We start from the raw sequence: 56110 nt of genomic DNA on the forward strand, positions 1-56110 counted from the left end.
ATCAACTCCCTGGGCGTGAAGCTGATGGCCCACGTCAACTCCGTGGGTGTCACCTGCGAGATCGTGGGCGTCGCTGCCGTCATCCTGGCCCTCGTCAGTGCCGCCCAGCGCGGACCCAACGTGGTTGCGGACACCACCGTGCTGCAGGGATCGGACCTGGGCGCCGTGGGAGCCTTCCTGGTCTCGGGGCTGATGGCCGCCTACGTCATGGTGGGCTTCAACTCCGCCGGTGAACTGTCCGAGGAAACCAAGGACCCGCGCCGCACCGCACCCCGGACCATCCTTTCCGCCCTCCTCATCTCCGGCATCGGCGGCGCGCTGATGATCATCACCGCCCTCATGGCAGCGCCCAGCCTCGACGACGGCCGCCTCGCCACCGAAGGCCTGCCCTACGTCCTCACCGCGGTCCTGGGCACCTTCTGGGGCAAGGTCCTGCTGGTGGATGTCGCCATCGCCATCTTCGTCTGCACCCTGGCGATCCAGACCGCCGGTTCCCGCCTGGTCTTCTCCATGGCCCGCGACGGCAAGCTCCCGGCGTCGGCCCTGCTCTCCTCCGTGCACCCCACCCGCGGCACCCCCATGTGGCCCTCCATCGTGATCGGCGCCCTTGCAGTCGCCGTGCTGGCCATCAACGTCGGCAACGCCGCCCTGTTCACCACCCTGTGCAGCGTCTGCATCGTGATGGTCTACCTCGCCTACCTCCTGGTCACCGTCCCGCAGCTGGTCAACCGCCTCCGCGGCGACTGGAACCGGGTGGGACAGACCATGCCGGCAGGCCTCTTCTCCCTGGGCCGCTGGGGCCTTCCAGTCAACATCCTCGCCGTCCTCTACGGCGGCGTCATGGTGGTCAACCTGGCATGGCCCCGGCCCGAGGTGTACGACCCCACAGGCGAGAACGGCATCCTTCTCTGGTCAGCGCCGCTGATGGTCACCGCGGTGCTGCTCCTGGGCATCTGGGTCCGGAGCACGAACCTGGCCGCCAAGGCCTGACCCGCGGCCCCGCACCCAAAAACCACGCTTCCGCAAGCCACGCTTCCAAGACCTACAGGACTGACATGACACAGACCATCGAAACGCCAGCCGCCGGGACGGCCACCACGGCCGGTGCCCGCGCCCATGCCCGGGAACAGCACGGCAGGACCGCTGAAACCATGCGCCACGTACCGGCAGCGTCCGCGCCCGCGCACCTTCTGGCCGGACTGCCCGGAGTGGACGGGGCCGGCGCCGCGTCCCCCACATGGGCGGAATCCGTCGCCTTTGGCCGCTACACCACCATGTCCCTGGCGCGCGGCACCCGGGTCCGGCTCACCGACACGGCAGGCGACGCCTGCGTGCACGCCCTCCTGTACCGCGCCGGGGCCACCCACGAACGACTGAACGTCGCCGACACCGTCAAGGTCCCGTGGCAGGCCTACCCCGCCGCCGGGCACCCGCTGCTGTCCGACGCCGGCCGACTGATGGCAACGATCGTGGCGGACACCTCGTCGCGGCATGACGCACTCACCGGCGCCACAACCCTCGCCGGCAACACCGCCAAGTACGGCGCCGGAACCGCCCACAGCCCCTCCCCGGCAGCACGCGAACTGCTCACCCTGGGCGCCCTCAAGAACGGCCTGGGCACCCGCGACGTGGCGCCGTCCATCTCCTTCTTCAAAGGCATCACCGTCGACCCTGCCGGCAGCATCACCTTTACCGGAAGCGCCGGGCCCGGTGCCGCCGTCGAACTCCTGCTCCAGCTGGACACCGTGCTGGTACTGGCCAACACCGCCCACCCCCTGGACCCGCGCGCTGACTTTGCGGGGACCGCCGTCGACATCGTCGCCTGGCACGCGCCGCAGGACCTGGCGGCACTGGAGGCCGGCCACCTGGCCGGACCATTGGCCCCGGAACACCTGCAGGCCCTCCGCAACACCGAACACGATCTCGCCGCAAGGAACGCCCGATGAACACTGCCGTTGACACCACGCCCATCCCGGACGCCGCCGCCATCGCGCTGGCCCCTGGCGCCGTTGTACTTGATGAGTTCGTCGAAGCCCGCGGCCCCTGGTCTGCCGTGGTGGCAGCAGGCGACGTGCTGACCATCGTGGACCTGGAAGGCAACCAGGCGGTTGACTGCCTGCTGTACGCCGCGGCGGACACCACCGTGCGCTACTCGGCGGCAGCCACCATCGCCGCACAGCAGTCCATCGTCCTCACCACCGGTTCGGTCCTGCGCGCCGACAACCGCGCTGCCCTGATGACCGTCGTTGCAGACGAAGTGGGCGTGCACGACACCATCGGGGGCGCCTGCTCACAGGAATCCAATACCCTCCGCTACGGCCAGCACACCCGCGAACAGCACGCCTGCGTGGAGAACTTCCTGATCGAGGGCTCGCGCTGGGGCCTGGGCAAACGGGACCTGGTGTCCAACATCAACTGGTTCATGAACGTCCCGGTGGACCCGGACGGCGCCTTGGGCATCGTTGACGGCCTGTCCGCCCCCGGAAAGCGCGTGGCACTGAAGGCGGAGGTGGACACCCTGGTCCTGGTCTCCAACTGCCCGCAGATCAACAACCCCTGCAACGGCTTCAACCCCACCCCCGTCCGCATGATCGTCACCCGGCCGGAGGCTGCACTGTGAACCCCTTTGACACGCCGAACACCTTCGACACACTGTTGATCGCAAACCGCGGCGAGATCGCGTGCCGCATCATTGAGTCCGCCCGCAGGCTGGGCCTGCGCACCGTTGCCGTCTTCTCCGAGGCGGACCGCGGCGCCAAGCACGTCCGGCTCGCCGACGAGGCCGTACTGCTGGGGCCCGCGCCGGCCAAGGAATCCTACCTCCGGGTGGACGCAATCCTGGCGGCGGCAAAGGAAACCGGCGCCGGCGCCATCCACCCCGGCTACGGCTTCCTCTCCGAGGATGCGGCCTTCGCCGAGGCCGTGGAAGCGGCGGGACTGGTCTTCGTGGGCCCCACCGCCGAGCAACTGCGCATCTTCGGCACCAAGCACACCGCGCGCGACGCCGCCCGGGCAGCCGGGGTGCCGATGATCGCCGGTTCAGGGCTGCTTGGGGACGTGGACGACGCCGTTGCGGCCAGCACCGCGATTGGCTTCCCGCTGATGCTCAAGGCCACCGGCGGTGGCGGCGGGATCGGCATGACGGTCTGCCGCAACGAGGCCGAGCTTGTGGACAGCTTCCCCCGCGTGGCCCGCCTGGCGGGTGCCAGCTTCGGCACCGCAGGGGTTTTCGCCGAGCGGTACGTGGAGAACGCCCGGCACGTCGAGGTACAGATCTTTGGCGATGGCGAAGGCCGCGTGGTCAGCCTGGGGGACCGCGACTGCTCCCTGCAGCGCCGCCACCAGAAAGTCCTCGAAGAGGCACCCGCACCCGACCTCCCGGACGAACTGCGCGAAGAACTGCACCGCAGCTCCCGGGCCCTCTGCGCCTCCCTTAACTACCGCTCCGCCGGCACCGTCGAGTTCGTCTACGACTCCGCCCGCAAGGAAGCCTCCTTCCTGGAAGTCAACGCCCGGCTCCAGGTGGAGCACCCCGTCACCGAAGCCGTCACCGGGGTGGACCTGGTGGCATGGATGCTCCGCCTGGCCCAGGGCGGCAGCCAGGCCCAGGCAGTCCTTGCGGACGTGCCGGACAGCCTGCCCGTGACCGGCCACGCCGTGGAGGCCCGCGTTTACGCCGAGGATCCGGCCCGGGGCTTCCAGCCCAGCGCCGGAACCGTCACCAACGCCGCCTACCCCACGGCGGCAGAAGCACGCGTGGACGCCTGGGTGGAAACCGGCACCGACGTTTCCACCAACTACGACCCCCTCCTGGGCAAGATCATCACCTCCGGCACTGACCGCACCGAAGCTTTCGACCTCCTCGCCGCAGCGCTGGGCAACACCCGGATTGACGGCATCGAGACCAACTTAGGGCTGCTCCGCGCCGCCACCGGCCTGGAGGTGGTTCGCAGCGTTCAGCACTCCACCAGCACCCTGGACAACGTGGGGGACCCGGAGCCGCGCATCACCGTGGGCCGGCCCGGCCTGCAGACCAGCGTGCAGGACTGGCCCGGCCGCACCGGCCTCTGGCAGATCGGCGTTCCGCCCAGCGGCCCCATGGACGATCTCTCATTCCGGCTTGGCAACACCGCGCTGGGCAACCCCGAAGGCGCCCCGGGCCTCGAGTTCACCATGACCGGCCCCAGCCTGACCTTCACCCACGCCACCACCGTCTGCGTTACCGGCGCCGAAGTGGCTGTGACAGTTGACGGAACGGAGGTGCCCGCCTGGACGCCCGTGACGGTCCCGGCAGGCGGAACGCTCGACGCCGGCACCGCAGCCGGCAAGGGCCTGCGCGGCTACATCCTGTTCCAGGGCGGCCTGGACATTCCCGAGTACCTGGGCAGCGCCTCCACCTTCACCCTTGGCCAGTTCGGTGGCCACGCCGGACGGGTCCTGCGCGCGGGCGATGTGCTGCGGACGGTCAAGCCTGCCGCCGGCGCACCCGAGGAAGCCGCCGCGGCAGCGGTGCCCCTCGACAGCCGTCCCGCCCTCACCTCCACCTGGGAACTGGCCGTGGCCGAGGGCCCGCACGGCGCCCCGGAATTCTTCCAGCGTGAGGACATCGAGGAACTGTACAGCGCGGAGTACGAGGTCCACTTCAACTCCGCCCGGACCGGCGTGCGCCTCACCGGCCCCAAGCCCCGCTGGGCACGCACCGACGGCGGCGAAGCAGGCCTGCACCCCTCCAACATCCACGACACCGCCTACTCGGTGGGTGCCCTGGACTTCACCGGCGACACCCCCATCCTGCTCGGCCCGGACGGCCCCAGCCTGGGCGGTTTCGTCTGCCCCGTCACCGTGGTGACGGCTGAACGCTGGAAGCTCGGCCAGCTGCGCCCGGGGGACAAAGTCCGCTTCGTGCCCATCAAAGCCAGCCAGGCGCCGTCGGCCAGGGACCTGGGACCCGGCCGCCAGCTGGTGCTCCCGGGCGACGCCGGCTGGTCCGGCAATCTTTCAGCGCACCTCCCGGCGGTGAGCCCGGCAGCCGGCCGTCCCGCACGCACGGTACGCGGCGACGGCGACGACGGCGTGCTGGGCCGGGTGCCGGAAGGTTCCGGCCGGCCCGCGGTCACGTACCGCCGCTCCGGAGACGACAACCTGCTGGTGGAATACGGCGAGATGGTGCTGGACCTGGGCCTGCGCGCCCGGGTCCACGCCCTGCACCAGCACATCGAAGCGCTCCGGGTACCCGGCATCGTGGACCTCACCCCGGGTATCCGGTCGCTGCAGATCAAGGTGGACCCGTCCGTCCTCCCCACCGGGCGGCTGCTGGACCTGGTCCAGGAAATCGAGGCCGCCCTGCCCGCCAGCTCAGAATTGGTGGTCCCCAGCCGCACCGTCCGGCTGCCGCTGTCCTGGGACGATCCGGCCACCCGCGAAGCGATCGAACGCTACATGGCAGGCGTCCGCGACGACGCCCCTTGGTGCCCGTGGAACATCGAATTCATTCGGCGGATCAACGGCCTGGACTCCGTCAGCGACGTCTTCGACACCGTCTTCAACGCGGAGTACCTGGTCCTGGGCCTGGGCGACGTCTACCTCGGCGCCCCCGTGGCCACCCCGCTGGACCCCCGCCACCGCCTGGTCACCACCAAGTACAACCCCGCCCGGACCTGGACGCCCGAGAACGCGGTGGGCATCGGCGGCGCCTACATGTGCATCTACGGCATGGAGGGCCCCGGCGGCTACCAGTTCGTCGGCCGCACCACCCAGGTGTGGTCGCGGTACGCCGGTTCGGCCCCGTTCGAACCCGGTTCGCCCTGGCTGCTCCGGTTCTTCGACCGCATCTCCTGGTACCCCGTCAGCCCCGAGGAACTCCTGGACCTGCGCGCGGACATGGCAGCAGGACGCGGCCGCGGCGTGGAGATCGAGGAGGGCACGTTCTCCCTCGCCGAGCACGAACAGTTCCTTGCCGACAACAGCCAGTCCATCGACGCGTTCCGGGAGAAGCAGGGCGCAGCGTTCGCGGTGGAACGGCAGGCCTGGGCCGACGCCGGCGAGTTCGACCGGGCGGACGCGCTCGCCGCCGTCGTGGCCCCCGCTGTTGACGACGTGGTGGTTCCCGACGGCGGATCGCTCATCTCCGCACCGTTCGCCGCCAGCGTCTGGAAGGTGGACGTCAAGGCCGGCGACCGTGTCGCCAAGGGCCAGCCGCTGGTCTCGCTGGAAGCAATGAAGATGGAAACGGTCCTCGAAGCGCCGTGCGAGGGCGTGGTGCTCCGCGTCCTGCCGGCCGCCGGCTCCCAGGTGGTGGCCGGCGAGGCGGTAGTGGTCCTCGGCGCCGACTTGGGCCTTGAACCGGCAGACGACGCCCAGGAACTGGAAGAGGCAGCAGTATGAGCCCGGCAACCAACAGCAGTGCCACCAGTCGCGCCAAGGCGGCACTCGCGGCGCTGGAATCAGTAAACCGGCCTGAAATCTGGATCACGGTCCGCAGCGGCGAGGACCTCCTGGCGGAGGCTGCCGCGATCGACGCCGCCGTGGCAGGTGGCGCGGATCTGCCGTTGGCCGGGCTGCTTTTGGCCGTCAAGAACAATGTTGACGTGGCGGGCATCCCCACCACGGCAGCGTGCCCTGGCTTTGCCTACACGCCGGAAAAGGATGCGGAAGCGGTGGCCCGCCTCCGCGCCGCCGGTGCCCTGGTCCTGGGCGCCACCAACCTGGACCAGTTCGCCACCGGGCTGGTGGGGACGCGCAGCCCCTACGGCGCCGTCCGGGATTCGCGCCGGCCGGAGTACATTTCCGGCGGTTCCAGCTCCGGCTCCGCGGTGGCGGTGGCACTGGGACTGGTGGACATCGCGATCGGCACGGACACGGCGGGCTCCGGCCGGGTCCCCGCCGGGCTGCAGGGCATCGTGGGCATCAAGGCAACACTGAACGCCGTCTCCACGGAGGGGGTGGTGCCCGCCTGCCGGTCCTGGGACGCCGTCACCATCTTTGCCCGGCACCTGTCCACCGCCGAGCTGGCCATGGGCTTCATGGCCGGCAACTCCCGGTCCTGGCCCGCGGACATCAAACTGGCCGCGCCGGCACGTCCCCGCGTGGCATATCCCGCCAGCCTGCCCGCATTGCCCCCTGAGTGGGCGGCGGAATTCAAGCGGCAGGTTGACCGCCTGCGGTCCAGCGGGGTGGATGCCGAAGCAATCGAATTCGACGACTTCCTGCAGGCAGCACGGCTGCTGTACGACGGCGCGCTGGTGGCCGAACGCCACGCTGCGTTGGGGGCCTTCCTGGCAAAGCACGACGCCGGCACTGACGGCCAGGCGGGCATCGATCCCACCGTGGCGGGCATCATCCGGGCGGCCGGTACCGTTTCCGCCTCCCGGTACGTTGCCGATACCGCCCGGCTGGAGGAACTGCGGACCAGGGCGCTGGCCCGGATCGCCGGCTTCGATGCCCTCCTGGTTCCCACGGCGCCCTTCCACCCCACGCTGGCTGAGGTGGCCGCGGACCCGGTAGGCGTGAATTCGCTGATGGGCACCTACACCAATTTCTGTAACCTGTTCGACCTCTGTGCCGTGGCTGTCCCTGCCGGGGAAGTGGACGGCGCGCAGTTCGGCCTCACGGTGGTCGGCCGGACCTTCGACGATGCCGTGGCGGCCGATATCGCCCGCCGCGTGGAGCTAACCCCGGACGCTCCCGCCCTCTTCGCTCCGGGCGCAGCAGCGGAGGTTGGCCGCACCGGCGCCCACCCGTCGTCGTCCACGCCCTGGCCTTTGGCGGCGGGCGCAACGGCCGTGCCGCTGGTGGTGGTGGGTGCGCACCGCAAGGGCCAGCCGCTGGCGCCGCAGCTGGAGGAACTCGGGGCCTCGTGGGATGGTCCGGTCCGGACCGCCGCACGCTACCGCATGGTGGCGCTGGACACGGTGCCGGCAAAGCCGGGCGTTTACCGGTCCGACGACGGCGCGGAACTGGTGGGGGAGCGGTGGCTGCTGTCCCCTGCGGCCCTGGGGACGTTCCTGGCCGCCCTCCCGGAACCCATGCTCCTGGGATCCGTGGAGCTGTCGGACGGCTCCAGCGCCGTCGGGTTCGCCTGTGATGCGGTTGCCGCTGCGGGCGGGAAGGACATCACGGCCTGGGGTGACTGGCTGGCGGACCGGAGCGTGGAACCGAAGCCGCGGACCGTGTGGCGGGACCTGGGGGAGGCGGCCCTGGCCGGGTTCAGCCGCGGCGAGCGGGGATAGTGCCGGTGGCATCCGGGCGGGTTCCGCCGTCCGGATGCCCGCCCGTGAAATACGCCGCGATGTCGGTCACAAGCTCCTTGACGGCCGCCGGAATGGACCCGTGGAAGCACTTGGGGGAGAGCTGGTAAGTGCTGCCTGGAACTGCCTGGTGCAGCCGCTCCGCCGTTTCCTTGTAGCCCGGGCTGGTGGCCTTCTTCATGTGCGCCAGGGCGTGGCCCACCTTGCCGCCGTTGACGGCGTCCTCGAACCCGTCCAGCCACGCGGTGTCGATGCTGCCGTCGATGTTCACCGCTGCGTCGTACACCGCAAGCCTGTCCGGGACCTTTGCGGTTCCGGTGAACTCCTGCACGGTGTTCAGCGCCACCGCTCCGCCCAGCCCTCTCCCAGGCCTTTCGCCAGGGCGATGGAGAACTGGCGGTAGATCAGGGCCGTGAGGAACGCGCCGCCGATCAGCAGCACCCGCTTTTGCCCGGGCGCGTCTTCGGTGCCGTAGCTGTACAAAGCCAGCCTGCCGCCGTCGTGCGCTGGAAGTACCCGTTCTTTCACCCGTCCATCCCAGGGTGTGAGCCTGCGGGCCAGCTGCAAGTCCTGGCACCCAATGCCCGGTAAACTTGATGATTGTGACTTCCCAAAACACCCCCTCGCCCAAGAACGCCCCGGAGCCCGTTGATGCCAGCGAGCAGATGCGGATCCGCATGGAAAAGCGCGCCAAACTTCTTGAGCGCGGCACGGAGGCGTACCCCGTGGGGGTGGAGCGGACGCATTCGCTCGCCGAGATCCGGGAAAAGTACGCCCACCTCGAAGCCGACGACACCACCGGCGACACCGTGGGCGTCACCGGCCGCGTTGTCTTCATCCGCAACACCGGCAAGCTCTGCTTCGCCACCCTGCAGGAAGGCGGCACCGACGGCAAAGCCACCCGCCTGCAGGCCATGCTGAGCTTGGCCAACGTGGGTGAGGAGGCGCTCGCCGACTGGAAGGCCCTGGTTGACCTCGGCGACCACGTGTTCATCAAGGGCGAGGTCATCTCCTCCCGCCGCGGCGAGCTGTCGATCATGGCGGACTCCTGGTCCATGGCCTCCAAGGCCCTGCGCCCGCTTCCGGTCCTGCACGCGGACCTGAACGAGGAAACCCGCGTCCGCCAGCGCTACGTCGACCTGATGGTCCGCGACGAAGCCCGCGAAATGGTCTACACCCGTGCCGCCATCACCCGCTCCATCCGCGAAACGCTGTTCCGGCACCGCTACGTGGAAGTGGAAACCCCCATCCTGAACCTGGTCCACGGCGGAGCCCTGGCCCGGCCGTTCGAAACCCACATGAACGCCTTCGACCAGAAGATGACGCTGCGCATCGCCACCGAGCTGTACCTCAAGCGCGCCGTTGTTGGCGGCATCGACCGCGTGTATGACATGGGCCGCGTGTTCCGCAACGAGGGCGTGGACTCCACCCACAGCCCCGAATTCACCACCCTTGAGTGCTACGAGGCCTGGGCGGACCAGTTCGTGATGGCAGAGCGGATCAAGGAGATCATCCTCGACGCCGCCGACGCCGTGGGTGCCGGACGCGTCCTTCAGACCGGGGCGGGGGAGATCAACCTCGACGGCGAGTGGGCCTGGCTGGCCGTCTACCCCGGACTTTCCGACGCCGTGGGGCAGGAGATCACGCCGGAGACGCCCGTTGAGGTGCTTCGGGAGATCGCGGAAAAGCACGACGTCAAGGCGGACCCCAAGTGGGACGCCGAAAAGCTGGCGGTGGAACTCTTCGGCGAAATCGTGGAGCCCACCCTGCTGAACCCCACCTTCGTCTACGACTACCCGCCCTCCGCCCAGCCGCTGGCCCGCCCGCACCGCGAGGACGGCCGGCTGATCGAGGCCTGGGACCTGATCATCGGCGGCATGGAGCGCGGCACCGCCTTCTCCGAGCTGATCGACCCCGTCATCCAGCGCGAACGGCTCACCGAGCAGTCCCTGCACGCAGCCGCCGGTGACGTGGAGGCAATGCAGCTGGACGAGGACTTCCTGCGCGCCCTGGAATACGGCGCCCCTCCCATGGGCGGCATCGGCCTGGGCATCGACCGGCTGGTCATGCTCTTCACGGGCGCCGGCATCCGCGAAACCATCCTGTTCCCCCTGCTGAAGCCCGAAGGGCACTGACCATGGAATACGTAGCGGTTATCCTGCCCTCCCTGGTGGTGGGCCTGCTGTTCTGGTTCGCCATGAAGGCAATCTTCAACGCGGACAAGGCCGAGCGCCAGGCGGAGGCCCGTGCGCAGGCCGAGGCGGATTCCCTCCCGGTGCAGCCCACGGACCGCCCGGGCCCCGAATCCAAATAGATAAACCCCCTTCTTTCCGGTTTTATCCCCAAGGAACGAATAGGCGCTTTGACGCGTTGCCAAGATAAGAGTCATAATTTTTTTGGGAAACATCCTGCTTTTCTGAAAACCCAAGAGGAAGACCTTTAATGGCACAGAAAGTAAACATCATCCTCGTTGATGATCTGGATGGGGGATCCGCAGACGAGAATGTTAAGTTCGGCCTCGATGGGGTCAACTACGAGATTGACCTGTCGGCAGCCAATGCCGCTGAACTTCGGTCTTCACTGGAGAGGTTCATCAACGCTGCACGCAAGGCTTCCGGAGGCCGCACCGCCCAGCGGGCGAAGGCTCCGGCCGGTGGCCGCAGCCACGATTCGGCGCAAATCCGGCAATGGGCCCGGGATAACGGCTACACCGTTAACAGCCGCGGCCGAATTCAGGCTGAAATCCAGGAAGCCTACCAAAAGGCAAATTCCTAGGTACGCGCGTGGCCTGACTAAAAAGCCCTGCTTCCCCCCTTCGGGAGGCAGGGCTTTTGGCGGGGTACAGGTATTTAGCGGTACGGGCGTAATTACTCCCGCGCCGCAGCCGGGGATTCACCGCTGTGCGATTCACGGCGCAGCAGGCTGCCGGCAGCAAACTGCTCGGCGACATAGAACACGAAAGGCGGAATATCGCCTGTTTTCGCCAGTACCACTCCAGACCCGGCACTGGCGAGGGCCAGCGCTGCCGCTTCCTTTTTCCGGTGCGGCAAGGTTGCCAGGGTGCCGGACAGGGACCCGAGCGCGAGCACATGCAGCCACGCATAGGCGTGGAACGGCCACGCCGGGAAGCGGCGCGCCGCGAAGCGCTCCAGGTCCGACGCACGCATTGCGAGTTCGGACACAAATAACGGCGCCCCGGCGGCAAGTGCGACGGCGGCTGTGCCGGCGAGTGCCCTGCTCCTTCCGGGCGGGAGGGCCAGGGCCAGCCGGGCAAACGCCGCGGGCATGGCAGCCGTCCCCGCCGCCGCCACATGTTGTCCGGCCACCCACCAGCGCTGCCCCTTCCGGAGCATGTCCAGCCGCCGCGCAGCGTCGGGCTCCAGGTAGACCCCCGGCACCGGGCTGATGCCGGCCAGCCAAACCGCACCGGCCGCGAGGGCAACCCCCGCCGGGCGCCTGACGCGTTCCAGGTCCACCTGCGACATGTTCCCGCCCTCCCCGCTGATTCACGCTGCCCATGTTGCTCCCGCTGGAGCGGCCAAGGCCGCCGTTAGGGCCAAGAATGGCCCATCATCCGGCGCGGGACAAGGGCTTCTTGGAGGGCTCCTTTGCCCGCTGCTGCCCGGCGGCCGAAGTCCGTGGAAGGGGGCGCGGCAATATTCCCGGAAGTCCCATGTTTCCCCTGTGGCGAACACGCTCCACAACTTCGGACCGGCCACGTAGCATCAAAGTACGTCGTAGCTAGGAGTGTGGCGAAATGTTTGAGCGATTTACGGACCGTGCCCGTCGCGTAGTTGTGCTTGCCCAAGAAGAGGCACGCATGCTGAACCACAATTACATCGGTACCGAACACATCCTCTTGGGTCTGATCCATGAGGGTGAGGGCGTTGCCGCCAAAGCTCTTGAGTCCTTGAGCATTTCGCTCGACGGCGTGCGCGAGCAGGTGCAGGAGATCATCGGGCAGGGCCAGCAGGCCCCCTCCGGCCACATCCCCTTCACCCCCCGCGCCAAGAAGGTGCTGGAGCTCTCGCTGCGCGAAGCCCTGCAGCTGGGCCACAACTACATCGGCACGGAGCACATCCTGCTCGGCCTGATCCGCGAGGGTGAAGGCGTCGCCGCCCAGGTGCTGGTCAAGCTCGGCGCCGACCTCAACCGGGTCCGCCAGCAGGTCATCCAGCTCCTCTCCGGCTACCAGGGCAAGGAAACCACCGGCGCAGGCGTCGGCGGCGGACAGCCCGAAGGCGCACCCGCCGGTTCCGTGGTCCTGGACCAGTTCGGCCGCAACCTGACCCAGGCTGCGCGCGAGAACAAGCTGGACCCCGTCATCGGCCGCGAGCAGGAAATGGAACGCGTCATGCAGGTCCTTTCCCGCCGCACCAAGAACAACCCGGTCCTCATCGGTGAGCCCGGCGTCGGCAAGACGGCCGTCGTCGAAGGCCTGGCCCAGGCGATTGTCCGCGGCGACGTTCCGGAGACCATCCGGGACAAGCAGCTGTACACCCTGGACCTCGGTTCCCTGGTGGCAGGTTCCCGTTACCGCGGTGACTTTGAAGAGCGCCTCAAGAAGGTCCTCAAGGAGATCCGCACGCGCGGCGACATCATCCTGTTCATCGATGAGATCCACACGCTGGTGGGTGCCGGTGCCGCCGAAGGCGCCATCGACGCAGCCTCGATCCTGAAGCCCATGCTGGCCCGCGGCGAGCTGCAGACCATCGGCGCCACCACTCTGGATGAGTACCGCAAGCACATCGAGAAGGATGCCGCCCTGGAGCGCCGCTTCCAGCCGATCCAGGTCAAGGAACCCTCCGTGGCGCACGCCATTGAGATCCTCAAGGGCCTGCGCGACCGCTACGAGGCGCACCACCGGGTCACCATCACCGACGGCGCCCTGGCCTCCGCTGCAAGCCTGGCCGAGCGCTACATCTCGGACCGCTTCCTGCCGGACAAGGCGATCGACCTGATCGACGAAGCCGGCGCCCGGCTGCGCATCCGCCGCATGACCGCTCCGCCGGAGCTCAAGGCCATGGACGAGCGCATCGCCAAGCTGAAGATGGAGAAGGAATCCGCCATCGACGCGCAGGACTTCGAAGGCGCCGCTTCGCTCCGCGACAAGGAACAGAAGATGATTTCCGAGCGCGCGGAGAAGGAACGCCACTGGAAGTCCGGCGGCATGGACGACATCTCCGAGGTGGATGAGGATCTCATCGCCGAGGTGCTGGCCAACTCCACCGGCATCCCCGTCTTCAAGCTGACCGAGGAAGAGTCCTCGCGGCTGCTCAAGATGGAAGACGAACTGCACAAGCGCGTGGTGGGCCAGGACGAGGCCATCAAGGCACTGTCGCAGGCCATCCGCCGTACCCGTGCAGGGCTCAAGGACCCCAAGCGCCCCGGTGGCTCGTTCATCTTCGCCGGCCCCACCGGCGTCGGCAAGACCGAGCTCGCAAAGGCACTCGCAGAGTTCCTGTTCGGTGAAGAGGACGCCCTCATCACCCTGGACATGTCCGAGTACTCCGAGAAGCACACCGTCTCGCGGCTCTTCGGTGCCCCTCCGGGCTACGTGGGCTACGAAGAGGGTGGCCAGCTGACCGAGAAGGTCCGCCGCCGTCCGTTCTCCGTGGTGCTGTTCGACGAAGTGGAAAAGGCCCACGCGGACCTCTTCAACTCGCTGCTGCAGATCCTGGAAGACGGCCGCCTGACCGACTCCCAGGGCCGCGTGGTGGACTTCAAGAACACCGTGATCATCATGACCACCAACCTGGGTACCCGGGACATCTCCAAGAGCGTTGCCACCGGCTTCCAGTCCGGCACCGACACGCAGACCGGCTACAACCGCATGCGTGCCCGTGTGACGGAGGAGCTCAAGCAGCACTTCCGTCCCGAGTTCCTGAACCGTGTTGACGACGTCGTGGTGTTCCCGCAGCTGACCCAGGACGAGATCATCGAGATCGTGGACCTGTTCGTCACCCGCCTGGAGAAGCGCCTCAAGGACAAGGACATGGGCATCGAGCTCACCAAGGCCGCAAAGGTGCTCCTCGCAACCCGCGGCTACGATCCCGCCATGGGTGCCCGGCCCCTGCGCCGCACCATCCAGCGCGAGATCGAGGACCAGCTCTCCGAGAAGATCCTCTTCGGCGAGATCCACCCCGGCGACATCGTCGTGGTGGATGTCGAAGGCGAAGGCGACGACGCGAAGTTCACCTTCGCCGGCAACGCCAAGCCGCGCATCCCGGAGATCGCCCCGAGCGTCTAGTCTCCACAGCCAAAGCCCCGCCACTCCGCAAGGAGCGGCGGGGCTTCCGCTTGTTAACCACCCCTCCGCCGGCTGGGTCCGGCGCTTTCATCCCTGGCTGGGTCCGGCGCCGGGGCCGGAGCGAACCCAGCCACGGAAAACGCACCCGGGCGCGCAGCCGGGCAGTGCGTGGCGGCTGTGCTCCAGGACACAAAACGTGTTGAATCGGGGGCATGGCTAACTTGGAACCGGCGATCCCGGATGAGCAACCACTGACCCCTTTCCACGACCTCGACCACTACCTGTCCATCCCGCGGGTAAGCGGCCTGGCCCTGAGCCCGGACGGCTCGCGGCTGGTCACCACCGTCAGCACCCTGAACGGCAAAGGCACCGAATTCGCCACTGCACTGTGGGAGCTGGACCCGGCCGGGCAGAAGCATGCGCGGCGAATTACGCGCAGTGCCAAGGGCGAAGCCGGTGCCGCTTTCTCGGCCAACGGCGACGTCTACTTCACGTCCGCGCGTCCCGACCCGGACAGCCCCGACGAGGAACCGGTGAACGCCCTGTGGGTGCTTCCGGCGGACGGCGGGGAAGCCAGGGTGGCCCTCAGCCGGCCCGGCGGCATCAGCAAAGTGCTGACGGCCAGAGGCGCGGACGCGGCGTTCGTGACGGCCGAGGTCCTTGCAGGGTCCATGGACGAGGAAGACGACGCCGACCGGCGCAAGACGCGCAAGGACCGGAAAGTCTCTGCCATCCTGCACAGCGAATATCCGGTCCGATACTGGGACGCGGACCTGGGGCCGGGCCAGCCGCGGATCTTTGCGGTGGAAGCGGGGGAGGACAAGGCGCCCGGCAAACCGGCAACTGTTGACGCCACCGCCCCGCTGGTCCTGCGTAACCTGACGCCGGACGCCGGGCCCCGGCTGCGGGAAGCGGAGACCGTGGTCAGCCCTGACGGCAAGACCATCTACAGCAGTTACACCAAACCACTGGCCAAGGCGGACAGCAGGTCCGTCCTGGTGGCGGTGGATGTGGCATCCGGCGGGCTCAAGGTGCTGTTGAACCAGGAGGGAATGAGCTACTTCCCGGGTCCGGTCAGCCCTGACGGCCGGACCCTGGTGGTGGTCAGCGAAAGCGACTCCACCCCGCAGCAGGCCCCCGACATCAAGATGCACCTCCTGGACGTCTCCGGCGGGGCCGCCGGGAACGCCGCGGGCCTGCAGCCCCTGGCCCACGACTGGGACCGTTGGCCCAAGCCTGCAGCGTGGCTCCCCGATGGCTCTGCCCTCCTGGTCACAGCGGACGACGACGGCGCGTCGCCGGTTTTCCGGGTCAGCATTCCGTCGGCTGCCGCTGAGGTTGGCGTCACCCGGGTGACGCAGGACGCCGCGGCATATTCCGACGTCGTCATTTCTCCAGAGGGGCGGAGCGCGTATGCCCTGCGCAGCTCCTACGAATTTCCGGCCGAAGCCGTCCGGATCGACCTGGCCACAGGGGAAACAACCCGCCTCCCGGCTCCTGCGGAACGTCCCAGCCTCCCGGGGCGGCTGGAACGCATCGCGGCCGCCGCAGCCGATGGGTCCCGGGTGCCTGCCTACCTGGCCCTGCCGGAGGGCGCCTCCGCAAGTGAGCCGGCGCCGCTGCTCCTGTGGATCCATGGCGGTCCACTGGGATCCTGGAACGCCTGGACGTGGCGCTGGAACCCGTGGCTTCTGGCTGCCCGGGGATATGCGGTGCTGCTGCCGGATCCCGCGTTGTCCACGGGATACGGGCAGTCGTACATCCAGCGGGGCTGGGGCTCATGGGGGAAGGCGCCCTTCACCGACCTGATGGCCGTGACCGATGCGGCCGTGGAACGGCCCGACGTCGATGAGTCCCGGACCGCGGCGATGGGCGGCTCCTTTGGCGGGTACATGGCCAACTGGGTTGCAGGCAACACGGACCGGTTCAAGGCAGTTGTCACCCATGCCAGCCTGTGGGCCCTGGACCAGTTCGGGCCCACCACGGACGCCTCCCAGTACTGGCTGAAGGAAATGACCGAGGAGATGGCACTCGAGAACTCGCCGCACCTGCATGCGGAGAATATCGGCACGCCCATGTTGGTGATCCATGGGGACAAGGACTACAGGGTGCCCATCGGCGAGGGCCTGCGGCTTTGGTACGAACTGCTGTCCAAGTCCCGGCTCGCGGCGGACCAGGACGGGCAGACCCCGCACCGGTTCCTGTACTTCCCGGACGAAAACCACTGGGTCCTCCAGCCGCAGCACGCCAAGGTCTGGTACCAGGTGGTGGAGTGGTTCCTGGCACGGAACGTCCTGGGCAAGGACATCGAACTGCCGGCAGAACTCGGCCTCTAAGCTGTTGGATACTCCGGCTCGGAGGCTGGGGCATTTGCCGCTTGCTGCTCGTTCCTCCCCGCTGGCCCCCTGCCTCGCAAGCTCGGCCGGGGACCCTCACCAGCGTGGGCCCAGCTTTGACGCAAGCTGCGCAAATGTCCCAGCCTCCTTCGCCTCGTAGGATAGCTCTGTGACCGACTCCTTCCACATCCGCCCAGCACGCACCAGCGACGTCCCTGCCATCAAGAAGCTGGTGGCGCCCCTGGCAGAGGAGCGCATCCTGATGGCAAAGGAGACGGTGGCGTACTACGAGAGCCTCCAGGAGTTCCGCATTGCCGAGTCCAGCGACGGCGAAATGATCGGCTGTGGCGCCCTGCACGTGATGTGGGAGGACCTTGCGGAAATCCGCACCCTCGCGGCTTCGGGCGAATGGCGCGGCAAAGGGGTGGGGCACGTCCTGGTGGAAAGCCTGCTGGAGGAGGCCCGTGCCCTTGGTGTCTCCCGGGTCTTCTGCCTCACCTTCGAAGTGGACTTCTTCAAGCGCCACGGCTTCGAAGTGATGGCGGACCAGTCGGCGGTGGACCCGGAAGTGTACTCCGAGCTGCTGCGCTCCCATGACGAAGGCGTGGCGGAGTTCCTGGACCTGGCCCGGGTCAAGCCCAACACCCTGGGCAACACCCGGATGATCCGCACCCTCTAACGCTGTTCCGCACCCTTCAAAGCCAACCGCGGGAGCACGGGGGACTGCCGTATTGGCTTTACTCGAATTGATGGATAAACTACTGCAGGCCGGTATGTGGGGGGCCTCAGGAAAGGGACAGTCATTGGGGGCTGTCCCTTTGCTGCGTCCCGGGCCGGCGGTTCCGGGAAGCGGGCGGCAAACCCGGGCAGGAAGAACCTACCGCCACCTGCGATGACGGTAGTAGGGTCGGAAAACACACCCTTCAGGAGCACAGCCAGGAGCAACGCCGTGAAGAAACTCATCAACGATCCAAAATCCGTTGTCCAGGAAGCTGTCCAGGGCTTCGGCATGGCTTACGCCGGGCTGGTGACGGTCAGCGAAGACCCCATCTACATCACGCGCAAGGACGCGCCGGTGGCCGGCAAGGTGGGGCTGGTTTCCGGCGGCGGAAGCGGCCACGAGCCGCTGCATGCCGGCTACGTGGGGAAGGGAATGCTCGACGCCGCGGTGCCGGGGGCGGTGTTCACCTCACCCACGCCGGACCAGATCCTTCCCGCCACCCTGGCAGTCGACTCAGGTGCCGGCGTCGTGCACATCGTCAAGAACTACACCGGCGACGTCCTGAATTTTGAGACGGCGGCCGAACTGGCCGAGGCGGAGGGCGTGAGCGTCCGCACCGTCCTGGTCAATGACGACGTCGCCGTGGAGGACTCCCTGTACACGGCCGGCCGCCGCGGGGTGGGCGGCACAGTGCTGGTGGAGAAGATCGCAGGAGCCGCCGCCGAGCGCGGGGACGACCTGGACGCCGTCGCTGCCATCGGCGAACGGGTCAACGCCAATGTCAGGACCATGGGCGTGGCCCTGTCCGCCTGCACCGTACCCCACGCGGGCACGCCCAGTTTCGACCTCGCAGAGGACGAGATCGAGATCGGCATTGGCATCCACGGCGAGCCGGGCAGGCACCGCATCCCCATGGAAAACGCGGACAGCATCACCAACCGCCTGCTGGAACCGGTCCTGGCTGATTTGAAGATCAGTTCGGGGGACAGGGTGCTGCTGTTCGTCAACGGCATGGGCGGCACACCGCTGAGCGAGCTGTACATCGTGTACCGGCGGGCCGTGCAGGTGCTCGCCGAAGCAGGTGCCTCGGTGGAACGATCGCTGGTGGGCAACTACATCACGGCCCTGGAGATGCAGGGCTGCTCCATTTCGGTCCTCCGGCTGGACGACGAGCTCACGGAACTGTGGGATGCACCCGTGCACACCGCCGCCCTTCGCTGGGGCGTGTGACCGTGGTCCTGGACGCCAATTGGGCCGTGAAATGGCTGACCCTGTGCGCGCAGGCCATGGCTGAACACCGCGTTGAACTGATCGAACTGGACCGTGCCATCGGGGACTCGGACCACGGTGAGAACATGGACCGCGGCTTCCAGGCCGTCCTGGCCAAGCTGGGCGAATCCACGCCGGAGACGCCCGGGGCGGCGTTGAAGATGACGGCCATGACCCTGATGTCCAAGGTGGGCGGAGCCGCCGGTCCCCTCTACGGCACCGCGTTCCTTCGCGCCGCCACCGCCTTCGGCGACGCGCCCGAGATTGATCCGGCAGGGCTGGCCTCTGCCCTGGAGGCTGCCCGGGACGGGATCGTGGCGCGCGGGAAGGCGGAGAGCGGCGACAAGACCATGGTGGATGCGTGGACGCCGGCAGTTGATGCGGCCCGGGCCGCGGCTGACGGCGACGGCACGGACGTCCTTGGCGTCCTGGTGGCAGCCGCGGAAGCCGCCGAGGCCGGGGCAGTGGCCACCGATCCCCTCATCGCAAGGAAAGGCCGGGCCAGCTACCTTGGCGAACGCAGCGCCGGCCACCGGGACCCCGGCGCTGTGTCCAGTGCGCTGATCCTGCGTGCGGCCGTTGGGGCGGCTGCGTGACCGTAAGCATCGTGGTGGTGTCCCACAGCGAAAAGATCGCCGACGGCGCCGTGGAGCTTGCCGCCCAGATGGCTCCCGACGTGGTGATCCTGCCCGCCGGCGGCACCGACGACGGCAGGATCGGCACCAGCCTGGAGAAGGTGCTGGCAGCCCTTGAACAGGCCGGCGATAAACAGCGCAATGCACAAGAGGCCGGCGCGGAACAGCCCGGAGTGCAGCCCGGCGGGAACGGCACGGTGATCCTGACGGACCTTGGATCAGCGGTGATGACGGCCGAAGCGGCGCTGGAGTTCCTGGAGGATGCCGCCGGCGTCCTGCTCGCCGACGCGCCGCTGGTGGAAGGGCTGGTGGCCGCTGCGGTTGCCGCCCAGGGCGGAGCAGATGTGCAGGCGGTCCGGGCGGCGGCTGAAGCGGCAGGCGGTCCGGCCCGCCGGCCCGAACCCGCACGGGCCGGGGGAGCGGGGCAGGGACCTGTCAGCAGCGCCGCACCGGATTCCACCGGCGACTTTGAACTTGTGAACCAGGCCGGGATGCACGCCCGGCCGGCCGCGAAAGTGGCAGGGGGCCTGGCCTCGCTGGATGCCGAGGTCACCATCAACGGGGTGGATGGCGCGTCCATGACGGGGTTGATGACCCTCGGCGCCGGCAAGGGCACCGTGCTGCACGTGGAAGCGTGGGGGACGGATGCGGAACGGGCAGTGGAGTACGTCGGCGGCCTGGTGCAGGCCGGCTTCGGCGAGCCCTAAGCCCGATGGCGGGTTCCTGCGAATAAGCTCGATGGCATGGAACGGCCGCTTGCAGAGAACCCCCAGGAAATCGAAGTGCTGGACGGCCAAATCTCCGTGGAGGAACTGCTCGCCGAACTCGGCTTCGATTGGAGCGCCCAGCCCGTGGGTGGCGGTCCGGCGGCCGGAACCGCTGAAGGCGAAACCTTCACCCAGCCCGTGCTGTTCTAGTCCGGTGCCGCCCGGTCCAGTTACCGGGATGCAGGCTGCTGGTGCAGTCCGGCGTCGTCCAGGACGACGGACGCAGACAGGACCTTGCCGCATTGTTCACCGAAGGGGTAGGCCACCTGCGGCCTGAATTCCAGGGTGCGTACCGGCAGTGCGGTTCCCTCCGGCGCTGCACCGGACACGGTCACCGTCATGGGCGATTCCGTCAGGGTATCCAGCATCAGCACAGCGGTCTTGGTGCCATCGGGCGAGGCAGTGGCCGAACAGGCGCCCTCGCGGCTGCACCCCGCGTCCACGGAAGTGCTGCCCGGGCGGAGTTCGACGTCGGCCTCCTTGCAGGTGCCGTCCTGGCAGGCGCGGACGTGCAGCGCCGCCACCTTCGGCGAGTAGCCGGCGCTGACGGTGATGGAAACGGCGGTGGCCTGCGCGATTGCGGGGCAGGCGCTGCCGGCAGGCCCGCAGGCGGAGATAAGGGCGGAGATGAGCGCGGTCGTCAATGCCAGGAGCAGTCCGGGCTTGTGCATGCTTTCAGGCTACGTCGGGCGGGCCCGCGCAGGGCCGGATCGGCGTCAATTGGAGGCAGCATTGTTATGCCTCCACGGCCTAACCCAGCGGGAAGATGCCGATGAACCAGAACAGCGCGATGGCAAAGACCGAGAAAAACGCGATCAGGCAGCCCATGGCGGTGCGCGGCTCCGAGGAAACCTGCAGGGATTCGTTGGGGTTCTGCGGGTTGTAGGCCACCTCGATGAGGGCTCCCGGCACAGGCTGCTCCACCCCGGAGATCTCCGACTTGCCCATGAAGAGGGTGCCGTGCGGATCGGTGAACTGGTAGGTGGGGTAGTGGCGGAGGTTCCGGTTGGCGCCGCCCACGCCGCTGGTCCAGCCGGTGGTGCTGCCGGTGACGGTCGCCTGTACCTTGGGCCAGGCCGCCATCTGCTGTTCCTGGCGCTTGGTCCTGCGGGCCGCACGGACCAGCGAAAATATCGCGGCGGCAACGAACAATGCCCACACGATGTACAGAATGGTTTTCATGGCTCCCCCCGGTTCCGGTCACCAAGAAGTATGCCATCCCGGCCTGGCCCTTGAGGGTCCAGCAGGTCAGGCGGGGAGCCGGTAGCCGCCGTCGTGGATCTCGGCGAGGCCGTCCGCCAGCAGTCCCGCCAGCGCCCGCTCCAGCTGCTCGGGGGCGGAGTTGAGCCGGTGCAGCGCGGCGAGGGGCACGCCGATGCCCTCGGCGGTGAACCCAAGGTCGGCGGGCTCGCGCTGGAACATGTCGGCCGGCACGGGAGTTTCCGCCAGCCGCAGCACGGCCAGCACCGCACCGCGGACCTGGCGGTCAGTGCCGTGCCACGCCTGGCCTTTGGGAACGTACGACGGCGGGGGCTCACCCGCGGCGAGCCACGCACAGGAGTCTTTCACCGGGCAGGCAGCGCACTTGGGTGCCCGGGCCGTGCACACCAGCGCCCCCAGTTCCATGACCGCAGCGTTCCAGCGCACGGAGGTTTCGTCGTCGTCCGGCAACAGGGCGGCGGCCAACCGCATCTCCGCAGCGGTCAGTGCAGGCGCGGGGAGCGCGACGCCGGACACCAGGCGGGCGTGCACCCGCCGGATGTTGGTGTCCACCACAGTCTCGCGGCGGCCATATGCGAAGGCGGCCACCGCGGCGGCCGTGTAGCTGCCCACTCCGGGCAAGGCCAGCAGTTCCGTGTAGGTGCCGGGGACATGGCCGCCGTGGTCCTCGACGATTGCTGTGGCTGCGGCGTGCAGGCGAAGGGCACGCCGGGGGTAGCCCAGCCGGCCCCATGAACGGACCGCTTCACCTGCCGGTTCGCCGGCCAGGCCGGCCGGCGTGGGCCACCGCTTGAGCCACTCGTGCCAGACCGGGAGGACCCGGACCACGGGGGTCTGCTGCAGCATGATCTCGCTGACCAGCACACCCCACGGCGAGCAGCCAGGTTCGCGCCAGGGCAGGTCCCGGGCGATTCCGGCGAACCAGGAGTTGATCCGGTGATGGAGCAACTCCAGGTCTGCAGGGCCGGTGGGAGCGACCGCGGCGCGGGCGGCGGTGGAGGTTTCAGTGTCGATGCCAACACTGTAGTGGATAGGTTCGGGCGGGCTGAAAACCGGGGTGTGACCAGTGCGATGGGCCTGCGGCGGCGTGGTGGCAGTGCAGATCCGGCGGCGTTCCCTAGCCTAGAAGGATGGGCAGGCAAGGCGATTCACCAGCACGCGGCACGGCATCCGGTTCCAGCAGCGTCCGGAAGCCCAGCGCCGCCGTGTACCGCCGCCGCCGCCTGGTTGTTGGCGGCGCGCTCCTGCTGGTGATTGCGCTCGTGATCAGTGGTTTCGCCCTGGCCGGTGCCTTCAAGGGCGGCTCGCAGCAGGCGTCCTCCACGCAGCCGTCTTCCGCCGATCCGGCCACCTCCCAGGCTTCCCCGTCTGCTGCCGCCAGTCCCTCTGCGTCCGCGTCGGCAACCCCGTCCGCCACGCCGTCGGCCACTGCCTCCGCTGCCCCCTCCTGCAACCAGAACCTGGTGGCTGTTTCGGCGTCCACTGACAAGCCCGCCTATGGGCCGGGGGAAAACCCGATGCTTACCCTGAAGGTGACCAACGGCGGCACCGTCCCCTGTGAGGTCAACATCGGTACCTCGCAAATGGAATTCCTGGTGACCAGCGGTTCCGACCGGATCTTCTCGTCCAAGGACTGCCAGGCGTCCAGCGAGGACCTGGTGAAGGTGATCGCGCCCGGCGCCAGCGAAACCGCGAACTTTCCATGGAACCGGACCCGCAGTGCCGATGGCTGCAAGGCCGTGGCGGCGGCACCCGGCGGCGGTGGCGCTTACTACATCTTCACCGCCAAGCTTGGCTCGCGGGCCAGTCCAAAGGCCGTCTTCCAGCTGAACTGACGCATCCCGCCGGCGTGGTGGGAGCGGGCCGTGGGGTTGGGGCTTGGGGTTACAGGAAGCGGTCCAGGAGGCTTGCTTCGGCCATCCGGCTGAGCCCCTCACGCACGGTGCGGGCGCGCTGGTCGCCGATGCCGTCAACGGTCATGAGGTCGTCAATGGTGGCCGCCATGAGGAACTGCAGGCCACCGAAATGGTCCACCAGCCGGTCCGCTACCGCCTTGGGAACCGCCTTCAGGCCGGACAGGAGCCGGTATCCGCGGGGCTGGACGACGGCATCGAGGTTTGCCTCGCCGCCCGCGAACCCCACGATCGCGGAGATCTTGCCGAGATCGATCAGCTCTGTCGGGCCCAGGCTGACCAGTTCGTTGACGGCCTTTTCGATGTCCTCCGCGGAGGCGTTGGGGCTGGCGTAGTCGCGGATGATCACGTCGCTGCCCGGTCCACGGCCCACGGTGAGCTCGTCGAGCTGGAGCGAGAGGAGCCGGCCGTCTTCGCCAAGTTCCAGGACGTACTGCGAGATTTCCTCCGAGATGCGGCGCACCATCTCCTGCCGCTGCAGGGTCACGGCCACATCGCGCACCGTCACCATTGCCTCGATTTCCAGGGCCGAGAGCGAACTGGTGACCTGGTCCAGGCGGGCAACATAGCGCTCCAGGGTGGCCAGGGCCTGGTTGGCGCGGGCAAGGACGTTTTCCGAGCCCTCCAGGACGTGCCGCAACCCGTTGACGTACAGGGCGATGATCTGCATGGACTGGCTCACGGATATGACCGGGACCCCGGTCTGCTTGGCCACCCGTTCCGCCGTGCGGTGGCGGGTGCCCGATTCCTGCGTTTCGATGCTTGAGTCCGGGACCAGCTGGACCGCGGCACGCAGGATGTTGCCGGCATCCTTGTCGCAGATGATGGCGCCGTCCATCTTGGCCAGTTCGCGCAGCCGGGTGGGCGAGAATTCGATGCCGATATCGAATCCGCCGGAGCAGATGGAATCGATGGTGCGGTCGGAGCCGAGGACGATCAGTGCGCCGGTGCGTCCGCGGAGGATCCGTTCCAGGCCGTCGCGGAGGGGCGTTCCGGGTGCAACCCTGCCCAGAGTGGCCCTCAGCGATTCTTCGGGGCTCCGCGCCATAGGTTTTTCCCTTCAAAGGTGCGGACCGCCACCCGCAGGAATGCCGGCGTCCGCAGTTTGCCGGCAGGATCAAAAAGTGCACTGATTCCCGCAAGCTCAATGATAGGGGTAAGAAACCCAACTTCCGCACGGGCAAGCCCCAAAGTGCCCCATTAGGGGGTGCCCGGAACGGCGGCAAAAACGCTGGTTGGGGGCATTGCGGGGCGGCCACTTTCGCCGCTTTGGACCCCCGCCATTTTCAACCCTGCCCCGGCTTTGACCCTGCCCGGCCTTAGCTCTGCCTTTCAGCGGGTTGCTCAGGCGGAGGCTCCCAGGGGTGTGACTGTTCTGGTGCTGCTGTCCCAGAGCCGCGCTCCCGTGCAGCGGCCCTCGAGGCGCAGGTCCAGCAGGTCCACCGCCGTTCCGAGTTGATGGCCGGGAATACGCCGGGAGATGGTGACGTGCGGTGTCCAGGCCCCCGGACACGTCAGCGGCAGCGCCCCTGACAGGCCCTGGTGCAGGATTCCGTGCAGGTCCAGCAGGGGAGCAGTCGGCAGCACGGCGCGGGCAAGGACATATTTTCCTGCGCCGGCGGGAAAGACGACCGCTCCGGAGAAGGTGACATCCACGGGCAGCACCTCCCAGGGACCTTCCCGGGCGGCAACCAGGTCCGTGCCTGCCGCAAGGGTGATGTGCGGGCTGTTGCTGGGGGAGGTATGCCCTGCCAGGCTGGGGAGGCCGGCGGCCGCGAGCCGTGCCCAGTCAGCCCTGACCAGGGATTCGGTGGGGCCGTCAAAGACCAACTCGATGCTGCGCATGAACCCATCATGCCGTTGCCGGGTACCCGTTGCCGGGCACCCCCATGCCTGCCAGGTTTTGCCGCCGCGGGGACGTCAGCGCTTCCGGTCCCTGAGCATCCGCTCCAAATCCCGGCTGACTTTCGACAGTGAAGCGGCACGGAGTGCTTTGTGTTCAGCCGCTGTTTGCACTCCCCGTTTCCGGGACGGGCCGGTAGGAAGGACCGAACCCGGCGGCTGGGCCGCGGCGGTGCCAAGGACCGCACCCGCGTTGGCGCCCAGGTTGGTGGCCAGGGGGTCGAAAAAAAGGTTGCCGGTGAAAGTGGCGCCATGCATCATGCGCCCAAAGCTAACTGCCCCGCATTTCGCCGCCTTGAACGTCCGGTTTCGCCCGCGTTAAGCGGAACCCGTCCGGTTTGCAGCCCTGCGATAAACTGTACTTTGGCCGTTTGCCAATCACCTTCCCCGCCCTTGAGTCGCAGCGCAGTACCCGAAAGACACCTGGGCAGCCACAACCGCAGCGAAAGTAGCACCGTGTCCCAAGATGTCCTGACCCCCGCCCGGATCTCCGGTATCCACAAAGAGGCTGGCCGCCGCAGGACCTTCGCTGTCATCTCCCACCCTGACGCGGGCAAGTCAACGCTCACCGAAGCGCTGGCGCTGCACGCAAAGGTGATCGGCACCGCGGGCGCTTCCAGTGGCAAGGCCAACCGCAAGGAAACAGTCTCGGACTGGATGCAGATGGAAAAGGACCGCGGCATCTCCATCAGCTCCGCGGCCCTGCAGTTCTCCTACCGGGACACCGTCATCAACCTTCTGGACACCCCCGGCCACGCCGACTTCTCCGAGGACACCTACCGCGTGCTCGCCGCCGTTGATTGCGCCGTGATGCTGGTGGACGCCGCCAAGGGCCTGGAAACCCAGACCATGAAACTCTTCGAGGTCTGCAAGCAGCGCAACCTGCCCATCATCACGGTCATCAACAAGTGGGACCGCCCGGGCCTGGACGCCCTGGCATTGATGGACGAGATCACCGAGCGCACCGGGCTGCAGCCCATGCCGCTGACCTGGGCCGTGGGCATCTCCGGTGACTTCCGCGGCGTCTGGGACCTCCGCAACGACCGCTTCGCCCGGTTCCAGCGCAACAACGCCGGAGCGCAGATCGCCATCACCGAGTACTTCACTCCCGAGGAAGCGGCGGAAGACCAGGGCAGCAACTGGTCAGACGCGGTGGACGAGGCCGGACTGGTGATTGAGTCCAACCTGGAGTTCGACGTCGACGCCTTCCACGCCGGCAGGGCAACCCCCATCCTGTTCAGTTCTGCTGCGCTGAACTTCGGCGTCAAGGAACTGCTGGACGCGCTGGTGGACTTCGCCCCGCCGGCAGCGCCCCGCCCCGACGTGGACGGAAACCCCCGTCCCGTGGAATCCCCGTTCTCCGGGTTCGTCTTCAAGGTCCAGGCCGGCATGAACAAGGCGCACCGCGACCACGTGGCCTTCATCCGCGTCTGCTCGGGCGTCTTCGAGCGCGGCATGGTGGTCACCCAGACCCGCACCGGCAAGTCCTTCGCCACCAAGTACGCACAGCAGGTGTTCGGCCGCGAACGCGAAGTCATTGACGAGGCCTACCCCGGTGACGTGGTGGGCCTGGTCAACGCGTCCTCGCTGCGCGTGGGCGACAGCCTGTTCCTTGAGAACCCGGTGGAATACCCGGCCATCCCGCTGTTTGCCCCCGAGCACTTCCAGGTGGCCCGGTCCAAGGACCCCAGCAAGTTCAAGCAGTTCCGCCGCGGCATTGAGCAGCTGGAACACGAGGGCGTCATCCAGGTGCTCCGCTCCGACGTCCGCGGTGACCAGGCTCCGGTGCTTGCCGCGGTCGGGCCCATGCAGTTCGAAGTGGTGGAGGACCGCATGGCGCACGACTTCAGCGCACCCATGCGCCTGGAACGCCTGCCCTACTCCCTGGCCAGGATTTCGACTGCGGATGCCATGCCCGCGCTGGCAAACGTCCCGGGCGCGGAGGTGCTGCTGCGGTCCGACGGCGAATACCTCGCCCTGTTCAACGACGTCTGGGCGCTCCGGCGGATCGAGAAGAACCACCCCGACCTGACGCTCGTGCCCATCGGCACCCATAACCCCGCAAAGTAGCCAACCATGACGGCAGTACAACCACGCGCGCTGGTCACCGGCGCCGGCACCATCAACCCGCTGGGTTCCAGCGTCAAGGAAACCTGGGAGGCCCTGCTTGAGGGCCGGTCCGGGATCGGGCCGCTGGAGCAGGACTGGGCAGGGCAGTTGCCCGTCAAAATCGCAGGGCAGGTCACCGCAGACCTTTCGGAGCACCTCAGTACCCGCGAGATGAAGCGGATGGACCGGTGCGGCCAGTTGGCGCTGATCGCGGCGCGCGAGGCATGGGCGCAGGCCGGCGCCCCCGAGGTGGATCCGGAGCGGTTCGCCGTGGTGATCGGCTCCGCTTACGGCGGGCTCGGTTCCACCATCGAGCAGGACCGGGTGCTGGCCGAATCGGGCCCCCGGAAGGTTTCGCCGCATACCCTCACCCGCCTCATGGTCAACGGTCCGGCCGCGTGGGTGTCCATCGACCTTGGCGCCCGTGGCGGCGCCCGGACGCCTGTCAGCGCCTGCGCCTCCGGGGCTGAGGCGATTGTCCAGGCAGCCGAGATGATCCGCTCCGGTGCTGCCGACGTCGTGATTGCCGGCGGCGTGGACGCCTCCGTCAACGACCTTGTGATCACCGGCTTCTCCCAGATCCGTGCCCTGTCCACGCGGTCGGATGACCCCAAGCTGGCCTCGCGCCCGTTCGACGGCGGCCGCGACGGGTTTGTGCTGGCAGAGGGCGCCGGCGTGGTGGTGCTGGAGAGCGAGGAGCACGCCCGTGCCCGCGGCGCCGCCGTCCTTGGTGCTGTGGCAGGCGGAGCCGTGACCTCCGACGCGAACGACATCGTGGCCGCGGACCCCGCCATGCAGCGGCGGGTCATGCAGAAGGCGCTGGACTCGGCGGGCATGCGGCCGGCTGATATCGGATTCGTCCACGCGCACGCCACCTCCACCCCTGTGGGGGACCGGCTGGAGGGCCAGGCGATCAACGCCGTCTTCGGCGCTGACGTGCCGGTCACTTCCACCAAAGGGCATACCGGCCACCTGCTGGGCGGCGCCGGTTCCCTGGCCGCCGTCGTGGTCCTCGAAGCCCTGCGGACCGGGAAGGTCCCCGGGACGCTGAACGTGGAAGCGCTGGACCCGGAAGTGGACCTTAACGTCCTCACCGAAGGCACCCACCAGCTTCCGCCGGGTTATGCCCCGGCCGGGCTGGTGAATGCCTTCGGTTTTGGCGGCCACAGCGTGGCGCTGGTGCTTACCGCGGGTTAGGCCCTGCTGGGGAGCGGCGCCGTGTTGGGCAGTTCCGGCGTCTCGGGCGACGCCTCAGCCCCGCTGCGGCGTTCCTTCAGGAAGTAGACCAGGCCGGCTGCCGCCGCCGAAGCCGCAGCCAGGGCGAATAGTCCCGGGATGACGCTGCCGGTCTGCTCCTTGATGATGCCGAAACCGAACGGTGCCACGAACCCGCCCAGGTTGCCCAGCGAGTTGATGATGGCGATGGCCGGAGCCAGCACCAGCGGGTGCAGTCCGGACTGCGGAATGGTCCAGAACAGCGGTGAGGCGCTCTTGAACCCCATGGCTGCTACGGCCAGGAACACCAGCGCCAGCACGGGCGAGGCCACGGCCGCCGCGTAGGTACCGATGGCTGCCACCAGGAGCGCGACCACCAGCAGGGGCTTCCTGGACCTGGCCTTGTCCTGCCACTTCGCCGCGAAGTACATCGCGAACACGGCGCAGATCCAGGGGATGGAGGAGAGGAAACCTGCGGAGAGGTCGGTGGTCCCGGGGATCCGCTTGATGATGCTTGGCAGCCAGAAGGTGTTGGCGTAGATGGACAGCTGGATGGCGAAGTAGATGCCGCACAGGAGCAGGATCTGCGGGTTCAGCAGCATCTTCCAGCGGTTGACCTTTCCGCTCTCCGCCTTGGCGTGCCCGGCGTCCTCCGCATCGATGGCCTGGGACAGCGCGTCCTTTTCGGCGGGGGAGAGCCACCTGGCGTCGGCGATTTTCGCGTCCAGCAGGAAGAACACAGTGACGCCCACCAGGACGGACAGAATGCCTTCGAACCCGAAGAGCCACTGCCAGCCGCGCATTCCCAGGGCGCCGTTGAGGCTCAGCAGCATGCCGGCGATGGGGCCGGAAATCGCCGCGGCAACCGAGGAACCGGCGATGAAGACCGCCGTTGCCTTTCCGCGCTGGCCGGCAGGAACCCAGCGGGCGAAGTAGAAGATGACGGCCGGGAAGAAGCCGGCCTCTGCGGCGCCCAGGAGGAACCGCAGGACGTAGAACATGGTCTCGTTCTGCACGAACGCCATCAGGAAGGAGACGATGCCCCAGCTGACCATGATCCTGGTCAACCAGACCTTGGCGCCGTATTTTTCCATCATCACGTTGCTGGGGAGCTCAAAGATGGCATAGGCGATAAAGAACAGGCCGGCACCGAAACCATAAGCGGCGGCGCCGATTCCCACGTCAGCCTGGAGGTGGTCCTGGGCGTAGCCGATGTTTGAGCGGTTCAGCTGGTTGCAGACCAGCATGACCAGCATGACCGGGAGCACGCGCTTGAAGAATTTCCTGGTGGCAGATGCCAGGTCCAGGACGGCGTTGTCCACAGACTTCATTGAATGTTTCCTTTGGGAGGGGTGTTGGCAAGGCGGGGGCCTTGGAGAAACTTACCGGACTTGCGGTTGCCGGCTTTCGTTACCTGCTGTCGTGGCCTGGCCCATTACCTGACCAGGCACGGCCGCTTGGGGTCGAAGGACCAGCCGTCGATGTAGTACTGCATGCCGATGCTGTCGTCACGGGCATCCAGGCCGTGCTCAAGGTACAGCTGGTGCGCTTTGTCCAGCGCGTCCCGGTCCAGCTCGATCCCCAGGCCGGGAGTCGCCGGGACTTCGATGGCGCCGCCCTTGATCTGCAGCGGCTCCTTGGTGAGGCCCTGTCCGTCCTGCCAGATCCAGTGCGTGTCCAGTGCCGTGATCCCACCGGGGGCGGCGGCTCCGGTGTGGGTGAACATGGCCAGCGAGATGTCGAAGTGGTTGTTGGAGTGCGAGCCCCAGGTGAGGCCGAACTCGTTGCACAGCTGGGCCACCCGGACCGAGCCGTGCATGGTCCAGAAGTGCGGATCGGCCAGTGGGATGTCCACGGCGTTGCTGCGGATGGCATGCGACATTTCGCGCCAGTCCGTCGCGATCATGTTGGTGGCGGTCTTCAGTCCGGTGGCCCGGCGGAACTCGGCCATCACTTCGCGGCCGGAGAACCGACCTTCGGCGCCGCAGGGGTCCTCTGCATACGCCACCACGCCCTGCATCCGCTTGCCCAACCGGATTGCCTCCTCCAGCAGCCAGCCGCCGTTCGGGTCGAGCGTGACCCTGGCCTCCGGGAACCGCTTGGCGAGTGCCGTGACCACGTCCACTTCGTCGTCGCCGGACAGCACGCCGCCCTTGAGCTTGAAGTCGGAGAAGCCATAACGTTCCTGGGCGGCTTCGGCCAGCGCGACGACGGCTTCCGGAGTCATGGCCTCCTGGCGCCGGAGTTTTTCCCAGCGGTCCGACGGCGACTCCTCCACCAGGTACGGCAGGTCGGTTCGCGTGTGGTCGCCGATGAAGAACAGGTACCCGAGCATCGGCACGGACGTCCGCTGCTGCCCGTCGCCGAGCAGTTCCGCGACGGGAACGCCGAGGAACTGGCCGTGCAGGTCCAGCAGGGCGGACTCGACGGCGGTGACGGCGTGGACGGTGGTGCGCAGGTCGAACGTCTGCAGCCCGCGCCCGCCGGCGTCCCGGTCCGCGAATCCCGCGGCGATTTCCCGCAGCAGGGAGCGGTACCGGGCCACGGGCTTGCCCTTGATCAGGACGCCGGCTTCCTGGATGGTGCTGCGGATTTTTTCGCCGCCGGGAACCTCACCGAGGCCGGTGCGGCCGTCCGAGTCGGTAATGATCACCACATTGCGGGTGAAGAACGGGCCGTGGGCGCCGCTGAGGTTCATCAGCATGCTGTCGTGGCCGGCTACCGGTACAACTTCGATGGCGGCAATGGTGGGCTGGTTGCTCATGCGTTGCTCTCTGCTTTCTCTGCGGCGGAAACCACTTCGCCGTCGATGCGCCGGTTGAGGTGCCAGGGGTTGGCGTCCTGCAGGGCTGCCGGGAGCAGTTCCTGGGGGAGGTTCTGGTAGGCCACGGGACGCAGGAAGCGGTTGATCGCCAGGGTTCCAACGGAGGTGGTGCGCGAGTCCGAGGTGGCGGGGAAGGGGCCGCCGTGGACCATGGCGTGGCCGACTTCGACGCCGGTGGGCCAGCCGTTGACAATGATACGTCCCACTTTTTGCTCCAGGACGGGGATAAGCGGCGCCGCTGTTGGATAGTCCTGTTCGGTGAGCTGCAGGGACGCGGTGAGCTGGCCTTCCATCCGGCCGGCTGCCTGGAGGAGGTCCTGGATGGAGCTGTAGCGGATCACCAGGGACGCGGCGCCGAAGATTTCCTCATGCAGGACGTGGTTGCTGGTGAATTCGGTGACGCCCGTGCCGAAGATGGTGGGGGCCGGGGCGTTCTCGGTGGGGCCGGGAGTGCCCTGGCCGATGAGTTCGACGCCGGCTGCCGCGCCAAGGTTTTCCGTCCCGGCGTTCCAGGACTTGGCAATGCCTTCGGTGAGCATGGTCTGACCGGCGCAGGCGGACACGGCACGTCCGACGGCGGCAGCGAGTTTGTCCCCTGCCTCGCCTTCGGGGGCGAACAGGAGCCCGGGGGAGGTGCAGAGCTGGCCGGAACTTCCGGTGACGGCGGTGACGTACTGCTGTGCAAGGGCGTCGACGTCGCCCTCGAGGGCGCCCTCGAAGACAAAGACCGGGTTCAGTGACGACATCTCCGCGTACACGGGAATCGGCTCGGGGCGGGCGGCCGCGGTTTTCATCAGGGCGATGCCTGCAGCCTGGGAGCCGGTGAAGCCGACCGCCTTGATGGCGGGGTCCGCCACGAGGGCCTGGCCGATGCTGGAACCGGGACCGTAGATCAGGGAGAACACGCCGGGGTGCAGCCCTGCGTCCTTGACGGCCTGGGTGACCGCCTGGCCCACCAGTTCGCTGGTGCCGGGGTGGGCGTTGTGGGCCTTGAAGACCACCGGGCAGCCTGCGGCGAGGGCCGAGGCGGTGTCTCCGCCCGCCGTCGAGAACGCCAGCGGGAAGTTGCTGGCGCCGAACACGGCGACGGGACCCAGGGGGAGCTGCCGCTGCCGGATGTCAGCCCGGGGGAGCGGGTTCCGGTCCGGGAGGGCGGGGTCGATGCGGACGCCGCGGAAGTCGCCTTGCCGCACCACGTCCGCGAAGAGGCGAAGCTGGCCGGTGGTGCGGGCCCGCTCACCGGTGAGCCGCGCCGCCGAGAGCCCTGTTTCCTGGCCGGCGCGGATGATCAGTTCCTCGCCCAGGGCGTCGATGTTGTCCGCGATCGCTTCGAGGAAGGACGCGTGGGTTTCCGGGTCAAGGGTGCTGAAGGACGGGAAGGCCTCGGCGGCCGCTGCCGTGGCGGCTTTCAACTGTTCTTCCGTGATCAGCGAGTAGGCGGGCTCCAGGGCCTGGTTGGTGGCCGGGTTGAACCCGCTGGTGGTTTTGCCTTCGCCGGTAACGGGCCGGCCGGCGATGAGTGAATGTCCGTTGAGGGTCATGGTGGGGCTCCTGTGTCTGCAGCGACGGCTATGAAACGGTGGCGATCAGGGCTTTGAGGTCCGCGAAGTCCTGCTCGTTGAGGTTCTGCAGCGGCGGCCGCACCGGGCCGGCGGGACGGCCCACGGCATCAAGGCCGGCCTTGACGATGGAAACAGAGTAGCCCTTCACGCGGTCGCGGATGTCCAGGTAGGGGATGACGAAGTCGTTGAGCTTCCTGTTCACCGCGGCCCGGTCCTGGTTGCGGACGTCCTGGTAGAAGTCCAGTGCGAACTGGGGGACGAAGTTGTACATGGCGCTGGAGTACGTGCTCATGCCGAGCTGCAGGAGGGGAAGGGCGAAGGTCTCGGCGGTCGGGAGGCCGCCCAGGTAGAAGAGGCGTTCGCCGAGCTTGGCGTAAACGCGGGCATCGTGTTCCAGGTCGCCCACACCGTCCTTGAAGCCGATCAGGTTCCGGTGCCGCTCGGCGAGGGTTGCCACCGTGGTGTCCCGGTAGATGGCGTTGGCCCGGTTGTAGATGATGACGCCCAGGGAGGTGGCCCGGCAGACCGCGCTGACGTGTTCCACGAGCCCGTCCTGGTCTGCCTCCGTGAGGTACGGGGGCAGGAGGAGGATGCCTTCTGCGCCGGCAGCCTCGGCAGCCTTCGCATTTTCGATGGCCTGCGCCGTGGAGCCACCGGCGGAGGCAAGGACGGGGATGCGGCTGCCCACCTCGTCGACGGCTGTCCGCACCACGTGCTCCGACTCGGCAGGAGTCAGGGAGAACCCTTCGCCGGTGCCGCCGGCCGCGAACAGGCCCGCCACCGGAAAGCTCGCCTGCCACGCCAGGTGCTTGCGGTAGTTCTCCTCATCTACCTGGAGCTGGGCATCGAACGGGGTCACGGGAAAGGACAGCAGGCCTTCCTTGAGCGTGTCCGCCAGTTCCTGGGGTGTGTACTTTGCCACGGTGTGGGTCCTCCGGGTGTGTGCGCCGCGGGCGGCAGGCTGATGATTCCGTTCCCACAGTAGGAGCGCCCTCGATGCCTGTCTAAGTGCATTTTTATATGCGTTGATACCTTTGCTGCATTACTGACCGGAGGGGCGCCGGTTACTCCATGGCGAACTCAAGGTCCCGAAGGAGGCGCGACAGCGCAGGATTGGTGACCCTCCGGTTCCACAGCGCATGCAGCTCCACCTGTTCGTGGTCGCCACCCTCCAGCGGGAGGAATTCAACGCCGCGGATACCTAGCATGGTGGCCGAGTGGGGCACGAAGGCCAGCCCGCGCTTGGCCGCCACCAGCGACACCATGGTGAGGATCTGGCTCACCGTGTGCACCACGTTGGTGTGGCGGATGGGGAGCATGCGCACCACCAGGTCATAGAAGTAGCGGGCCTGGGTGGCCGAGTGCATGATCAGGGGCTCATCGCTGAAATCGTCCGCGGCAATGCTCCGTTCCAGCTTCGTCAGCGGGTGCCCCTCGGGGACGGCCAGCATCATGGACTCGCGGTAGAGGAGATGCGAGTCAAAGGTCTCCCGGTCGAACGGCGGCCGTGCCAGCCCCAGGTCCAGTTCGCCCGTCAGCAGCCCGGCCAACTGGTCTCCGGTCACCAGTTCCTGCAGCTCGATGTCCACATCGGGGATGATGCCCGCGAGTTCCTCCAGCAGCGGACCCAGGATGCTGAAGCCGCTGGCCGCGGTGAAGCCTATCCGCAGGACGCCGGATTTGCCGGAAGCGATGCGGCGTGCGGTGACAGGTGCCCGCTCCGCGAGTGCCATGAGCCGGCGGGCCTCGTCCAGGAACGTTCGGCCGGCAGATGTCAGCTCCACTCTTCTGTTGTCCCGCTCCAGCAGTTCGGCGCCCACGGCCTTTTCGAGTTTCTGGATTTGCCGGCTCAGTGGCGGCTGCGTCATATTCAGGCGTTCTGCCGCCCTGCCGAAGTGGAGTTCCTCCGCCACGGCGATGAATCCGGCCAGTTGGTCGAAAGTAAACATGATGCCTTCCGGGTATCAAATGATGCAGATATGGGCTTAGACAGGCATCATAACTGCTCCCTACACTCAACACAGCGAGGCGGGGGTGACCCGCTTCACAGATGTACCGGGCGTCCCAGCCCGCACCTGCGCTTGCACCTAGGAGTCCCAATGATGCACTTCCCGTCCCGCCGCGCCGTTCTCGGAACGGCGTCGGCCTTCACCCTGCTGGCACTGACAGCCTGCGGCGGCAACGTTGCCGGCGGAGCCGCAGCCGGCAACCCGTCCAAGTACCCGGCCGGGCCCGTAACAATGACCGTGGGACAGGCCGCCGGCGGCAGCACGGACCTGATCGCCAGGGCGCTTGCAGACGGCGCCGCCAAGACCCTCGGAGCCCCGATGCCCGTGGTGAACAAGCCGGGCGCCAACGGCGCCCTCGCCACCAAGGAAGTTGCCGGCAAGACGGCCGACGGCCAGGAGCTGGTACTCCTCACAGCCTCCCTGGTCACCATCACCCCCCTTGCCGTGAGCAAGGACGAGGCAGTGAACCTCGACGACCTGGACATCATCACTGGACTTTCGCAGGACGACTACGTGCTGGTGGCCAGCCAGGGCTCCGGGTTCAGGAGCTTCAAGGACGTCACCGCCGCCGGCCGGAACGTCACGTTCGGGACCACCGGCGTGGGCACGGGCAGCCAGCTGGCCCAGACCGTCCTGTTCAAGCAGGCCAACGTGCAGGGCACCGATGTGCCGTTCGACAGTGGTAAGCCGGCACTGACCGCCGTCCTGGGCAACCAGGTGGAGCTGGCCACTGTCCAGCTGGGCGAAGCCATGGCACAGATCCAGGCCGGAAAAGTCACCCCTCTGCTGGTCTTCTCCGAAGGGCGCAACAGCTTCCTGCCTGACGTTCCATCCGCCAAGGAAGCCGGCTACGACGTTCCCGTGGCACAGTACCGTGCGGTCGCGGCTCCCAAGGGCACTCCCCAGGAGGTCAAGGACAAGCTCGCCGCGGCATTCAAGGACACGTTCAAGACCGACGCCTACCAGGAGTTCAACAAGAAGAACCTCCTGACGCCCAAGGAGATCTCCGGCGAGGAAGTGGTAACGCAGTGGAAGGACTATGCCGCGAAGTACAAGTCCCTGGTGGAGAAGTACGGCATCAGCCTCAACGGGAACAAGTAACGGCCATGGGGACTACTCCAGCAGTGGCTGCCGGGCGGGGCGGCAGCTCCGCCCTTCCGCCCGGCAGTGACGGCCCGGAAGACCTGCCCGAGGCCCTGACCCCCGAAGAGCTGGCTGCGCAGTGGGAGGAGGAAAAGCCTCCCGCTGCAGGCCCGCTCGCCAACGCGGCCTCATCCCTGGTGGTGCTCGCCGTCGGAACCGCCGCCCTGGCGCTGTCAGTTTCCATGGGCCTTGGCACTCCGGAGAAGCCCGAACCGGGGCTATGGCCCTTCCTGACCAGCTGCGTGATGGTGGCCCTGGCCATCTTCCAGCTGGTGTGGGGCCGGCACAACCGGGACGCGGAGAAGTTCACCCGGATGTCCTTCGCGCCCCTCACTGGCCTGGCCACGCTGGCCGCCATGGTGGCGCTGATGCCGTTGATCGGGTTCGAGATTCCCGCCCTCATCCTGTGCATCATCTGGATGAAGTTCCTGGGCAGCGAGACCTGGCGTTCCACCCTCGTGATCAGTGCCATCGTCGTCGCGTCCTTCTACGGGATCTTCGTGCTGGCGCTGGGCACTTCCATCCCCCACCTCTTCTAGGAGACCACCGTGGATTTCCTCAATCCTGTGATCAACGGTTTTTCCGTCGTCCTGGAACCAATGAACCTTCTCTACTGCCTGATTGGCGTGGTGATCGGCATGCTGATCGGCGTGCTGCCCGGGCTGGGCCCGGCCGCCACCATCGCCATCCTGCTTCCGCTGACCTACAGCGTGGAGCCGGTCACCGCCATCATCATGCTCGCCGGCATCTTCTACGGCGCCCAGTACGGTGGCACCATCACGTCCGTCCTGCTCCGGCTTCCCGGTGAGGCATCCTCCGTGGTCACCGTCTTCGACGGGTACCAGATGGCCAGGCAGGGCAAGGCCGGCACGGCCCTGGGCCTGGCGGCCATTGGGTCCTTCATCGGCGGAACCGCCTCGATTATCGGCCTGACCTTCCTGGCTCCCGTGGTGGCGGGCTTCGCGCTCGACTTCGGACCCGCGGAGTACTCCGCGCTGGCGCTGCTGGGCATCCTGCTGGTGGCAACCATCAGCGGAGGCGCCAAGGCCAAGGCACTCATCGCGGCCGCCGTCGGACTCCTGCTCGCTACCGTCGGCCGCGATATCTTTACCGGCGAAAGCCGCTTCACCTTCGGCAGCCTGCAGCTCGCGGACGGGATCGACTTCGTGCCCATCGCCATGGGCCTCTTCGGACTGGGCGAGATCCTCTACAACCTCGAGGAGCGGCACCGGGCTGCCAAGGCGCCGTCGAAGGTCTCGAATGTCTGGCCCTCCAGGTCCGACCTCAAGCAGGCATCGGGAGCCATTACCCGCGGCTCGGTCCTGGGCTTCTTCCTGGGCATTCTGCCCGGCGGCGGCGCCACCATCGCGTCCATGGCCTCGTATGCCATGGAGAAGAAACGGGCCAAGCAGCCGGAGCGGTTCGGCAAGGGCGCACCGGAAGGCGTGGCCGGCCCGGAAACCGCGAACAACGCGGCGGCAACGTCGTCGTTCATCCCGCTGCTGACCCTTGGCATCCCCGCCAACGCCACCATGGCGCTGATGTTCGGCGCGCTGCTGATCCAGGGTGTGACGCCTGGCCCGCAGCTGGTGGAACAGAACCCGGAGCTCTTCTGGGGCGTGGTCAACTCCATGTACATCGGCAACATCCTGCTGCTGATCATGAGCCTGCCCCTGGTGGGGATCTTCGTCCGCATCCTCCGCGTCCGGGCAGCCATCCTGGCGCCGGTCACCGCCCTGATCACCCTGCTGGGGGCCTACACCATCAACAACAGCATGTTCGACGTGACCCTGGTGGTGTTCTTCGGCGTGGTGGGCTACCTGATGAAGAAGTTCGGCTTCGAGCCCGGTCCGCTGGTTCTGGCCTTCGTCCTCGGCGAGCTGCTGGAAAGCTCACTGCGCCGCTCCCTGCTGGTCTTCGGCGGCGACGCCACCGGCTTCTTCACCCGCCCCATCTCGGCAACACTGCTGGTGGTCTTCGTGCTGGTGGCCGTGCTGCCGGGCCTCCGCAGCATGCTGGCCAAGCGCAAGGGCACGACGGCGGCAGTCGCCTCCGCCACGGACAGCACCAACAACATCAAGGAGAAGGTATGAGCATCATCGTTGGGTTCGTCCCCACGCCTGCCGGCGAGGCAGCCCTCGCCGCCGGGATCGCCGAAGCGCGGCTCCGGCAAAAGGACCTGTACATCGTGAACTCCGCCCGCCAGGGGGCGCTGGTGGACAAGTCCGTGGCCCCGGAGGACGTCCTGGCCCAGGCCGCGAAAAAGGCGGCCGACGCCGGAGTCAATGCCACCGTCATCCAGCCGCCGTACGAGCACGACCTGGCGGACGAGTTCCTGGACGTGGCCAGGGAAGTTGATGCTTCGCTGATCGTGATCGGCCTCCGCCACCGCACCCAGGTGGGCAAGTTCATCCTCGGCAGCCACGCCCAGCAGATCCTGATGCAGGCGGACCGGCCGGTGCTGGCCGTGAAGGCAGGGGTGCGTTCTTAATGGGTCGGGGCTTCACGCCAGCGCGGCGTCGCTGACCAGGGCACTAAGGATGGGCAGCTGGCCCTTCACGAGCTTGAGCCGCGCCTCCTGCTCGGGGAACCAGCGGGCGTCGTCGATTTCGGGGTAATGCTGGATCCTGCCGGACCCCTTGGGCCATTCCAGCGGAAACGTGTTGCTGCTGATCACGGCCGGGGCGAAGTCGGCCTGGGCTGCGAAGACCGTGATGAGCTTTCCGGACGGTTGCCGGAAATCGCCCAGAAGCCGGTACTCGGCGTCCGGGGCCGCGGTGCCCATTTCCTCGGCGAACTCGCGCAGCGCGGCAGCGCGTGGGTCTTCGCCCTCGCTGTATTCGCCTTTCGGAATCGACCAGGCATGCGCGTCCTTGCGGGCCCAGAACGGGCCGCCCATGTGGGCGATCCACACCTGCAGGCCCTCCCGGGCGCCGGCGGGCATGGCCGGGTCCTGCCGGTACAGCAGGATGCCGGCGCTTCGAATGGGCATTGATCCTCCAAGAAAGCCGCTGGGAACAGGAAAGGAAGTTGCCGTCCGCCGTTAACGTGGAGTTCACGGCCCTGCTTTAGGTTATTCCTTCAGGCACTCTGCCAGGCACTCTGGTCGAAAGGGACGGGACCACTCATGGCCAACATTGCCGAGGTTTTGGGGCGGCTTACGCCCGAAGAAGTCGATGAACTCCGCAGCCTTGGGCCGCAGGGCCACCTGCCGCGGCATCTGGTGGATGCCCTGGACCGTGCCGCCGGGGGAGCCGGATCGGGCCGCGGCTATTACGTGGTGAACGGCAACGTGAGCGCCACCGGCGGCCCCCTCCTCGTGCTGCGCAGCGACGTTTCCAGCTGGCTGGCCGGCACGGGTTCCTGACCCACGTCGCCTGCCGACGGCGCGGTTCCTCCTGAGGGGCAGAACGGGAGCTCCCTGCGATGGCGGGTCAGGATTCCGGCAGGATGAATGTTGCCCTGGTACCCCGGCCGGGTTCACTCTCCAGGCTGATTGATCCGCCGTGGCCCTCAACAATGGTCTTGCTCACCGGCAGGCCCAGGCCGGCGCCGGGAATGGCGGTTTCACGCGACCGGGCCGAACGGAAGAACTTGCTGAAGGCCTGCTCCTGCTCCTCCCCGGTCATCCCCAAGCCGGTGTCCGTGATGGAGCAGGCCAGGCCCTCCCGGGTCCGGAAGGCCCGGGCGGTTATCAGGCCGCCGTTGGGGGAGTACTTGATGGCGTTCGAAAGCAGGTTCCGGATCACCTGGCCGATCCGTGCCGGATCCATCCTGGCATGAAGCGGCTGCTCCACATCGAGCACCAGCTGCAGTCCGTTGCCGGCAGCCGTGGGCGAAGCTGCGTCCACCTCCCGGGCCACCAGCCGGGCAAGGTCCGCCTGCTCCAGCGCGAGGTCCACGCGTTCCGAGGCGACCGCAATGAGGTCGTTGACGAGTCCCAGCAGGTGTTCGGCATTCCGGCGCACCACCAGGAGCTCGTCGCGGATGTCCTCATGCCCGGGTTCGTCCAGGACCAGTTCCAGGTAGCCGAGGATGGATGTCAGGGGGGTCCGCAGCTCGTGCGAAACCGTGGCAACGAAGTTGTCCTTGGCCGCCAGCGCACCGATCAGGCTGGTGACGTCCACAAACGTGATGACGGCGCCGCCTTCCTGCCCGCCCGCCGGAGGAAACCCGTGCGAGCTCACGGAATAGGCGCGCTGCCGGTCCGCCGGGCCGGCCCAGTACAGCTCGTCAATGAAGGCTTCTCCCGCTGCGGCGCGGGCAGCGGGAAGCAGGTTTGCCGGCACTGGAGTGGAGCGGTCGGCGGACATCAGGGGTGCCTGGCCCCCTGCCGGGCTGATGACGCCGGCAAGGGCAGGGTCCGCGTGCATTGCCCTGTTTGCCAGCACCGTGTTCCCTTTGGCGTCCACCACCCAAACGCCCAAGCCAACCGCCCTGAGCACTGCGTCGAGCAGGGCCTGCCGGCGGACGCTTTCACCGAGTGTTCGGCCCAGGTGCAGTTCGTTTTCCATGAGCTTGATCCGCTGGCGCCGGATGGTTGTGGCCATCACATGCGCGGTCACCGCTATGACTGACAGGACCAGGGGAAGGATCAGGGTCCTGATCATCGATCCCCCCAGCACCGGGGAGCCCTGGACAACAGACGGAACCACGGTACTGAGGACTGCCCCGGCCATGGCCAGGACAGGCATGTACGGCCGGTCGTGGACGGAGAGCCAGATGACGGGGAACACCAGCATGATGCTGAGGACGTTGAAGGGCGGGCCTCCCGCCTCACGGGTGAACCCGATGGCCAGGCAGTCGAGCAGCGGGATGACGGCGAACGCACCTGCAGGGAGCCGGCCCCAGGGTGTTGCAAAGCACGCCGCGGCAATTGCCAGATGGAAGAGCAGCGCCGCCACGAACAGGTTGTCGTCGAACGTCTTCGGGCTGAAGATTGCCGTGGCGATCACCACGAGTGCAACCGTGGCCGTGACCGGCAGCTGGCTTGCGGCCACGCGCTTCCGGATGCTCAGGCCTTCGAGCAGTCCGTCAATCCGGTCCGACACAACCGGCTGCACAGGCGCCATGCGTACGCGGCCCGCACGGTCGGCGGTGCCCTGCTGTTCCTTGATTGCCATGTTTCCCCCAGCGCAGAAACCAAAAGCCTCCGTCTGCAAGAAGGTTTTGCACCAACAGTACCCGCCGAAAGCCCTGCAGAAACCAGGGCAGGGCGTTCCGTGGGCGCCGGCAATCTCCTGCCGCTACCCGATCAGGAGGCTGAGCGCTTCCGTGAGGTGTTCCACTTCCCGGACCGAAAACCCTGCAGGCACAGGGCCCGGGCCGGTGTGGCTGGCCGGAACCACGGCGTGGGTGAATCCCAGCCGGTGTGCCTCCTGGATGCGCTGGTTGATGCCCGGTACTGGCCGGACTTCACCTGCCAGCCCCACCTCGCCGAAGGCGATCAGCCGGACAGGCAGGGGCTTGCGGGCCTTGGCCGACGCCACGGCGAGGGCCACCGCAAGGTCCGTTGCCGGTTCGCTGAGCTTCACCCCGCCCACGGTGGCAACGTACGAATCGTCCTTGTGCAGCTGGGTCCCTGCGCGCTGCTGCAGCACGGCCAGGAGCATGGAAACCCGGGAACTGTCCAGCCCGCTGGTGGCCCGCCGCGGCTGAGAGTTGGGGCTTTCCGCCAGCAGCGACTGCACCTCCGCCAGCAGGGGGCGGCGCCCCTCCATGGTGACGGTGATGCAGGTCCCGGAAACCGGATCCTTGGTGCGGCTGACGAACAGCCCGCTGGGATCGGCCAGGCCGTCGATGCCGTTTTCATTCAGGTCGAAGCAGCCCACGTCATCCGTGGGCCCGTACCGGTTCTTCACGGCACGGAGCAGCCGCAGCCGGGAGTGCCGCTCACCTTCGAACTGGCACACCACATCCACCAGGTGTTCCAGCAGCCGCGGTCCGGCAATGGAACCGTCCTTCGTGACGTGGCCCACCAGCAGGGTTGTCATGTTCCGCCGCTTGGCTGCGGCAATGATGGAAGCCGCCACTTCCCGGACCTGGGACACGCCACCGGCACTGCCGTCCACGTCCGCGCTGCTGAGCGTCTGCACCGAGTCCACGATCAGCAGCCGAGGTTCGATCTTCTCCACCTGCCCCAGCGCCTGCCCAAGGTCCGTCTCCGCTGACAGGTAGAGGGATTCGGCGACGGCGTCGATCCGCTCCGCCCGCAGCTTCACCTGGGCGGCCGACTCTTCGCCGGTGACATACAGGACGTCCTGGGCTGTCCGCGCGAACTTGGCGGCAACGTCCAGCAGCAGGGTGGACTTGCCGACCCCGGGCTCACCCGCCAGCAGGATGACGGCGCCGGGAACCAGTCCGCCGCCCAGCACCCTGTCCAGTTCATCCACCCCTGTTGGCAGGAACGCCGCGGTGGTGGCGTCCACGTCCGCGATCCGCCGCGCCGGCTCCACGACTGTTGTGGCCGCGGTGGTCCGCGCCACCGCCGTGCCTGTTTCCTCAACCGTGCCCCACGCCTGGCACTCGCCGCAGCGGCCCACCCACTTCACGGTGGTCCAGCCGCATTCGGCGCATTTGTATGCGGGCGCCTTGGAGGCCCGGGAAGTCTTTGTTGCCATGCGTCCAACCCTAGTGGCGGGCACCGACATCGGGCCCACCCCGCGCTGGGCCCGGCCCATCCCGCCTACAGTGCGGGCAGCACGTCCCTGGCCTCGTCCGCGTCCATGCCCGTGGCCTCCAGCAGATCCACCATCAGTGGCCGGAACAGCATCACCACCGTTTCGCCCTCCAGCCGCTGCACCTCCAGGAGTTTGGGGTGCAGGCGAAGGGCGATTTCGCTCAGGTCGCGCCGGGCCGTACGCAGATGGGCGCGGCGGACGCCGTCGTGCGATTCCGCAAGGCCCAGCGAAAGCTCATCAATCGCGGCAGCGGTCTCCTGCAGCACCTCCGCGATGCTGTCCGTGGCCTCGTCCGAGAGGGCGGCGTGGTTGATGGCGCTGGTGAGCCGCCGCGCAAAGACTCGGCTGTTGCGCAGGGCCAGGTCGATGAAGTCCAGCGACTGCTTGAGCCGGTCCAGTTCATCCCGGTGCCGGCGGTAGGCGGGCGCCAGCGTGGCAACTTCCCCGGAGGCCCGCAGCGACTGCCGCATGGCATCGACCAGGGGCTGGCAGTTCCTGCCGCGGATCAGCGCATGCCACGCTTGGGTAGAGTCGCTGTTGGCCAGCGCGGAGGCGCATTCCCGCAGCACTTCCGCCAGTTCGTGCAGCAGTTTCTGGACGTCGCGGCGTGGTTCCCGCCGTGGGTCCTTGGGCATGAGGATGGTCACCAGCAGGGCGCACAGGCCGCCCACCACCGCATCGATGCTCCGGGTGAACGGTCCGCCCGACGGCGCCGGAAGCAGCACCACCAGCAGCGACTGCAGGGCCAGTTGGGTGGTGAAGATGTTCCCGCTGTCCAGGAACCGCGCCAGCAGGATGGAGAAGAGAAGAACGACGGCGGCCACCCAGATTTCCCCGCCCAGCCAGTGCAGGAGCAGGTCGCCAACGGCGATCCCGATGGTGCAGCCCAGGCCCACTTCCATCACGCGCCGCAGCCGCGGTTCCCGCGAAAACCCGAGCGCGATCAGCGAGGAGGTGGCGGCAAACAGCGGGCCGGAGTGGCCCAGGACGTATTCCGCGAAGGCGTAGGCGCCCACCGCGCAGACGGTCATCTGGATGGCAGGGACGAACGAGTTGCGGCTCCGGATCAGGCCGGTCCGGACGCGGCTGCGCAGGAACCGTTGGGTTGCCGAGAGTCCTGCTTCGATTGCCATGGGTTCAAGTCTATTCAGTGGCGGTGGAGCACCCGGGCAGGCCACTACGGCCGGACCTGTGATCCGCGCAATGGTGACCCGGCATTTGTCAGCCAATATCCCGCCGTCGTTAATCCTCCGTTCACTTTGGACAGCCCATCCCGTTACCTGCAGCCCATAACTTACTGAAAGGTACACACCGTACGCATCGCGCAGCAGGGTTCTCCGGCCCTGTCCCGCACCTGAATAACCCTGGAAGGGGTACATCTAAGTGAAGGCACTCCGCTTCGGCCGCCACGCGGCTATCGCTGTCATCGCAGCCGGCGCACTCGCGCTCAGCGCCTGCGGTTCAGACAATGCCACGGGCACCGCTCCTGCCGGCAGCCAGTCCGCCGGCGGCACCAAGGTCACCGGCACGCTGACCGGCATCGGCTCCTCCGCCCAGGGCGCCGCCATGGACGCCTGGAAGACCAACTTTGCCTCCGCCAACTCCGGCGCCACCGTGCAGTACTCCCCGGACGGCTCCGGAGCAGGCCGCAAAGCCATCCTGGACGGCTCGGCCCAGTTCGCCGGCTCCGACGCGTACCTGAAGGATGACGAATACGCCTCCTCCAAGTCCGTCTGCGGCCCCGACGGCGCCATCAACGTCCCGGTCTACATCTCCCCGATCGCTGTGGCCTTCAACGTTCCCGGCGTCACGGACCTGAAGCTTGACGCCACCACCGTGGCCAAGATCTTCCGCGGCCAGATCACCAAGTGGAACGACCCCGCCATCGCCGCCCTGAACGCCGGTGTCTCCCTGCCCGACCTCAAGGTCACCCCGGTGAACCGCTCCGACGACTCGGGCACCACCCAGAACTTCACCGACTACCTCGCCGCCGCTGCCTCCGACGTCTGGACCGACAAGGCCGCCGGTGTCTGGCCTGCCAGCCTGCAGGGTGAGAACGCCAAGGGAACCTCCGGCGTGGTCAAGACCGTGACGGACACCCCCGGTGCCGTGACCTACGCCGACGACTCCGCCGTGAGCGGCAAGCTGGGCGTGGCCCAGATCAAGGTGGGCGAGTCCTTCACCAAGATCTCCGCCGATGCTGCCGCCAAGGCAGTGGACGCCGGCAAGCCGGTTGAAGGCCGCGCCGCCAACGACCTGTCCATCAAGCTGGACCGCAAGACCACCATCGAAGGCGCCTACCCGATCGTCCTGGTGTCCTTCCACGTCCTGTGCACCACGTACGACAAGCAGGAGACCGTGGACCTGGTCAAGGCCTTCGAGCACTACGTAGTTTCCGCTGAAGGCCAGAAGGCCGCAGCAGACTCGGCCAAGTCCGCTCCGCTGTCCTCGGACCTCGCAGCCAAGGCTGTCAAGGCGATCGACTCGATCAAGGCCAAGTCCTAGCCTTCGCTGCGAAACCGGGTTCCCCGCCTGCCGGAAGGCAGTGCGGGGAACTTGGCTTTGCACCCTGCATTCCCAATCCAGCAACGACTCGAAGGGCCGTCGAATGACCGCCACCCCCCTGACAAGTACCCAAGGCGCCGGACGCGCCGGGGATAAAGTCTTTTCCGGCGCCACGCTGGCAGCCGGGTGCCTGATCCTTGCCGTCCTCTTCGGCGTCGCACTGTTCCTGGTTGTCCAGGCAGTTCCCGCCCTGACCGCGCCCGCCGACAAGATCCAGGGCGGCCAGGGCTTTTTCGCCTACATCTGGCCCATCGTGATCGGCACTCTCATCGCGGCCGTCATCGCACTGGTCATCGCCACCCCCATCGCCATTGGCGTGGCGCTGTTCATCTCACACTTCGCACCGCGCCGCCTTGCCTCCGGACTGGGCTATGTGGTTGACCTGCTCGCCGCCATTCCGTCCGTGGTCTACGGTGCCTGGGGTGCAGCGTTCCTGGCAAAGGAAATCTCTCCGGCGTACGTCTGGCTGGCGGCCAACATGGGCTGGCTTCCCATCTTCCAGGGTCCGGCCTCCACCACCGGCAAGACAATCCTCACCGCAGGCATCGTCCTGGCGGTTATGGTCCTGCCGATCATCACCTCGCTGTCGCGCGAGATTTTCCTGCAGACCCCCAAGCTGCATGAAGAAGCCGCGTTGGCCCTGGGCGCTACCCGCTGGGAAATGATCAAGATGGCAGTGCTGCCCTTCGGCAGGCCGGGCATCATCAGCGCCGTCATGCTGGGCCTGGGCCGCGCGCTGGGCGAAACCATGGCCGTTGCCCTGGTCCTGTCCTCCGGCGCATTGACGGCCAGCCTGATCCAGTCCGGCAACCAAACCATCGCTGCCGAGATCGCCCTGAACTTCCCGGAAGCCAGCGGCATCAGGGTCAGCACGCTGATCGCCGCCGGCCTGGTCCTGTTCGTCATCACCCTGGCCGTGAACATGATCGCCCGCTGGGTCATCACCCGGCACAAAGAATTCTCGGGAGCCAACTAAATGACCTCCACGCTTACGCCCGTCCGCAGCAAGCGGTCGGCGCTCACCAAGGGCCAACTGCCCAAGTATGCCCCCTACGCCGTCCTGGCTGCGGCCCTGATTGTTGGCGCCGCCATCCTGGCCCTGGTCGGCTTCAATGCGTTCGGCTGGGGACTGGTCTCCGCGATCCTGTTCGCCATCGGCCTGGTGTCCTGGAGCGCAGTGGTGGAAGGGTCCCGCAAGGCCAAGGACAAGCTGGCCACCTGCCTGGTGGTGGGCTCGTTCCTGGTGGCCCTCCTGCCCCTGGTTTCGGTGATCTGGACGGTGCTGGTGAACGGCATCCCGGGTCTTATGGACCCCGGGTTCCTCACCACCTCCATGAACGGCGTCACGGGCGCCTATGACAACAAGGCCGTGGAAAGCGGCGGCCCGGTGATGGGCGGCATCTACCACGCCCTCCTGGGCACGGTGCAGATCACCTTGCTTGCCACCATGATTTCCGTTCCGGTGGGGCTGCTCACCGCCATCTACCTGGTGGAGTACGGCCACGACGGCCGCCTGGCCAGGGCCATCACGTTCTTCGTGGACGTCATGACCGGCATCCCCTCCATCGTGGCGGGCCTGTTCGCTGCCGCGTTCTTCTTCGTGGTGGTGGGCCCGGGCACCAAGACCGGTGCGGTGGCCGCCGTCGCGCTGTCGGTACTGATGATCCCGGTGGTGGTCCGCTCCAGCGAGGAAATGCTCAAGATCGTCCCCAACGAACTCCGCGAGGCCGCCTACGCCCTGGGCGTGCGCAAGTGGCGCACCATCCTCAAGGTGGTTATTCCGACGGCGATTTCAGGCATCGCGTCCGGCGTCACCCTGGCGATTGCCCGGGTCATCGGCGAGACGGCGCCCATCCTGGTCACCGCCGGTTTTGCCACCAGCATCAACTCGAACGTCTTTGGCGGCTGGATGGCTTCGCTGCCCACGTTCATCTACACCCAGATCCTCAACCCCACCTCGCCCTCCAACCCGGACCCGTCCTCGCAGCGGGCCTGGGGCGCGGCGCTGGTGCTGATCATCCTGGTGATGGTCCTGAACCTGGTGGCCCGCCTGATCGCCAGGATCTTCGCCCCCAAAGCCGGCCGTTAACCAGGCCCTCCCTTCCGCCATACCGCGGCGGATCCTAGACTTCAATCCATACCCAGTAAGTGAAGGAACTCCATGTCTAAGCGCATCGACGTCAAGGACCTGAACGTGTACTACGGCGATTTCCTTGCCGTGGAGGACGTCAGCATCAACATCGAGGCCAAGTCCGTCACCGCGTTCATTGGCCCCTCCGGCTGCGGAAAGTCCACCTTCCTCCGCACCCTGAACCGCATGCACGAGGTCATCCCCGGCGCGCGCGTCGAGGGTGAGGTCCTGCTGGACGGCGACAACCTCTACGGCCCCGGCGTGGACCCCGTCACCGTGCGCTCCCAGATCGGCATGGTCTTCCAGCGCCCCAACCCGTTCCCCACCATGTCCATCCGCGACAATGTGCTGGCCGGCGTCAAGCTGAACAACAAGAAGATCTCCAAGGGTGAGGCCGACGTCCTGGTGGAGCGCTCGCTCAAGGGCGCCAACCTCTGGAACGAGGTCAAGGACCGGCTGGAGAAGCCCGGTTCCGGCCTTTCGGGCGGCCAGCAGCAGCGGCTCTGCATTGCCCGCGCCATCGCCGTGGAGCCGCAGGTGATCCTCATGGACGAGCCGTGCTCCGCCCTGGACCCCATTTCCACGCTGGCCATTGAGGACCTCATCAATGAGCTCAAGGACCAGTACACGGTGGTGATCGTTACCCACAACATGCAGCAGGCCGCGCGGGTTTCCGACCGGACGGCGTTCTTCAACATCGCGGGCACCGGCAAGCCGGGCAAGCTGATCGAATACGGCGACACCCACACGATCTTCAGCAACCCCGTCCAGAAGGCTACTGAGGACTACGTGTCCGGCCGCTTCGGATAGGGCACTCCAGCGTTGGCGATCTACTGGCCGGTTTAGTACGCTCATCTAGATACTTTTGAATCTAGTAGTAAGTCAGCTAAAGGAGTTTCGCCATGACGCAGACGGCCAGCAACGCCCTGGGCCCACAGCTTACGGTGTCCGTCCCCGGGCCGGGCGCACCGGCCCGGGATGCCGTGCTGCCCGTGGAGGGCTTTGCCGCAGCCGCCGGCCTGGCAGGACCCCTTGCCGCCGGCCCCCTGGCCCCTGAGCTTCAACCACACCTCGGGCTGGCTGCGGCCGGCCTTGAGGAAGAGGGCGATGTCCTGTCGGAGGTGTGGCGCACCAGCTCCCACCTCGAAAGCATGCAGTGGGAACTGGACAACGCCCTGCAGTCCCTGCACCAGGCGGTCCGCAACGCCTCCGCGGCCGGAGTGGCACACCACGAACTCTGCACCGCGGCGAACCTGACCGCCGAGGAGCTCGCGGCCGTCCTGATGGCCGAAACCGATGGCCCGGCCGCCATCCAGCTCTGACCGGCGCCCGCCCGGGCCGGGCGGGCTTATTCCGGAACTTCCAGCTGGAATCCGCAATGGCAGCGCAGGACCCGGGTGGGCAGGGACACCGCGTTGAGGCCACTGCCCGTGTTGCTGCTGCGATAGCAGAGCCGCTCAACCTCGTGTTCCGCTTCCTCCATGGGGTAGCCGCAGTGGATGTACTCGTCCCCGAAGAGGATCACTTTCGCCATCCAGCGGACCTGGTTCAGGGCGGCCGCCACGTCGGCAGCGAAGGCACTGTGTTCCTGGAACAGGTTGCAGTCGTTGCAGGTGTAGGAAACCGTGACAAGGTCCCCGCCGGCGGCGCCGATGGACGTGATGGCATGAATGGTCAGCTGGTGCCCGGTTCCGCAGGCCTCGCACTGAAGTTGCCGTGGCTGTGGCAGGGGGCGCCGGAAATACGGGGAAGACATGACGCCTGCTCTTTTCCGCTTTGTGCATCCAAGCCGCCGTGTTGCTGCAGCGGTTGCCCGTCCGCGGCCCTGCACGCGGCCCGGACGCCGGTCCCCGCACCTTTGGCCCGGGGCGCTTTTTTCGAATCTACGTCACGGGGGTGCCCCTGTACAGGGGAGCTCCACCCTCCGCTGCCAGGGCCCACCGGGGGTGGATTCGACAGGGGTGGGCTAGGCAGAAACGGGGGACAGGGCCAGGGCCAGCACGAAGGCCAGGGCGCAGGTGGCCAGGGGCGTCAGGGCCCAGAGCCACAGGATCCTGATCACCAGCTTCCGGTTCGTTACCGAAAAATTCTGGTTCTCCCCGGCGCCCAGGGCCCCGGCGGTGACGGTATGGGTGGTGGAGAGCGGCCAGTGGAGCCCGATTGCGCCCACAAAGAGCATCAGTGCGCTGAAGGTCTGGGCCACCGATCCGCGCAGGGGGTCGATCCTGGTGAGTTTGTAGCCGATGGTGTGCGAGATCCGCCAACCTCCGAAGAGCGTCCCGGCGGTCATCATTACCGCGGAGAGTCCTGCCACCCACACGGGGATCCCGCCGTCGGAATAGCCTGCCGCCAGGAGGGCCAGCAGCAGTACCGCGCTGACGCGCTGGCCGTCCTGCAGGCCGTGGCCAAAGGCCACCGCGCCGGCGGCAACGGCCTGGCCCCTGCGAAAGCGTTGGTTCACCACATTGGGCTGCGTGTACCGGGCCACCCACGTGGCCGGATACACCAGCAGGAAGGAACCGCTGTAGGCCACAAGCGGGGACAGCACCAGGGGCAGCACCACTTGGAACAGCAGCGACTGGTCCACCCCGGCAACCCCCGGGCCGCCGATGGCAAGGCTGGCAAGGCCTGCGCCGGCAAGACCACCAACAAGGGCGTGGGTGGAGGACGCGGGGATGCCCCGCCGCCACATCAGCAGCCCCCAGGCGCAGGCGCTGGCCAGGCCGGCCACCAGGATGGTGAGCCCGTCGGCCCCGGCGGGAAGATGGATCCAGGTCTGGCTGGCGGCGACGGCAAGCAGGGCGCTCACCAGGGCGCCGACAAAGTTGAAGAACGCGGCAAGGAGCACGCCCACGCTGGGGGTGAGGGCCCGGTTCCGGACGGCAAGGGCCACTGAGGTGGACGCATCGCGGAAGCCGTTGAGGAAGGCAAACGCCGCCGCCAGCAGGACCACCGCCGCGAAGATGACTGCCGCCACCTCAGGATTCCTTGACGATGATGCTGCCTACCTGGGTGGCCACCCGCCGCATGTCCTTGGTGACCTCCACCAGCTGGTTGGCGATGTCCCGGTTGCGCGAGTACTGCGCCCATTTCATGTCCGCGATCATGTCCGCCACCCAAACCCGGTGGGTCCGCTCGGCACGCTTGGCCAGGCGCAGGATCTCGATCCAGTAGTCCTCAAGGTCATCCAGGTTGTTGAGCCTGCACATGGCGTCGACCGTCAGCTCGGCCTGCCGGCTGATGATCTCCAGCTGGTCCGCGGCGCGCTTGGGCAGGCGGTCCAGCTTGTACAGCGCCACCAGTTCCGCGGCGGCATCCATTTTCTCCATGGCCTCGTTGAGGTACCGGGAGAGGGCGTACATGTCCTCGCGGGGGAGCGGGTTCACGAAGCTGGTGCGCATGTGGGTCAGCAGGGCGAAATGCAGTTCGGCGGACTTGGCCTCGAGGTTGTGCATGTCCTCCACGAGGTTGCCGTGCTCGTCCGCGGGTACGCCAAGGATTTCGGCCAGGGTGGCGGTGGCCAGCACGATCTGTTGTGCCATCTGCGAGAGCAGGTTCAGCCCTGCGGGCTCCTGGGGGAAAAGGCGCAGCTTCACGTGTTTACCGGTCTCCGGGGACTTATCAAGGCGGGGGTCGCTGCCGTGTGACTTGACTCCGGCGCGCAACTGTCGCCTACTCTACCGGCCCGAAAGAGCACCTCTGAATTGTCCACCCTGAAGAGGGCAGAAAAATGGTGCCGAACCGGATACGCCTCTCGGCGGTAGGCCGCTCTAGGCGGCTAATTGTTGAAGCCCGGGGGTTTCGCGGCTCGGCACCGGTTTCAGTCTTCTACTTCACCCGGCCCAAGTCAATCTTGACAGCGGCGCCCTTGTTCGTCCCGAAAATAAGGGCCAGAGGGTGCCGGGCAGGCTCAAGCAACCAGCCCTGTACGGCCGGTTACCGGGTCCCGGCGGCCACTCAGTCCAGTTCGCCCAGGCGCCACGCGTTGGCGGCGTGCTCCAGGTCCTCGGCGGTCTTGACCAACTGGTGGGAGTTGCGGGTCAGCTTGCTGGCGTGTGCCTCGTTGGCGTGTTCGGCGCCGTCGGCAAGGGTGGCCTGGCCCAGCGCCACCACCCGGCAGAAGGCGGCGGACCGTTCCAGCGCGACGTCGAAATCGCCGTCGAACGCGCCGGAGAGGATTGCGTCGGCCATGGTGCGCATTTCCTCCGCGCCGGGTGGTTCAGCCGCGCCGGCCACCACGTTGGAGACCTGCGCGGTGTCCCGGCCCGCGCGGAAATACACGGAGATGCGTTCCGGATCCTGGACCGTGGCAGCGCGCAGCGCGTAAAGCCGCCATAGGGCGCCGGGAAGGGAGCGGGCCGGGCTCTCGGCCCACATCTCGGCGATGGCCTCCAGGCCCTGTTCGTCGGCAAGCTTCACGAGGCGTTCGGTGACCACCGGATCATCGCTGTCCCGGCCGTGGCGGACCAGGGCCTGCGCGGCGAGGTGGGCGGCCTCCGAGACGCGGGCGGGATCGGCCCCGCCGGCGAAGGGCTCGAAATCCATCGGGGCGAAAGGCTTGGGCTTGTGGTGCCGGTTGCTGCCGCCGTAAGGACTGGTTCCTGCTTGCTCGCTCATGCCCCCACGCTACTCCTGTGCCGCGGCGGAAATCGAGCGTCTGCGGCGCCCGGCTTCACCTGCGGGAAGAGGCGTCAAAAGGAGGATGAAAGCGTCCGACGACGGCGCCTCGGCCATGTGCGAAGCCGCCGGAACCATGGGTTAGAGTATTAACGTCCAGAAATGGATTGGGCCGGATGGGCAGACACAGCGTGTTTGGCTGGCCGGCAGGGGCCTTTAGCTCAGTTGGTAGAGCATCGGACTTTTAATCCGTGGGTCGTGGGTTCGAGCCCCACAGGGCCCACCATTTAGGCAGGTCAGAGGCATCCAGCCTCTGGCCTGCCGGTGGTTTCAGGGCCGTGGCCAACTATTGCGCGGGCGTCCGCGGGCCCGGCCTGCAAGCGTTTGGGTGCCTCACGGCCGGGATGGCGATGCCGGGGGAATCTGGCTGACCAGCCCCAGGGTGTTTCCCTCGCTGTCCCGGATGAATGCCATCCACTCCTCCGTGCCGGCGGGCCCCAGCAGGCCGTCGTCGTGGCTGAAGATCACCCGCGGTTCGGCCACTATTTCCACTCCCCGGCCCTTGAGTTGCTCCACAGTGCGCTTCACATCGGGAACGCCAAGATAGAGAAGCGAACTCGGCGCGCCCTGCTCCAGCAACAGCCGTACGCCGTCAAGGTCGAAGAACAGCAGCCCGGGCGGATCGAACACGGCCGTGTATCTTGCCGAAAGCAAGGCGCTGTAAAACTCCGCTGCCCGCTGCAGATCACTGGCGTGTTGAGCGACCTGAACCAAGCGCATGACCCCCGCCTTTTCCCAACCGTTCGATGCGTCCATCCTGCTCGTGTAGCACGTGTGCGGGCAAGGGATCCCACACCGCCGGGCCCTGACCGGTCCCATCCATTGCTCCGGCCCTTGGTAACCCCCGCCTCAGGCATGCACGATGGTCCCGTTGCGCGGCAGTCCGCCGGGGAACGAGAGGGGAACGCCGGAAGCCCGGGCTGGATCGGCGGAATCCATGGCCTGCACATGCAGATGCGGTTCCGTGCTGTTGCCGGAGTTGCCGCAGCGGCCCACCATCTCTCCGCACTCAACCGGCTTGCCGGGCCGGACGCAGACGCTCCCGCGCTGCAGATGGCACAGGGCGATGAACACCGCGCCGCTCCCGATGATCACGTGGTTGCCTGCAAGGCCCGGCCATCCCTCCCGCGCCCGCCTGGCCTGCGAAGCGGCGTAACGAATGGATGGAAAGCCGCGGAAGGCGGCATGGTCCGGCTCCCCGTCATGGGCGGCGAGGACAATACCGGAGGCCGGGGCTGTCACAGCCCTGCCAAACCCCACGAACTGCTCCGGCGGCTCGGGCCGGAACAGCGACGCCAGGGTGACCGGCGCAGACCGCCCGTTCCGGTCCAGCGGGGTGAAGTCGATGGCGTGGCTCGTGGCGAAAAGCCGCGTCCCGTGGCTGGGGATCCGGTTGGCGGGAGAATTCTGCACCAGCCAGGGGCCGGTGAACGGATACTCCAGGTCCGCAGGGGTCGCCGCAGTCATGGTTTGGCGGGGCTTGATGGGTCAGCTGGCGGGATCGTACTGGAAGGCGCGCACTTCCTGTGCGCAGCGGCAGGCCGCGGCGATCTTCGCGGCCCAGTGCAGTGCGGCTTCGTAGCCGGGCAGCTCCAGCACCGTGTAGCCGCCTTCGATCTGCGCCGTCTGGGGGTAGGTGCCTTCGCTCACCGTACCGTCGCCGTCGACCATCACGGGCGGAACGCGCTCGTCGATGCCGCCGCCGAACACCCAGACGCCGGCGTCCTTCGCCTCCTGGACCACGGCATGCGCGGCGTCCGCTACGGCCTGCAGGCCACCATCCGGGAGGTCCATGGCGCCGCTGGGAAACGAGATCAGGTATTTGGTCATTCTCACGGCTCCTTCGTTGGCAAGTCGATCAGCTTCATCCTTCCCATCGCTCCGCTGCCGCGCAAGGATTCAGGCGCGCTGTGCCGGCGCCCGGGGACGCCGCCGCGGGGGCTGCAACAGGCACAATAGGCTCATGGCAAATACCAGCAAGGGCCGGATGCCGCGCCTGGAAGACGTGGCCAAGGTGGCGGGGGTCTCCCACCAGACCGTCTCCCGGGTGGTGAACAACCATCCCAACGTCAGCAAGGCGACCCGGGAAAAGGTGGAGGCCGCCATTGCCGAACTGGGGTACCGGCGCAACACCGCGGCCCGGAGCCTGGTCACCCGGCGCTCGCAGACCATTGGCGTGCTGGCAAGCGAGCTTTCGCAGTACGGCCCGGCCAACACCCTGCTGGGGGTTGAACATGCCGCCCGCAACGCCGGTTACTTTGTCAGTATCGCGGCCCTGCGGGAAATCAGCCGGGATGCCATCTCCAACGCCGTGGGCCACTTCATGGACCAGGCCGTGGACGGGATCGCCGTGCTGGTGCCGCACTCGGACACCCTCGCAGTGCTGGAGCAGATGAATCTTCCCGTGCCCGTGGTGGCAGTGGGCTCGGCCGGCAGCGCTTCCGTCAGCGGTGCGATGGTGGACCAGCGTGCAGGCGCCAGGCTCGCCGTCGAACATCTCATCAGTGAGGGGCACCGGCAGATCGGGCACATCGCCGGCCCGCCTGACTGGACGGACGGCGCTGAGCGCGCTGAGGGGTGGCGTGCTGCCCTCCGGGATGCCGGCCTGGATGATTCCCTGCTGGTTGAGGGGGACTGGAGCGCGGGCAGCGGTTACGCGATCGGCCGCAAGCTGGCCTCCGGGCTCAGGGCCACGGCCATCTTCGTTGGAAACGACCAGATGGCCCTGGGCCTGCTGCGCGCGTTCACCGAGGCGGGGGTCAGGGTGCCCGACGACGTCTCCGTGGTGGGCTTCGACGACCAGCCGGAGGCGGGGTACTTCACGCCGCCGCTGACCACCGTCCGCCAGGACTTCGAGGAGCTGGGACGCCGCTGCATGGACATCATGCTGAAGGAAATCGAGTCGGGTGCCGCGGTGAGTTCCACTGTGGTCCCGCCGGAGCTGGTCCTGCGTGCCAGCACCGCCGCTCCAGCGCGCGCCTAGGCGGGCGGCACCAAGCGCCAAAAAAAACTCCATGATTCTGCATCCAAATCCGGGGCTGCGCCGGTAGTAGGAGTGTCAGCAAAAAACGCCCGTCAGCCGGGCCGTTCAAGGAGATGGACATGCGCAACAAAATCTTCACCGCAGGTGCCGGTGCAGCAGCCATTGCAGCCGCAATCGCTCTGGCCGGTCCCGCCCACGCAGCAGACGGGGATGCCCAGCTGTCCGTGCTGCATGGCGTTCCCGGACTGACCGTGGACGTTTGGGTCAACGGTGACCGCACCCTGGATGACTTTGCCCCCGGAACCCTTGCAGGGCCACTGGCCCTTCCGGCCGGCACCTACGAAATCGCCATCACGGCAGCCGATGCCGCCAACGCCTCCGCGCCGGCCATTGGTCCGGTGAGCGTCACCCTTGCCGCCAACGGAAACTACACGGCCGCAGCCCACCTCGGCGCCGATGGCAAGCCCACCGCCAGCCTGTTCACCAACGACGTGTCCCAAATTCCCGCCGGGAAGGGCAAACTGACGGTCCGGCACGCAGCCGCAGCCCCCGCCGTCGATGTCCTGGCAGGCGGCACCGCCGTTGTCACCAACCTGGCCAACCCGAACGAAAAGACCCTGGCCCTGGATCCCGGCACCGTCCCGGCCGCGGTGGCTGCCGCAGGCACCACCACCCCGGTGATCGGCCCGGCCGACGTGGCGGTGGCTGAAGGTACCCACACCATCGTCTACGCCTGGGGCAGCCTGGCCGACCAGAACCTGAAGCTTGCAGTCCAGACCATCGAGGGCCTGCATTCCGCACCGGCCTCTGTGCCGGGTGCCCTTGACGGGTCCGCGGATGCCGGTGGAGCGGGCCCTGCCGTTGCCACCGCCGGGTTTGGCTTGGCAGCGCTGGCCCTCCTCGCGGGGGCGGTGGGCGCAGCCCGCGCGGTCCGCGCACGGCGGGCGGAACT

General features: G+C 67.5%; 53 protein-coding genes, 1 tRNA gene and 1 pseudogene (2 of these 55 cut by a window edge). 31 read left to right on the forward strand and 24 right to left on the reverse strand.

Annotated elements, in window-relative coordinates; genetic code table 11:
• The 5 genes from LDO86_RS01095 to atzF all read left to right on the forward strand — a co-directional run.
• Positions 1-990, forward strand: partial view of an amino acid permease gene (locus LDO86_RS01095; protein WP_224084211.1) — the 3' portion only. The gene continues 513 nt to the left of window position 1, outside the view; 990 of the gene's 1503 nt are visible here — the last part of the coding sequence; its start codon lies beyond the left edge, outside the window; its stop codon occupies positions 988-990.
• A 65-nt stretch (positions 991-1055) separates the two neighbouring features.
• On the forward strand, positions 1056-1946 hold the full coding sequence (locus LDO86_RS01100) for an urea amidolyase associated protein UAAP1 (protein WP_018770968.1): 891 nt from the start codon (positions 1056-1058) through the stop codon (positions 1944-1946).
• A complete protein-coding gene (locus LDO86_RS01105) occupies positions 1943-2620 on the forward strand; it encodes an urea amidolyase associated protein UAAP2 (protein ID WP_018770967.1) in 678 nt (225 codons plus the stop codon). Before LDO86_RS01100 ends, LDO86_RS01105 begins: the two co-directional genes overlap by 4 nt.
• Complete coding sequence (gene uca / locus LDO86_RS01110) at positions 2617-6384, forward strand: urea carboxylase (protein ID WP_223993397.1); 3768 nt, start codon at positions 2617-2619, stop codon at positions 6382-6384. The genes LDO86_RS01105 and uca overlap by 4 nt, the downstream gene beginning before the upstream one ends.
• Positions 6381-8228, forward strand: coding sequence for an allophanate hydrolase (gene atzF, locus LDO86_RS01115; RefSeq protein WP_018770965.1), 1848 nt, complete (start codon positions 6381-6383; stop codon positions 8226-8228). Before uca ends, atzF begins: the two co-directional genes overlap by 4 nt.
• Positions 8229-8274: 46 nt before the next feature.
• On the opposite strand, the pseudogene LDO86_RS20255 reads toward atzF, so the two are convergent.
• Positions 8275-8774: pseudogene (locus tag LDO86_RS20255) on the reverse strand (alpha/beta hydrolase); the annotation flags it as partial.
• A gap of 68 nt (positions 8775-8842) precedes the next feature.
• On the opposite strand from LDO86_RS20255, the gene lysS reads away from it, so the two are divergent.
• The 3 genes from lysS (at position 8843) to LDO86_RS01140 (ending at position 11021) form a co-directional block, all read left to right on the forward strand.
• A complete protein-coding gene (gene lysS, locus LDO86_RS01130; protein WP_018770964.1) occupies positions 8843-10381 on the forward strand; it encodes a lysine--tRNA ligase in 1539 nt (512 codons plus the stop codon).
• Positions 10382-10383: 2 nt separating this feature from the next.
• The gene (locus tag LDO86_RS01135) at positions 10384-10560 is read left to right on the forward strand and encodes a hypothetical protein (RefSeq protein ID WP_018770963.1); all 177 of its coding nucleotides are present in this window, start codon (positions 10384-10386) and stop codon (positions 10558-10560) included.
• Between the two features lie 128 nt (positions 10561-10688).
• On the forward strand, positions 10689-11021 hold the full coding sequence (locus tag LDO86_RS01140; protein WP_018770962.1) for an Lsr2 family protein: 333 nt from the start codon (positions 10689-10691) through the stop codon (positions 11019-11021).
• 92 nt (positions 11022-11113) lie between these two features.
• Here LDO86_RS01140 and LDO86_RS01145 read toward each other — a convergent pair whose 3' ends face one another.
• Positions 11114-11731 (reverse strand): hypothetical protein, encoded by a 618-nt coding sequence (locus LDO86_RS01145; RefSeq protein WP_018770961.1) that lies wholly within the window; start codon positions 11729-11731, stop codon positions 11114-11116.
• A 272-nt stretch (positions 11732-12003) separates the two neighbouring features.
• Here LDO86_RS01145 and LDO86_RS01150 point away from each other — a divergent pair, with 272 nt between their 5' ends.
• From LDO86_RS01150 to LDO86_RS01180, 7 genes are all read left to right on the forward strand, one after another.
• Positions 12004-14496 carry an ATP-dependent Clp protease ATP-binding subunit gene (locus LDO86_RS01150; protein WP_026266017.1) on the forward strand — a complete coding sequence of 831 codons (2493 nt, stop codon included), beginning with the start codon at positions 12004-12006 and terminating at the stop codon, positions 14494-14496.
• Positions 14497-14708: 212 nt separating this feature from the next.
• On the forward strand, positions 14709-16832 hold the full coding sequence (locus tag LDO86_RS01155) for a prolyl oligopeptidase family serine peptidase (RefSeq protein WP_018770959.1): 2124 nt from the start codon (positions 14709-14711) through the stop codon (positions 16830-16832).
• Positions 16833-17001: 169 nt separating this feature from the next.
• Positions 17002-17511 carry an amino-acid N-acetyltransferase gene (locus LDO86_RS01160; RefSeq protein ID WP_018770958.1) on the forward strand — a complete coding sequence of 170 codons (510 nt, stop codon included), beginning with the start codon at positions 17002-17004 and terminating at the stop codon, positions 17509-17511.
• A gap of 270 nt (positions 17512-17781) precedes the next feature.
• On the forward strand, positions 17782-18783 hold the full coding sequence (dhaK, locus tag LDO86_RS01165; RefSeq protein WP_018770957.1) for a dihydroxyacetone kinase subunit DhaK: 1002 nt from the start codon (positions 17782-17784) through the stop codon (positions 18781-18783).
• A gap of 2 nt (positions 18784-18785) precedes the next feature.
• Positions 18786-19418: a dihydroxyacetone kinase subunit DhaL gene (gene dhaL, locus LDO86_RS01170; RefSeq protein WP_026266016.1), complete on the forward strand. Its 633-nt coding sequence runs from the start codon at positions 18786-18788 to the stop codon at positions 19416-19418.
• Positions 19415-20164, forward strand: a complete 750-nt coding sequence (locus tag LDO86_RS01175) for an HPr family phosphocarrier protein (RefSeq protein ID WP_018770955.1) — start codon at positions 19415-19417, stop codon at positions 20162-20164. Before dhaL ends, LDO86_RS01175 begins: the two co-directional genes overlap by 4 nt.
• Before the next feature lie 36 nt (positions 20165-20200).
• Entirely contained in the window at positions 20201-20374 is a 174-nt protein-coding gene (locus LDO86_RS01180; protein WP_018770954.1) for a hypothetical protein, read from the forward strand.
• A 20-nt stretch (positions 20375-20394) separates the two neighbouring features.
• On the opposite strand, the gene LDO86_RS01185 is transcribed toward LDO86_RS01180, so the two are convergent.
• From LDO86_RS01185 to LDO86_RS01195, 3 genes are all read right to left on the reverse strand, one after another.
• Entirely contained in the window at positions 20395-20895 is a 501-nt protein-coding gene (locus LDO86_RS01185; RefSeq protein ID WP_018770953.1) for a hypothetical protein, read from the reverse strand.
• Between the two features lie 79 nt (positions 20896-20974).
• Complete coding sequence (locus LDO86_RS01190) at positions 20975-21406, reverse strand: DUF3592 domain-containing protein (RefSeq protein ID WP_018770952.1); 432 nt, start codon at positions 21404-21406, stop codon at positions 20975-20977.
• Between the two features lie 66 nt (positions 21407-21472).
• Positions 21473-22399, reverse strand: a complete 927-nt coding sequence (locus LDO86_RS01195) for an A/G-specific adenine glycosylase (protein WP_043425267.1) — start codon at positions 22397-22399, stop codon at positions 21473-21475.
• Between the two features lie 176 nt (positions 22400-22575).
• Between LDO86_RS01195 and LDO86_RS01200 the strand changes: the two genes are divergently transcribed.
• The gene (locus LDO86_RS01200) at positions 22576-23280 is read left to right on the forward strand and encodes a hypothetical protein (protein ID WP_018770950.1); all 705 of its coding nucleotides are present in this window, start codon (positions 22576-22578) and stop codon (positions 23278-23280) included.
• 49 nt (positions 23281-23329) lie between these two features.
• On the opposite strand, the gene disA is transcribed toward LDO86_RS01200, so the two are convergent.
• From disA to LDO86_RS01215, 3 genes are all read right to left on the reverse strand, one after another.
• Positions 23330-24406 carry a DNA integrity scanning diadenylate cyclase DisA gene (disA, locus tag LDO86_RS01205; protein WP_018770949.1) on the reverse strand — a complete coding sequence of 359 codons (1077 nt, stop codon included), beginning with the start codon at positions 24404-24406 and terminating at the stop codon, positions 23330-23332.
• Positions 24407-24702: 296 nt separating this feature from the next.
• On the reverse strand, positions 24703-25203 hold the full coding sequence (locus LDO86_RS01210) for a 2'-5' RNA ligase family protein (RefSeq protein ID WP_018770948.1): 501 nt from the start codon (positions 25201-25203) through the stop codon (positions 24703-24705).
• Between the two features lie 75 nt (positions 25204-25278).
• Positions 25279-25521, reverse strand: a complete 243-nt coding sequence (locus LDO86_RS01215) for a hypothetical protein (RefSeq protein WP_018770947.1) — start codon at positions 25519-25521, stop codon at positions 25279-25281.
• A 195-nt stretch (positions 25522-25716) separates the two neighbouring features.
• Here LDO86_RS01215 and LDO86_RS01220 point away from each other — a divergent pair, with 195 nt between their 5' ends.
• Positions 25717-27330: a peptide chain release factor 3 gene (locus LDO86_RS01220; RefSeq protein WP_144600974.1), complete on the forward strand. Its 1614-nt coding sequence runs from the start codon at positions 25717-25719 to the stop codon at positions 27328-27330.
• A gap of 6 nt (positions 27331-27336) precedes the next feature.
• Positions 27337-28566, forward strand: a complete 1230-nt coding sequence (locus tag LDO86_RS01225) for a beta-ketoacyl-[acyl-carrier-protein] synthase family protein (RefSeq protein WP_018770945.1) — start codon at positions 27337-27339, stop codon at positions 28564-28566.
• On the opposite strand, the gene LDO86_RS01230 is transcribed toward LDO86_RS01225, so the two are convergent.
• The 5 genes from LDO86_RS01230 to LDO86_RS01250 form a co-directional block, all read right to left on the reverse strand.
• On the reverse strand, positions 28563-29915 hold the full coding sequence (locus LDO86_RS01230) for an MFS transporter (protein ID WP_018770944.1): 1353 nt from the start codon (positions 29913-29915) through the stop codon (positions 28563-28565). The two genes, LDO86_RS01225 and LDO86_RS01230, sit on opposite strands and share 4 nt — an antisense overlap.
• 104 nt (positions 29916-30019) lie before the next feature.
• On the reverse strand, positions 30020-31348 hold the full coding sequence (locus LDO86_RS01235; protein WP_018770943.1) for an enolase C-terminal domain-like protein: 1329 nt from the start codon (positions 31346-31348) through the stop codon (positions 30020-30022).
• Positions 31345-32949 (reverse strand): aldehyde dehydrogenase (NADP(+)), encoded by a 1605-nt coding sequence (locus tag LDO86_RS01240; protein WP_018770942.1) that lies wholly within the window; start codon positions 32947-32949, stop codon positions 31345-31347. The genes LDO86_RS01235 and LDO86_RS01240 overlap by 4 nt, the downstream gene beginning before the upstream one ends.
• A gap of 28 nt (positions 32950-32977) precedes the next feature.
• Complete coding sequence (kdgD, locus tag LDO86_RS01245; RefSeq protein ID WP_018770941.1) at positions 32978-33892, reverse strand: 5-dehydro-4-deoxyglucarate dehydratase; 915 nt, start codon at positions 33890-33892, stop codon at positions 32978-32980.
• A gap of 142 nt (positions 33893-34034) precedes the next feature.
• Entirely contained in the window at positions 34035-34919 is an 885-nt protein-coding gene (locus LDO86_RS01250; RefSeq protein WP_018770940.1) for a LysR family transcriptional regulator, read from the reverse strand.
• A gap of 150 nt (positions 34920-35069) precedes the next feature.
• Between LDO86_RS01250 and LDO86_RS01255 the strand changes: the two genes are divergently transcribed.
• The 4 genes from LDO86_RS01255 to LDO86_RS01270 are packed head-to-tail and all read left to right on the forward strand — an operon-like array spanning position 35070 to position 38613.
• On the forward strand, positions 35070-36080 hold the full coding sequence (locus tag LDO86_RS01255) for a tripartite tricarboxylate transporter substrate binding protein (protein ID WP_018770939.1): 1011 nt from the start codon (positions 35070-35072) through the stop codon (positions 36078-36080).
• Between the two features lie 5 nt (positions 36081-36085).
• Positions 36086-36661 carry a tripartite tricarboxylate transporter TctB family protein gene (locus tag LDO86_RS01260; protein ID WP_051081421.1) on the forward strand — a complete coding sequence of 192 codons (576 nt, stop codon included), beginning with the start codon at positions 36086-36088 and terminating at the stop codon, positions 36659-36661.
• Between the two features lie 9 nt (positions 36662-36670).
• Positions 36671-38215 (forward strand): tripartite tricarboxylate transporter permease, encoded by a 1545-nt coding sequence (locus tag LDO86_RS01265; RefSeq protein ID WP_018770937.1) that lies wholly within the window; start codon positions 36671-36673, stop codon positions 38213-38215.
• Complete coding sequence (locus LDO86_RS01270; protein WP_018770936.1) at positions 38212-38613, forward strand: universal stress protein; 402 nt, start codon at positions 38212-38214, stop codon at positions 38611-38613. Before LDO86_RS01265 ends, LDO86_RS01270 begins: the two co-directional genes overlap by 4 nt.
• A gap of 12 nt (positions 38614-38625) precedes the next feature.
• Here the strand turns inward: LDO86_RS01270 and LDO86_RS01275 are convergent, their stop codons facing one another.
• Positions 38626-39114, reverse strand: a complete 489-nt coding sequence (locus LDO86_RS01275; RefSeq protein ID WP_018770935.1) for an NUDIX domain-containing protein — start codon at positions 39112-39114, stop codon at positions 38626-38628.
• 135 nt (positions 39115-39249) lie between these two features.
• On the opposite strand from LDO86_RS01275, the gene LDO86_RS01280 reads away from it, so the two are divergent.
• Positions 39250-39489, forward strand: coding sequence for a hypothetical protein (locus tag LDO86_RS01280; RefSeq protein ID WP_018770934.1), 240 nt, complete (start codon positions 39250-39252; stop codon positions 39487-39489).
• 67 nt (positions 39490-39556) lie between these two features.
• Here the strand turns inward: LDO86_RS01280 and LDO86_RS01285 are convergent, their stop codons facing one another.
• The 3 genes from LDO86_RS01285 to LDO86_RS01295 form a co-directional block, all read right to left on the reverse strand.
• Positions 39557-41245 carry a HAMP domain-containing sensor histidine kinase gene (locus tag LDO86_RS01285; RefSeq protein ID WP_018770933.1) on the reverse strand — a complete coding sequence of 563 codons (1689 nt, stop codon included), beginning with the start codon at positions 41243-41245 and terminating at the stop codon, positions 39557-39559.
• 123 nt (positions 41246-41368) lie between these two features.
• Entirely contained in the window at positions 41369-42742 is a 1374-nt protein-coding gene (radA, locus tag LDO86_RS01290) for a DNA repair protein RadA (RefSeq protein WP_018770932.1), read from the reverse strand.
• 65 nt (positions 42743-42807) lie between these two features.
• Entirely contained in the window at positions 42808-43935 is a 1128-nt protein-coding gene (locus LDO86_RS01295) for an FUSC family protein (RefSeq protein WP_018770931.1), read from the reverse strand.
• A gap of 250 nt (positions 43936-44185) precedes the next feature.
• Here LDO86_RS01295 and pstS point away from each other — a divergent pair, with 250 nt between their 5' ends.
• From pstS to LDO86_RS01320, 5 genes are all read left to right on the forward strand, one after another.
• Positions 44186-45307 carry a phosphate ABC transporter substrate-binding protein PstS gene (gene pstS, locus LDO86_RS01300; protein WP_018770930.1) on the forward strand — a complete coding sequence of 374 codons (1122 nt, stop codon included), beginning with the start codon at positions 44186-44188 and terminating at the stop codon, positions 45305-45307.
• A gap of 103 nt (positions 45308-45410) precedes the next feature.
• On the forward strand, positions 45411-46343 hold the full coding sequence (gene pstC, locus LDO86_RS01305) for a phosphate ABC transporter permease subunit PstC (protein ID WP_018770929.1): 933 nt from the start codon (positions 45411-45413) through the stop codon (positions 46341-46343).
• Positions 46344-47456: a phosphate ABC transporter permease PstA gene (pstA, locus tag LDO86_RS01310; RefSeq protein ID WP_018770928.1), complete on the forward strand. Its 1113-nt coding sequence runs from the start codon at positions 46344-46346 to the stop codon at positions 47454-47456. It abuts the gene before it with no gap.
• A gap of 72 nt (positions 47457-47528) precedes the next feature.
• A complete protein-coding gene (gene pstB, locus LDO86_RS01315; protein WP_018770927.1) occupies positions 47529-48308 on the forward strand; it encodes a phosphate ABC transporter ATP-binding protein PstB in 780 nt (259 codons plus the stop codon).
• A 92-nt stretch (positions 48309-48400) separates the two neighbouring features.
• On the forward strand, positions 48401-48820 hold the full coding sequence (locus LDO86_RS01320) for a hypothetical protein (RefSeq protein ID WP_018770926.1): 420 nt from the start codon (positions 48401-48403) through the stop codon (positions 48818-48820).
• A 26-nt stretch (positions 48821-48846) separates the two neighbouring features.
• Here LDO86_RS01320 and LDO86_RS01325 read toward each other — a convergent pair whose 3' ends face one another.
• From LDO86_RS01325 to LDO86_RS01340, 4 genes are all read right to left on the reverse strand, one after another.
• The gene (locus tag LDO86_RS01325) at positions 48847-49254 is read right to left on the reverse strand and encodes a hypothetical protein (RefSeq protein WP_018770925.1); all 408 of its coding nucleotides are present in this window, start codon (positions 49252-49254) and stop codon (positions 48847-48849) included.
• A gap of 210 nt (positions 49255-49464) precedes the next feature.
• Positions 49465-50475, reverse strand: coding sequence for an inorganic phosphate transporter (locus LDO86_RS01330; protein WP_018770924.1), 1011 nt, complete (start codon positions 50473-50475; stop codon positions 49465-49467).
• Position 50476: 1 nt separating this feature from the next.
• Entirely contained in the window at positions 50477-51094 is a 618-nt protein-coding gene (locus LDO86_RS01335; RefSeq protein ID WP_018770923.1) for a nuclease PIN, read from the reverse strand.
• Positions 51095-51455: 361 nt separating this feature from the next.
• Entirely contained in the window at positions 51456-52115 is a 660-nt protein-coding gene (locus tag LDO86_RS01340) for a hypothetical protein (RefSeq protein ID WP_018770922.1), read from the reverse strand.
• Between the two features lie 210 nt (positions 52116-52325).
• Here LDO86_RS01340 and LDO86_RS01345 point away from each other — a divergent pair.
• Positions 52326-52401: transfer RNA gene (locus LDO86_RS01345), tRNA-Lys, on the forward strand.
• Between the two features lie 107 nt (positions 52402-52508).
• On the opposite strand, the gene LDO86_RS01350 is transcribed toward LDO86_RS01345, so the two are convergent.
• From LDO86_RS01350 to LDO86_RS01360, 3 genes are all read right to left on the reverse strand, one after another.
• Positions 52509-52895: a VOC family protein gene (locus tag LDO86_RS01350; protein WP_018770921.1), complete on the reverse strand. Its 387-nt coding sequence runs from the start codon at positions 52893-52895 to the stop codon at positions 52509-52511.
• A 129-nt stretch (positions 52896-53024) separates the two neighbouring features.
• Complete coding sequence (locus tag LDO86_RS01355) at positions 53025-53642, reverse strand: M23 family metallopeptidase (RefSeq protein WP_018770920.1); 618 nt, start codon at positions 53640-53642, stop codon at positions 53025-53027.
• Between the two features lie 21 nt (positions 53643-53663).
• Entirely contained in the window at positions 53664-54005 is a 342-nt protein-coding gene (locus LDO86_RS01360; RefSeq protein ID WP_018770919.1) for a YciI family protein, read from the reverse strand.
• Between the two features lie 133 nt (positions 54006-54138).
• Here LDO86_RS01360 and LDO86_RS01365 point away from each other — a divergent pair, with 133 nt between their 5' ends.
• Positions 54139-55158 (forward strand): LacI family DNA-binding transcriptional regulator, encoded by a 1020-nt coding sequence (locus tag LDO86_RS01365; protein ID WP_018770918.1) that lies wholly within the window; start codon positions 54139-54141, stop codon positions 55156-55158.
• A gap of 119 nt (positions 55159-55277) precedes the next feature.
• A protein-coding gene (locus LDO86_RS01370; RefSeq protein ID WP_018770917.1) for a DUF4397 domain-containing protein crosses the window boundary here: on the forward strand, positions 55278-56110 show its 5' portion. The gene runs 4 nt beyond the window's last position; 833 of the gene's 837 nt are visible here — the first part of the coding sequence; it begins with the start codon at positions 55278-55280; the stop codon falls past the right edge of the window.

Origin of the sequence: Arthrobacter sp. StoSoilB19, assembly GCF_019977275.1 — a bacterium.
In the GTDB taxonomy this organism is placed as follows: Bacteria; Actinomycetota; Actinomycetes; order Actinomycetales; family Micrococcaceae; genus Arthrobacter.

Excerpts from the sequence above, each read along its gene's own strand:
- LDO86_RS01140 (WP_018770962.1), top strand. The coding sequence starts at position 10,689 with ATGGCACAGAAAGTAAACATCATCCTCGTTGATGATCTGGATGGGGGA.
- LDO86_RS01180 (WP_018770954.1), top strand. The coding sequence starts at position 20,201 with ATGGAACGGCCGCTTGCAGAGAACCCCCAGGAAATCGAAGTGCTGGAC.
- LDO86_RS01365 (WP_018770918.1), top strand. The coding sequence starts at position 54,139 with ATGGCAAATACCAGCAAGGGCCGGATGCCGCGCCTGGAAGACGTGGCC.
- LDO86_RS01295 (WP_018770931.1), bottom strand. The coding sequence starts at position 43,935 with ATGGCAATCGAAGCAGGACTCTCGGCAACCCAACGGTTCCTGCGCAGC.
- LDO86_RS01235 (WP_018770943.1), bottom strand. The coding sequence starts at position 31,348 with ATGAGCAACCAGCCCACCATTGCCGCCATCGAAGTTGTACCGGTAGCC.
- LDO86_RS01155 (WP_018770959.1), top strand. The coding sequence starts at position 14,709 with ATGGCTAACTTGGAACCGGCGATCCCGGATGAGCAACCACTGACCCCT.
- LDO86_RS01255 (WP_018770939.1), top strand. The coding sequence starts at position 35,070 with ATGATGCACTTCCCGTCCCGCCGCGCCGTTCTCGGAACGGCGTCGGCC.
- LDO86_RS01215 (WP_018770947.1), bottom strand. The coding sequence starts at position 25,521 with ATGATGCATGGCGCCACTTTCACCGGCAACCTTTTTTTCGACCCCCTG.
- LDO86_RS01190 (WP_018770952.1), bottom strand. The coding sequence starts at position 21,406 with ATGAAAACCATTCTGTACATCGTGTGGGCATTGTTCGTTGCCGCCGCG.
- LDO86_RS01360 (WP_018770919.1), bottom strand. The coding sequence starts at position 54,005 with ATGACCAAATACCTGATCTCGTTTCCCAGCGGCGCCATGGACCTCCCG.
- disA (WP_018770949.1), bottom strand. The coding sequence starts at position 24,406 with ATGGCGCGGAGCCCCGAAGAATCGCTGAGGGCCACTCTGGGCAGGGTT.
- LDO86_RS01350 (WP_018770921.1), bottom strand. The coding sequence starts at position 52,895 with ATGCGCTTGGTTCAGGTCGCTCAACACGCCAGTGATCTGCAGCGGGCA.
- LDO86_RS01240 (WP_018770942.1), bottom strand. The coding sequence starts at position 32,949 with ATGACCCTCAACGGACATTCACTCATCGCCGGCCGGCCCGTTACCGGC.
- LDO86_RS01230 (WP_018770944.1), bottom strand. The coding sequence starts at position 29,915 with ATGAAGTCTGTGGACAACGCCGTCCTGGACCTGGCATCTGCCACCAGG.
- LDO86_RS01150 (WP_026266017.1), top strand. The coding sequence starts at position 12,004 with ATGTTTGAGCGATTTACGGACCGTGCCCGTCGCGTAGTTGTGCTTGCC.
- LDO86_RS01105 (WP_018770967.1), top strand. The coding sequence starts at position 1,943 with ATGAACACTGCCGTTGACACCACGCCCATCCCGGACGCCGCCGCCATC.
- LDO86_RS01325 (WP_018770925.1), bottom strand. The coding sequence starts at position 49,254 with ATGTCTTCCCCGTATTTCCGGCGCCCCCTGCCACAGCCACGGCAACTT.
- LDO86_RS01185 (WP_018770953.1), bottom strand. The coding sequence starts at position 20,895 with ATGCACAAGCCCGGACTGCTCCTGGCATTGACGACCGCGCTCATCTCC.
- atzF (WP_018770965.1), top strand. The coding sequence starts at position 6,381 with ATGAGCCCGGCAACCAACAGCAGTGCCACCAGTCGCGCCAAGGCGGCA.
- pstB (WP_018770927.1), top strand. The coding sequence starts at position 47,529 with ATGTCTAAGCGCATCGACGTCAAGGACCTGAACGTGTACTACGGCGAT.
- LDO86_RS01355 (WP_018770920.1), bottom strand. The coding sequence starts at position 53,642 with ATGACTGCGGCGACCCCTGCGGACCTGGAGTATCCGTTCACCGGCCCC.
- LDO86_RS01210 (WP_018770948.1), bottom strand. The coding sequence starts at position 25,203 with ATGCGCAGCATCGAGTTGGTCTTTGACGGCCCCACCGAATCCCTGGTC.
- LDO86_RS01260 (WP_051081421.1), top strand. The coding sequence starts at position 36,086 with ATGGGGACTACTCCAGCAGTGGCTGCCGGGCGGGGCGGCAGCTCCGCC.
- LDO86_RS01100 (WP_018770968.1), top strand. The coding sequence starts at position 1,056 with ATGACACAGACCATCGAAACGCCAGCCGCCGGGACGGCCACCACGGCC.
- LDO86_RS01280 (WP_018770934.1), top strand. The coding sequence starts at position 39,250 with ATGGCCAACATTGCCGAGGTTTTGGGGCGGCTTACGCCCGAAGAAGTC.
- LDO86_RS01275 (WP_018770935.1), bottom strand. The coding sequence starts at position 39,114 with ATGCCCATTCGAAGCGCCGGCATCCTGCTGTACCGGCAGGACCCGGCC.
- LDO86_RS01250 (WP_018770940.1), bottom strand. The coding sequence starts at position 34,919 with ATGTTTACTTTCGACCAACTGGCCGGATTCATCGCCGTGGCGGAGGAA.
- LDO86_RS01225 (WP_018770945.1), top strand. The coding sequence starts at position 27,337 with ATGACGGCAGTACAACCACGCGCGCTGGTCACCGGCGCCGGCACCATC.
- pstC (WP_018770929.1), top strand. The coding sequence starts at position 45,411 with ATGACCGCCACCCCCCTGACAAGTACCCAAGGCGCCGGACGCGCCGGG.
- LDO86_RS01200 (WP_018770950.1), top strand. The coding sequence starts at position 22,576 with ATGGGCAGGCAAGGCGATTCACCAGCACGCGGCACGGCATCCGGTTCC.
- LDO86_RS01340 (WP_018770922.1), bottom strand. The coding sequence starts at position 52,115 with ATGAGCGAGCAAGCAGGAACCAGTCCTTACGGCGGCAGCAACCGGCAC.
- LDO86_RS01145 (WP_018770961.1), bottom strand. The coding sequence starts at position 11,731 with ATGTCGCAGGTGGACCTGGAACGCGTCAGGCGCCCGGCGGGGGTTGCC.
- LDO86_RS01285 (WP_018770933.1), bottom strand. The coding sequence starts at position 41,245 with ATGGCAATCAAGGAACAGCAGGGCACCGCCGACCGTGCGGGCCGCGTA.
- radA (WP_018770932.1), bottom strand. The coding sequence starts at position 42,742 with ATGGCAACAAAGACTTCCCGGGCCTCCAAGGCGCCCGCATACAAATGC.
- LDO86_RS01320 (WP_018770926.1), top strand. The coding sequence starts at position 48,401 with ATGACGCAGACGGCCAGCAACGCCCTGGGCCCACAGCTTACGGTGTCC.
- lysS (WP_018770964.1), top strand. The coding sequence starts at position 8,843 with ATGATTGTGACTTCCCAAAACACCCCCTCGCCCAAGAACGCCCCGGAG.
- LDO86_RS01270 (WP_018770936.1), top strand. The coding sequence starts at position 38,212 with ATGAGCATCATCGTTGGGTTCGTCCCCACGCCTGCCGGCGAGGCAGCC.
- LDO86_RS01135 (WP_018770963.1), top strand. The coding sequence starts at position 10,384 with ATGGAATACGTAGCGGTTATCCTGCCCTCCCTGGTGGTGGGCCTGCTG.
- pstA (WP_018770928.1), top strand. The coding sequence starts at position 46,344 with ATGACCTCCACGCTTACGCCCGTCCGCAGCAAGCGGTCGGCGCTCACC.